The following is a 57,671-nucleotide window of genomic DNA, read 5'->3' as shown; positions in this document are numbered from 1 at the left end:
AGGCGGCCATTTCGGCGATTTTTTGGTGATCCATCGCCTCGTAGCCGAGGTAGCCGTAAACCTCCTTCGGATCCACTTTCCGCAGCCGTTTGCCGTCCTTGACATGAGTGTGGACGATGTAATCGCGCAGCGTTTTGACGCCTTGGACCGGATCGTCGCCGGTGACCATCACCATGTTGGCCGGGTCGAAATTCACGGAGACGCCGTTTGTGCTGAGCGTGTCCAGGAAGCTTTTTAAATGAGCGGCCGGCTCCGGTCCGGTCTCGATCGCGAAGTAAGCGTTCATGCTTTTGGCGTACACGCCGAGTTCCTCGCAAGCGCGCTGCAGCGCCTCGTAAATACGGCTGTTTGGATCTTCCGGAACGATGCCGATATGCGTGGTGACGATGTTGGTGCCGAGCTCGACCGCCAGGTCGAGAATCCGCTTGGATTTTTCCACCTTGGCCGGATTGGCCTCCGCGTCCTGAAAACCGTGGCCGGCCAGATCGCCGCACAGCGCGGAAATTTCCAGGCCCAAGCCCGCGATGTAATCGCGCAGTTCCTTACGCTTGGCGGCGGTCAGAGCTGCGGGGTCCATCTCGCCGGAGACGGCGTAAATTTGCACCCCTTCCGCACCTACCGCTTTAGCCTGCTTCAATCCTTCCTTAACGCCAACGCCGAAGCTGTCCACAATTACGCCGATTTTATTTGGCAATTTCATATTCGTATCGCCTCCTCACCCGTCTCTAAAATTGAATTTCTCGGCCCGTTGCCGCGGACTCGTAAATGGCGTTCAAAATTTTGATCATTTCCACGCCGTCCTCCACCGGGCAGTTCGTCTCGTGCAGGCCGAGGCAGCTGTCGACAAAATGGTTGATCTCCCTGTCGAAACTCCCCTGAAACTCGAAGCCCGGACTGCTGATCTGCGGATCGATATTGATGATCGTGTTGTGCCGCTCGGTCACGATCGCCAACACCGGCTCGATTTCGGCGCCCCCCTTGTCGCCGTAGATGTTGATCTGCGCCGAGTTCTCCCGGGCATGGAGGGAGAAGCTGACGTCGACCAGCAGCGAAGCGCCGTTGTCGAAGCGGATCAGCGCGTTGGCCATATCCTCCACGGTATTGAAGGAAGCGTCGTAATCAGCCGCTTTGTAAAAATCGTAGTTTTCGATATGAGAGCGGTTGCCGAGCTTGTTGTACGTATTGCCGCTCACGGACTTCACTTTTGGTTTCCCCATCAGATACCAGCACAGGTCGATCACATGCACCCCGATATCGATCAGCGGGCCGCCGCCCGACCGTTCCTTATCCGCAAACCAGCCGCCGGGATTGCCCAAGCGCCGGACGAGGCTCGCCTTGGCAAAATAAATCTCCCCGAGATCCCCGGCATCGATAAACTTCTTCAACACGGCGATGTTGGAGGCGTGGCGGCGCACATAGCCGATCTGAAGCAGTTTCCCTGTTTCGCGGACGGCCCGCTCGATCCGGAGGGCTTCCTCCACCGTCTTGCACAACGGCTTTTCGCACAACACGTCCTTGCCCGCCTGCAGCGCCGCAATGCTGATTTCGGCGTGCGAATTGTTCCAGGTGCAAATGCTTACGGCCTGGACCTCCGGGTTGGCGAGCAGTTCCCGGTAATCGGTGTACACATGCGGGATATTGTATTTGGCCGCGGTGTCCCGCGCCCGGTCCTCCTTCAGGTCGCAGACGGCGACCAGCTCCGCTTTGGGGTTGGACAAATAAGCTTGCAGATGGGATTCCGAAATTGATCCATTGCCGATCAGGCCTACTTTCAGTGCGCTCATTGCGATCGCTTACATCCTTTCCTTACTTATGCAAGTCTGCTACAATGATACCGGCTGGATTGCATAAATTTGTTTTATTTGTTCAATTAACCATAATCTATCACAGTCGTAGTAAAGGGAGAATGTGCAGGATGACAAAGTATATGGATTATATGATCAGTCCTCATCCGATACGCGTCTTCGATCCGGCCGTCGATCCCAAGCGCTTGAAGCTCCAATCGCTGTCGATCGTCTCCGCCGGGCATTTGCCCGGAAGAACGTCGCAGCGCAGCGATTCCGAGTTCCGGGACTGGGCGTTCGTCGTCATTACCGCGGGAAGCGGGTATTACCAGGTGGGCGGCGGTGAAGTGAGACGGGTGGAGGCCGGTTCCTGGTTCTGTCTTTACCCCGGAGTGGAGTTCAATTACGGACCGGATACCGGAGGTTTTTGGGATGAGTACTATTTCACGGTAAAAGGGGAGAGGGTGGAGGAGTGGCTCCGGGATTGGCTGTTTGAGGTCGATGCGGTCAAAATTGTCTCTGTCGACGAAACGCTGCTGAACAAAATGGAGATGATGTTTATGCTGATCGACAGCGGCATACCGAGCAACCTGGACCGGGCGGCCCTGCTTCTGGAATCGCTGCTGTATGAACTTGTCTCCCAGGGAGACCGGGCGGAGGCGGGGAATCGGGGCAGGTTCGCCTTGAAAATCATCGAGGACCTGGGCCGCTCCCTATATGAGACCCCGAGCGCTTCCGAGCTTGCCGCCAGGCATCATATTTCCGTGTCCACGCTCCGCCGGGTCGTCCACGAATACACCGGCTACCCTTTGAATGAGTTTATCCACCGGCTGAAAACCGCCGAAGCGAGGAATATTTTGCTCAACACGGACATGAGCGTGAAGGAAATCGGCGAGGCGCTGGGGTACAAGGATATGTTTTATTTTTCCCGGGTTTTCAAACGAATTACCGGGGTATCGCCCCGCAGCTACCGCAGCCGAGTCGGAACGTGATACCCGGGCTATCGGTATTTGGCCGTCAATTCGGCCAGCTTCCGCTTGATTTCCTCGATCAGCTCAGGCGGTTCAAGGACGGTGGCTTCACTGCCCAATCCGATAAAAAAACTCGCCAAAAAAGGCACCTCCCCGAGCGGTATCGTGCCTTGCAGGTAGCCGGAACCGTCTTCCCGGAGATGAAGCGGGATGTGACGGCTCAGCTCGGCCTCGCACAGCTCCGCTCCCGTAGGGCTTAGTTCCACACGGATGTTGGTATCGTGGACTTTGGAGCGGATGCCGGCTTCCCAATTGTCCAGGTGAACTTCGCTTAAATCCAGGGGCGGGATTTCCGATGAAGGGGCGGCGGACAGAATCCTGTCGCAGCGGAACAACCGGAAATCCGCCCGTTGAAAGCAGTAAGCGGGGCAGTACCACAGACCGTTTTTGGCGTAGATGCCGACGGGTTGAATATCCCGGCAGTCTGGTTGGCCGTCGCCCGCCGGGGCGTACTCCACCCGGGTCACTTGCCGACGCACGGCGCTATCCAGCAGCAGCGGGAGGTAAGGGAAGCGGGAATTTCTCTCCGGCGTGACGAAATCGACGCGGTTTTTCATTTCGTCGATCCGGTCGCGGACATCGCCCGGCATGAAATGATAAAATTTCCCGAGCGCGGAGGCCGCCTCCGTCTCAAAGGGAAGATAAGCATAGTGGCGCAGCGCGTGACTGGCGAAAAAAATCGCGACGGCCTCTCCCTCGGTAAAGGCGATCGGCGGCAGCACACGCTCGTTTAACACTTGGTAGCCGCCGTGCGGACCGACCTCGGAGTATAGAGGGACGCCAAGCTCGCTCAGCTCCTGCAGATCCCGCAAAATGGTGCGGGAAGAGACGCCGAATTCCTCGGCCAGTTCACGGACCGTAAATTTGCGCTTCCGGTTGACGGTCATCATCAGCTCCATCAATCGTTTCGATTTGGGCAAGTCGGATCTCCTCCGCTATAGTTGGATTATTGATACGCATTGCAGATATGCAGGAATTCTATGATATCAAGGTTGTCTGAAGGGGCACTGGCTACTTCTTTAATCCAACCTAATAGCGATATTGGTTTTGCTATACGGTGACAATCTTTGTCACTATTATGGCGGTACTTAGACGGATTTGTAAAGAGAGGAGGAATGTGCGTGAACATTCCGGAAAGGTCGGAAAAAGAACTGCTGGCTCATCTCCAACAGGAGGCGGGAAACGATCCGGAAGCGGTATATTTTCATACGCCCCTGTGCGGAACGTGCGCCTTGGCGGAGCGGATGCTCGGAATCGTTCTGGAGACCGGGGCGGCGATGCCGGTCTCCAAAATCAACATCAACTTTGCGCCCGTACTGCGGGAGACATGGCGGATTTCCAGCGTGCCCTGCCTGGTGATCCTCGAAAACGGCCGTCCGGTCCGCATCGAGTACGCGCTTCATTCCGTGGTCGATCTGCACCGTTGGCTCAAGCGCTAAACCGCCTAACAAACGCCGGGTTTCCTTCGCGATAGACTTCTTCCGTGAAATCGGTGCGAGCTGGGCAAACACACAGGGCCGCTATCTCGCATAAGGTGTAAGGTATGAAACACCAGGTTAGGAGAGGAGTTGGATTCCGCATGACAAAGCGGGAGCTTCACTATTTTGCGCGGGGGAATACGGCGGCCGGCCTGTACAGTCTGGTCGATTCGGCGTTTCAGGGACTTTCGGCGATTTACGTATTAAAAGGTGTTCCGGGAGCGGCGGCCGGTTTGCTGAAGCATTTGGCTTCAACCATCGAAGGGAGCGGATGGAGCCTGCAATTGATTCATCAGCCGCTTGATGGCGATCTGCTTGAAGGCCTTACCATCGAGGAGTTGTCGGCGGGTTTTGTGGACGGCGAAGCTTGGCCCGAAGGTTTTGAGCCGGAAGGAGCGAAGCTGTCCTTTATCGATCTTCGAACGGCGTTCCGGGAGGAGATGCTCGCATCCGCCCGCGAAGAACTGCAAAGTCTGGAAGAAGAAATCGCAGGCCTGTACGAGGAGGCGTATGCGACATTTTTGCGGACACTGCGCATTCATGATGAATGGGAGAATTACTATATCGACCAATTGGATCGGGAAAAGATGAACCAATTGGCCGCCGAGTTTGCCGATACGCATTTGCCCGTCTTCGAAAACGCAGGCCCGGCCCGAATGACGCATCGGTTCCTCGGTGCGGCTACCTGGCGGGGAGCGGTCGATTTCGTCCTGAATTTGACGGATCGGCTGCGCACGCGGATTTATGTCAAGGGCCGGCCGGGCTCCGGAAAATCGACGCTGTTCCGGAAGCTCGCCGCGCTGGCCGAGGAGCGGGGGATCGGCACGGAGGTGTACCATTGCGGCTTCGACCCGAACAGCCTGGATATGCTCATCTTTCCGGAGCTGAGCCTGGCGATCTTTGACAGCACCGCGCCGCACGAGCATTTCCCTTCCCGCGAAGGCGACAGTATTCTCGATGTATATGAACTGGCGATTACGCCGGGAACGGACGAGAAATTCGAAGCCCCCCTGCGTGCGATCAAGGAACGCTATTCCGCGTCCATGAAGCAATCGATCTCCTTGCTGGCCGAAGTCAAAACCCGCCGGGAACGGCTTGAGCAAATTTACCGGGATGCTGCGGACGATAAGCTTGTCGCCGGCTTGCGGGATGAACTGAAGCGCGAATTGGACGCACTTGCCGAAGATGCTCCCAGTCTGGCGAAAAAGTGACTATATAGGTTGAACTATTGATTTGCCTATTAGACAAGTGTAAAGGGTTCTTTTCACACTCTTGGCCTACAGCTCATGGTTGGTTCAAATTAAAGGGAATTCTTCCCGTTAATTTGGTGCGTATGCGGCTGCAGAGGGGAATTAGCTGGAAAACCTCCCGGTAATTCGCCTGAAAATGTGTCTATCGGAAATTAGGCCGCGAAATAGATGGAGAATTTCCAGCTAAATCCGATTCAAGAACCAAGAGCGGTAGATTAACGGGAGGTTTTCCCGTTAGTGTGTAGACTCCGACGATGCGAGGGCGCTTTATATCTACAATTGTGGATGTTGGCAACGTATCTCCGAAACCATTTCATATCCTTGCCCAACGCCAATTCTTTAGTTCAACCTAGATAGCCGAAAATCCGCTCCCGCCAGCATGGTCGCTCTCGCGCATGAAGAGCCCGCTATAAACAAGGCGGGCTTTTTGCTATATTTAGGGATATACGGCTATTATCGATAGGTACATAAGGAGGGGTAAACATGGAAGAGCTTCGATATTATCGAGGTACGGAGTGCGAATGGCCGCTTCTGTTTGCCGCGTTTCAAGCGGGATTCTCCGATTATCTCATCCGGTTTCAATTGACGATGGAGCAGTTTGCCGACCGTTTTTTCGGCCCGGAAGGCAATGCGAGAGAGCACTCCTTCGTAGCGCTTAGAGGCGGCAAGCCTGTCGGCCTGGTCCTCGGAGGGATTCGGGAATACGAGGGAGTTCTCACGATGCGATGCGGGGCGTTGGCCGTCATTCCGGACGAACGCGGCCGGGGTGTCAGCCGCCGTTTGATGGAACTGCATCGTGAGGAAGCGGTGCTTCAGGGATGCCGTCAGCTGTATCTGGAAGTGATCGCGGGGAATGATCGGGCGATTGCTTTTTACGACAAACTCGGATACCGGAAAGTGTACGAACTGTCCTACTTTAGTTTGAACGATCCGGGCACTCTGGGACCGGTTGCCGATAAGGAGATGTCGGTCGGGAGAGCGGAGTGGGATACCTTTGAAGCGTGGGTAACGGAGCGGCGGTATTTTCACCTTAATTGGCAGAATGACCTGGACTATATCCGGAAAAGCAACACATTCTCATTTTTTAGCGCTTCCGTAAACGATGAGCCTGCGGGAATGCTGGCGATAAGTGGGGAGGGCCGGGTCTCGGTACTGCTGGTGGACCCTTCCTTCCGGTGCCGCGGGGCGGCAACATTGCTGCTGCGGACGGCCGCTCGCGAGCTGGATCTGTCCAGGCTCAGTGTTTCTATGGCTAATAACGCTTGGATGGAGGGCTTTTTGCAAGGGCAGGGATTTCAGCGAGAATCCCTTTTTCAGTATGAGATGTATTTGACCCTGCCGCCGGCGAGCCGAGTGGAATAATTTAAATTTGAGGTATATGCCCATTGCCCCTTGGTTCTCCCCGTTATTAAATAAGGATAGAGGATGTACAAAAAAATCGTTCTCAAGGGGGCCGGTAAGCCACATCCATGATGTTGGGGGGAAGGGCCATGATTGATGTAACGATGTTGGGAGCCCGGGGCAATGGCCGTACCGACGATTCGGCCGCCATTCAGAAGGCGCTGGATCAGGCGATGCGAAGCGGGGATACCGTTTATTTTCCCGGCGGCGTCTATATGATCCGTCCGGGCAAGGCGCTTCGGGTCTGCGGGAGGACCACGATTCAGGGAGACGGAAACACTTCTATTCTAAGGGCTTCCGCCGGGGGATTCGGTTGGGAACTGATGCGGGCGGCGGGCGATCAAATCGGGATTCGCGATCTCGTCCTCGACGGGAATAACCGGGTTAACCGGGTGCTGGTGATCGGCGGGGGCAGCCGCGAGGTGACGGTGGAGAATGTTGAGGTTACCCGTGCTACGCACAGTACAGATCCCGAAAGTGAGTATTACACCGGGATTGTAGCCGGCATCGTGATTTATGGAAACTCGGAGGCCATTTCCATTTCCGGCTGCAAGGTATCCCATGTCCAAGCGGTGAATCTTACGAGCGGCAGCCTGATCGCCAGAGGCATTTACGTAACGACCGCTTGGGGCAGCGCGGAGCGGGTTGCAAGGAATGTGACGATCAGCGCCAGCCACATTCATCATATCGGACCGGCGGACGACGGCGACGGCATCTATTATGAGGACCCCGCGTTGGACGGCGGACAGGGGAGCGAAGTGGGCAGCGCGATTTCCGGCAACCGGTTCGATCACTGCGCCAAACGGGCGATAAAAATCTATGCCGAAGGAATTACGACCCGCGACAACTTGATTACCAACTCTTATTTGAACAATAATTACTACATGGGCAGCAACAAGGGCAAGCTTGCGCCCGATATGTATTCGGCCATCAGCCTGTACGGCAACCACCAGCTTGTCGAAAGAAATTCGATCAACGGCAGCGGCAGCTTTTACGCGGCGATTGAGGTCGCCTCGGGCCAGGAGGTCCACGACATTAGAATTCAGAACAATCAAATCACTATGGGAGATCGCAGCGCCATAGCCGGAACGACAGGCATTCGCCTCGGAAATATCCGGGATTTTAAAATTCTCAACAACACGGTCAACAACGGGGAACGGGGAATCTGGACCTGGCAGAACGCGACCGGAGGGGAGATCCGGGGCAATATTCTCGTCCATAAAAGAGGCGGAGGCATTGACCTGAGCACCTATCTGCGGGGCTACGTTCAGAGAAACATCACCTGCTCGAACAACCGGATCCGGGCCTCCAAGTTCACCGTACAGACCTCTCCCACGAACCAGAACGTGGTTGTCAAACAATAGAAAATCATGCCTAATCCTTTTGGGAGCGACCCGGGGATTAGGCTTTTTTGCGTCTGGTGTTCCCGTTGTAAATTTCCAGTTTATGTCCATCTGCCGCGTCCGTTGTTGAAGCGAAGTTTTCCCGTTCTTGATTTTCATACCGTGCCGTATAGATAGAGAGAAAGCACCGATCGGATAAATGGAGGGGAAAAAGTTTGATCAAGTCATTGCGCACCAAAGGGCCGCGGGCGGGCCTTATTTTTCTGGACGGCCTATGGATTTACGCAAGCTGGACGGCGGTACTTCGGCTGACACCCGGGGGGGCGGCACCTCCCAGGGAGGAAGTTTTGCTGCTGATATCATGGACAGGGCTGGTTACGCTGCTGACCTTCTACCTGTTCAACTTGTATGACGCAACGGGTCGGCAGAAACCCGCGCATTTGGTGTGGAATCTGTTTCTGTCCCATGCCGCAGCGGCCGCAGGAGTTGTTGTGTTGCAAGAACTGCTGCAGACGGAGGAAGGCTTATACCCGCTGATCCTGGTTGCTTCGAGCCTTCAGCTCCTTCTTTCGTCCGGGTTTCGGGCACTATGGTTCTTTATCGGGTGGAGAAGATCGCGTCATAAAAAGACCGTCCTCCTCACGGGAATCCGCGAGGAGGATCTGGAATGCGCCCGGAAACTTGTACAGGGAGGGCGGCCTTGGCTGGAGATTCACAGCGTATTGCGGACGGGCGGGGAGGGGGACACCGGACGGCCGGGAATACTGCGCCGCCTGGAAGTCCTGCTGCTCGACGGCACCCGGGTGCTCCTGGTAGGTCCGGGCGTTCCGCCGGCCTTGCGCCAAGAAGCGGTGAGGCTGGCCGGCGCCCGGAACGTGGAGGTGCTGATGGTGCCGGAGCTTCTGGAGCTGTCCGTCCGGGGGGCGGAGCTGCAGCAGTTGGATGACCAACTGCTGTATTCGCTGCGGCCGCCCGGGTTGACCCGGACGGAGCGTTTCATCAAGCGCGGCGCGGATCTGGGACTTGCCGCGCTGCTCCTCATCGCGGCTTCCCCTCTGATGCTGCTGCTGCTCGTTGCTGTGCCGCTGACCTCCAAAGGGGGAGCGCTGTATGTGCAGGAACGGCTCGGCCTCCGGGGCAGGCCGTTTCCGCTGTTGAAGTTCCGCAGCATGGTGGACCGTGCGGAGGCGGGCACCGGGCCGGTTCTCGCCGGGGACGGCGACGAGCGCATTACCCGGCTCGGCCGATGGATGCGGGCGACCCGGCTGGACGAACTGCCGCAGCTGGTCAATGTACTGCTTGGCCATATGAGCCTCGTCGGGCCGAGGCCGGAGCGGGAGCATTTCGTCTCCCGATTCAGCGCCGAGCTGCCGCATTATGATGGCCGTATGGCCGTGAAGCCCGGGTTGACGGGATACGCTCAGGTGATGGCTTGTTACGCGACAACGGCGGCCGATAAACTGCGGTACGACCTGGCATATATCCATAATTACTCACTGCTGCTGGACCTGAAAATCCTCGTCCAGACGATCCGCGTCGTCTTGCAGCGGGAGCAGGCCAAGGGAGTGAGCGGGGCCGGGGCATCCCCTGCATCCTCCGCTTCCCCGGCATACGCCCCAACAGGGGCTTCCGCTGGTCTTTCCGCCGAAGTTCCCGGCGCTTCGGCCTTTATGGATTCCCGCGGGACTGTGCGGCTTCCGCCGGATAACGTATATCCGTTTCCGCATCGATAATGTCGTTGCCGCGGAATTGTTCGGCGCGGTCGATGGCGCCGCTTGGGAGAAAGAAGCCCGTATGCATGCCGCGAATCCGGTTTCCCGTCACGCGTGCGCCGCTGATTCGCCCGAGGCGGATGCCGGTGCCGTTGGCAGGAGGCTCGGAGGGGGCGCCGGGGGAGCTCGCGCCAATGTCATTATTTTCGATAATGATCCGGCTGAGGCTTCTTGTCCCGGCGTCCGCTTCGATGGCCGCGTAGAAGGTTCCGGCCCCGTCGATGATATTATTCGAGACGGTCACATCGCTGGCGTACACGGAGATGGCCGCATACATATCCTGGGGGATCCGGTCGGATTCCGGGAAGCGGTAGCGATTATTTCCGCGATAAGGATTCGTGATCACGTTATTTCGGACCAGGACGCCTGGGGCGGCGATTTTGATGCCCCGTTTGGCGCTGTAGGCAATCCGGTTGTTCTCGACAACGGAATCCGACAGCGGGGCACCGGGAGCGGCTTGGTCAAAGTGGATGGCATCCGCATCTTCGCGGGGGGTAATGTGGGAAATGCGATTTCCCGCAATCCGCACCTGGTTCGCCGGCGGGACTCCCGGATTGTTCCACACCATGATGCCGCGTGCCACAGGTGACGGATGGATTGCGGAAATATAGGAGATGGTGGAATTCTCCACCGTAACCTCTCGCGTCCCCCCATAGATCATGATCCCGCTGACTACGGCGGAATACAGAGGGCTGTGGGGATTGTCGGGCTGGCTCATTTGCCGGATGACGATGTCCCGAATCCGCACCCGCTCCGAGCCGGTATGGACGCCGATGCCGCGGATCAAACGGTAAGCGCCGTCAATGGTAATACCCTCGATGCTTATTCGCCGGCCCGTTACCGAGAGGGCTTCGTAGCCGGTTTGATCGGTACCCGGCAAGCCGAAACGAAGCACCGGTCTTCCCTGACCGATCAGCCGGATATGACTGCGCAGGGGCAGGGGGTGTTCGGGGTCGAGCAGGTAAGTCCCGGCCGGGATCAAGATGTCCGCCCCATGTTTGTGATTGGCGGCTTTTTGCAGAATGAGGCGGAAGGCGGCGGTATCGTCTGTGACTCCATCCCCCCGGGCTCCCGCCTCTTTCACATTCAGCACCAGCGGGGCATGAAGGTACCTGAGGACCGCCGGAACCGTTAAGGCCAACGCCGCCAAAAACGACAAGGCTATCAGAGCGGGCAGCCTCTTTGAAATCGGGCGTCGCTTCATATACTCTACCTCCCTCTTTGTTTTATCCCTATGAACCCAACGCATAAATTAGCCCTTCGGCACATAAAGTAGGAAACGGAAATATCGTGAATGGGCGCTTGGCAGCCGCCTATTTTAGAATGGAGAGTAGAAAATGATGAAGGTGCTTGTTACGGGAGGAGCAGGTTTTATCGGCAGTCATACGGTAAAACTATTACGCGAGCAAGGTTATCAAGTGGTCGTTGTCGACCGGCTGGCGGGGGCCCTGGTACCGGGAAAGGACGAGTCCGTCTCAATCTATCAATTGGACCTTGTATCCGAAAAGCTGGAGAGAGTCTTTGAGACGGAACGGCCGGACTGCGTGATCCATCTGGCTGCCCAGATCAGTGTGCAGCGGTCCTTGAAGGATCCTTGCCAGGATGCCGAAAGCAATATCATGGGGACGATCCATTTGCTGACGCAGTGCGTTCGTTACGGCGTGAAAAAACTGGTGTTCGCTTCCTCGGCGGCCGTATACGGTACGCCGGAATCCATCCCGATTCAAGAGACGGATAAGACGGATCCGCAATCCTTCTACGGCGTGTCGAAGCTGGTGGCCGAAAGGTATATTCACTCGTTCGCAGTCCAATACGGACTGGATTACGTCATTTTAAGGTACGCGAATGTCTATGGATTCAAAACAACCCGCTCCGGGGAAGACGGAGTTATTACGGCGTTCGTGGAGCGGATTTTAAGCGGACAGCCGCTGGAGATATTCGGCAGCGGGGAGCAGACGCGGGACTTCGTTCACGTGCAAGATGTGGCCCACGCCAACGTCCTGGCCATTCGAAACGGGAGCCGGGACATCGTCAATATCAGCGGTGGCGGCGGCATTTCACTGCTGGAAATCGTCGGGCTGCTGCGGGAACTGTCCGGTGTGGAGCCGGCGCTGCATTTTCTTCCGCCGCAGCCGGGGGATATCGGCCACAGTGTGATGTGCAACCGGAAAGCGGCGGAGAAGCTGAACTGGATGCCTTATTATACCCTGCGCGACGGTTTGCATACATTGCTCCGCCATGAGGTCCAATACAGAGAAGGACTGAACCGGAACCTCCCCGTCGTCCATCAACCGAAGCTGTCGGGAATTTCAGCCTTGTAAGCCCTCGGAACCGTCCGGTTTTCCGGACGGTTTCCGCCGTGCTATGATGCGGGACAAGGCGCCAAGGCGGTGATCGTCGCGATGGCCGTCCTGCTGGCCGCCGGAGCGGGGCGTTGGCTCGGGGAGAGCCTGCTGCAACTGCTGCGGGTGGTGATCGGCTCGCTGATCCGGCCTTCCGCGGCGGAAAGGCCGCCGCAAACCGTGCGCTGCAATACCTCTGGCCCTACGGCTGCCCGTCGTATTAGCGGCTGGCTTTTGGGCTATTACGTTCACTGCCTGAATTTGCGGGGGCTTTTCCCGTGATTCGGCGTCCGCTCCAACACCAAAAAAGGTTGCCCCACACCAGCTATACGCTGCTGACAGGGCAACCTTTATTTATCTTAATCCTCAAGATGCGGTGCGAGCTTGATGATTTCCAGCTTCCGGAACCGGTGCGGTTCTTTCTCCAGCAGTTTGAAACGTAGGCTTTGATGCTCCAGCGTTTCCCCGACTTTCATTTCGGGGTGTCTGCCGTACAGCCAACCGCCGATCGTGTCGACATCCTCCGTGTCCAGGTTGGATAACAGCAGGTCATTGATCTGATTGACCGTAACCTTCCCATCGGCAATCAGATGGGTTTCGCTAAGCTGAACCAGCGGCTGTTCCTCTTCCTTGTCGAATTCGTCGCGGATTTCGCCGACGATTTCCTCCAGGATGTCCTCGATGGTGACAAGACCGGCGGTGCCGCCGTACTCATCGATGAGGATGGCGATATGCGTGCCTTCCCGCTGCATCCGCTGCAGCAGTTCATTGACCGGCGTTACTTCCGACACGGCCATGACCGGCTGCAAAATCGAGGCCACTTCCAAGTCGGGATTATCCTCGTAAGCCAGGAAGAACTGTTTGGTGTTGATGGTGCCGATGACATTGTCCTTGCTCTGTTCGACGACGGGGAACCTGGTGTATTGCTGCTCCTTGATAATTTCAAGGTTTTCCTCCCGCGTTTTATCTGTATATAAGCACACCATATCGGTGCGCGGAACCATAATTTCCTTGGCGAGCAGGTTATCAAACGCGAAGATCCGGTTGACGTAACCATATTCGCTTTGATTGATTTTACCGCTCTCGAAACTTTCATTAATAATAATTTGCAGTTCTTCTTCCGAGTGGGCTTCTTCGTGCTCGGAAGCGGGTTTGATGCCGATCATCCTAATGAGTTGATTGGCCGAGCCGTTCAATGTCCAGATGAAGGGACGCATCACTTTAGTAAACAAAATGAGCGGCTTTGCGGTAAACATAGCCACGGCTTCCGCTTTACGGATGGCCACGGTTTTTGGCGCCAACTCACCGACTACAACGTGAAGATAAGTGATTACCACAAATGCGATGATGAAGGAAAGCACACCGCTTAATGCTTCAGGTATATGGAGGCTGTGAAACAGCGGGTGAAGGATTTGCTCCACCGTCGGTTCGCCCAGCCAACCGAGTCCAAGCGCCGTAATCGTAATTCCCAACTGGCAGGCGGATAAATATCCGTCAAGATTGGAGGTGACCTGTTTAACGGCCAACGCCTTCTTGTGCCCTTCGGCAATCAACTGATCCACGCGGCTGCCCCGCACCCGGACGATCGCAAACTCCACCGCAACGAAAAATGCCGTCATGGCTATGAGAATCACGACCAAAACCAAATTAAATACCAAAAGCCTGTCACTGTCCATTCGCTACATCTACTCCTTTTTAATTAAAAATATGAATAAAGACATAAGTATATTATAAAGCATGTGAATTATTAATGCGAATGAGCAATGATAATTTCATAGCGAAAATTATGGATTAATGTTCGTGTTTTGGTCATTTTCTCGGATTTTTATTAATGAAAAATCATATCTTATTTATGATAAACGAATATTGGTCAATTTATCTATTGACTTATTCGGTATTTTAACGCTATTATTACTAGCGTAACAGTGAGAACATAGATTTGCTTTTACGATTCGTATATCCTCAAAAATACGGTTTGAGGGTCTCTACAAGGAACCACAAATTCCTGGCTACGAACGGGTGCTTGCGCATACCTATTCGAAGTCGGGATTTTTTGCGTTTTCTGCAGACCATAACGAATTTCAGGAGGAAATTGAACTGATGAATAAATATGATGTCATCGTAGTCGGGGCCGGACCAGCGGGGATTTTTGCCTGTTATGAACTGACGCGGAAGGCGCCGCACTGGAAAGTGCTGCTGGTGGATAAAGGACATGACATATATCGTCGCCGCTGTCCGATTTTGGAGGAGAAGATTACGCTCTGTCCTCCCGCTGCCGGAAAAAAAGAGTTCGCCGGCTGTCTACCCGCGTGCTCCATTACAGCGGGCTTTGGGGGAGCCGGGGCTTACAGCGACGGCAAATTCAACATCACGACCGAGTTCGGCGGCTGGTTGACCGATTACATCGCTCCGTCCAAAGTGCTGGAGCTGATCCGGTATGTGGACGCGATCAATCTGGAGCATGGCGCCACACCGGTCATTACCGATCCGCTAACGGACGCGGTCAAGGGGATCGAGCAGCGCGGCTATGCCGCGGGCTTGAAGCTGCTCAGGGCTCAGGTCCGCCATCTTGGCACGGAACAGAATCTGGAGATTTTGAAATCGATCTATGAATACTTGAAAACCCGGATCGACATGATTTACAAGGCGGAAGTGGAGGACCTCATTACGGTTAAGGAGGATGGAGGTCATCGGGTTCAGGGCATCCTGCTGAAAAACGGGGATTCGTACGAGGCGAACAAGGTTATGGTGGCTCCGGGGCGGGACGGTTCGGCCTGGCTGACCGAAATTTTGAAGAAGCGCCGCTTGAAAATGTCGAACAATCAAGTCGATGTCGGCGTTCGCGTGGAAACGTCCGATGTGGTGATGCGGGAAATCAACGAGCATCTTTATGAAGGAAAGTTTATTTTCAACACCTCGGTGGGCACCAGAGTCCGGACGTTTTGCAGCAATCCGTCGGGGCACGTCGTCGTGGAGAACCACAGCGGGGTGATGGCCGCCAACGGGCACTCCTATAAAGATCCGGCTCTCGGCTCGCAAAATACGAATTTCGCGCTGCTCGTCTCGCATAAATTCACCGAGCCGTTCGACAAGCCGAACGAATACGCCAGAGAGATTTGCGAGCGGGCGAATGACCTTTCCAATGGCGGCGTGATCATACAGAAGTATGGGGACATTTTGCGGGGCCGGCGCTCGACGGCGGCCCGGATCGCCGAGGGATTTTTGGAGCCGACCTTGAAGGAGGCGGTACCCGGAGACCTCGGACTTGTTCTGCCTTATAATACGATGAAGAGCTTGATCGAAATGGTTGAAGCGCTCGACAAGGTTACCCCCGGAATCGCTTCCGAGCATACGCTGTTCTACGGCGTGGAGGCCAAATTCTATTCGGCCCGTCCGAAGCTGACGGAATCGCTGGAAACGGAAATCGCCGGACTCTATTGCGGCGGGGACGGGGCCGGAATTACGCGCGGGCTGGCCCAAGCGGGAGCGGCCGGAGTCTGGATCGCCCGGGGAATGATGGAGCAGGCGGGAGTATAGCTGACAGCGCGGAGAAATAGAAGATGCGGGATTTAATGTAAGCGGAGGCGAAGGGGCCTCTGCTTTTTTGTTTTATTATCAGGAGTCCCCCGTCCCCGTTGCCCTCCGTGTTGACTCAATGGCTTGATGAATTACTGCAAATCTGCAGGTATATATGCAATCTTGGAGAAACGTTCGCTGATGATATTCGCGAAATTTGAGTTTGCGGCGCTCTTTTAACATGATTTTTACAAGTAGGAAATAGTGGGCAATTGTTAGAATTTTATGATTGTAAGGGAATTCATCCAACAATTGTTAAGGGAGGTATCGATTACGTATGAAGCGTGCAAGGAAAAGAAGGCGGTTAAACTGGTTACTGGTTATCGCCATGCTCGTCACCAGCCTGGCCGGCGCCCTGCCGGCCGCGGCGGAAGAACCTAGCCAGCCTGGCCCGGCCCCGGCAGTAACCGCTCTGGATGCACTGTCCCCGACAGCACCTGCGCCCGAGCAAGGCGGAACGGATTTGGCCGAATCCCCCGCAGGGACGAACGGCGCTTCTATTAGTGTGGAGGCGGCGATTGCCAAAGGAAACAGCGGGGAGCAGACCGTCGTTACCGGATATATCGTGGGGCATGCCACAGGATCGCTGACGGCGAATTTCAACGCGCCGTTCAGCAATGATTATAATTTGTTGCTGGCGGATACGCCGGAAGAACGGGATCTCGGCAAACTTGTTAATGTCCAGGTCCCATCCGGCCTGCGGGGCGATTTCGGACTGCAGGCCCACCCGGAGCTGATCGGCCGCCAAGTGACCGTCTCCGGTTCCTTGAACGCCTATAATAACTTCCCCGGATTGAAATCGGTGACCAAAATTGAGTTTCCCGGAGGGGAGCAGCCTGGAGGGGAGCAGCCGGGCGGAGAACAGCCGGGTGGGGAGCAACCTGGAGGCGAGCAGCCTGAAACGCCGACGCTTCCGGACGGAACGGGCAAAAAGGTGCTGTTCGACCATGCGCATGCTCAAACGGCGGGCGCAGCGGACTGGGTGATCGACGGCGCATTCTCCGATTTCGCCGACGGTCTCCGGGCGGCCGGATTCAAGGTGGATGCTTTGGATCGCCCTGTGCCTTTTACGTTCGGAGAAGCCGCCATCACCTATGATGTGCTGAAAGATTACGATGTCTTTATTTTGCCGGAAGCGAACATTCCTTTCAAAGCCTCCGAGCAGGCGGCGATCGTTCAATATGTGGAAAACGGCGGGGCCGTATTTTTCATTTCGGACCATTACAATGCCGACCGCAACAAAAACCGTTGGGACGCTTCGGAGGTGTTTAACGGCTACCGCCGCGGCGCTTACGAAAATCCGGCCAAAGGGATGAGCGCGGAGGAAGCGGACTCGCCGGCCATGCAGGAAGTAACCAGCTCCGACTGGTTGGCCGATCACTTTGGAGTGCGCTTCCGTTACAACGCCATTGGGGATGTCAACGCCAATGATATCGTGAGTCCGTCCCAATCGTTCGGCATCACGGCAGACGTGGAAGCGGTCGCCGTTCATGCCGGCTCGACGGTGGCGATTCTCGATCCCGAAAAAGCGAAGGGGATCGTCTATGTGCCGACGGGGATTCCGGCCTGGGGCAACGCGGTAGACAGCGGGGTTTACAACGGGGGAGGCCGTCCCGAAGGGCCTTATGCCGCGATCGGCAAGCTTGGCCTCGGTAAAGCCGCGTTCATCGGAGACTCTTCTCCGGTTGAGGACGCCACGCCGAAATATTTAAGGGAAGAGAACGGTCAAAAGAAGAAAACGTACGACGGGTTCAAAGAGGTCGACGACGGGGTTTTCCTGGTGCAGACGGTCAGATGGCTGGCCCATGACGAGAACTACACCTCTTTTGCCGAGATTCCGGGCATTGAACTGGATCAGCCTACTGTGCTCGGGCCGGAAGAAGAGCCGGTGGCATCCGTGGAGCCTAAGCCTGAGCCTTGGTCCGCGCCGGCGGCGGGGTATAAATGGTACGACCCGACCACGTTTAAGCCGGGTTCCTATGGCTCCAGCGAAACTCCGCAACCGCAGCCGGTGTATGGTTTCGTTCATCAATCCCAACTGCCGTCCAACGCAGAGTTTCAAATCCGGGTAACGGTGGACAATCTTTTGCCCGGACAGACCGTAAACGAGCTGAAAGCAGGGATTTATCTGGCCGGTGGCGCGCAAATTGCCCGCTTCAAAAACGCGGACGGCACGTGGTCGGATTATAACTATAGCCCGGCGTTTTCCCTGACGGGCGATGCCTTGGGCCATGCGGCCAAAGAGCTGACCGTGCAGTTCAAGCCCGGCCAGGCTGGTAATGCCAATCTGCGCCTGAAACAAGGAAGCGGCAATCTGCTGACGAAGGCGGTCACGATCGCCGATGTGAGCGCGGAGCCGCTTCCGGACGACAAGCCGCCGGTGCCGGAACTGGCTTCCATTGCGGAGGTTCGCCAGAAATTGGACGGAACGAAGGTTATGGTCGAGGGCGTGATTACTTCAGAACCGGGCGTGTTTGGCGGACAGGGGTTCTACGTTCAGGATGAAACCGCGGGCATTTACGTGTTCCAAACGGCTTCCGGGTACCATGCGGGCGATCTGGTGCGCATCAGTGCCGAAAAAACGGTTTATAACGGTGAGGTGGAACTGGAAAACCCGATTTTGATCGAGAAAAAAGGAACGGCCCCTTTGCCGGAGCCGATCGTTCAAAGCGGTGTGGACGAGACGAACCAGGGCCGCTTGATCACTTTGGAGAACGTCGCTATTCAAAATCTGGCGTCGGCTTCACCGGCGGGATCCTTTGAGTTTGACGCCGTCAAAGCGGATGGTTCGAGCGTCAAGGTGCGGATCGACGGAAGAACGGGGATCAGCCAGTCGGCCTTCAGCGAAGCTTACCCGGCGGGAACCCGCGTCAAGGTCACCGGGATCGCCGCGATTTTTAAAGGGGTTTATCAACTGAAGCCGCTCAGCCTGGATCATGTGGTCCATTTTGACAATGCGGCACCGGTTACCCGTGCGGAGCATAACGGAAAAGCCGGACAAAACGTATACAATAAAACTCAGGTTACCGTAGAGTGGGTGTCGGAGGACGAGGGCGGCAGCGGCCTGGATTATACGGAATACCGGGTGAATGGGGGAGCATGGGAGCGGGCCGCCGCTCCCCTCCTGCTTAACAATGACGGCAAGTATGTTATCGAGTACCGGTCGGTGGACAAGGCCGGAAACTTAGAAGAGAGCAAGACGCTTTATGTCAATGTAGACCGTCTGGGCCCTGAAGTAAGTATGACCGGAGAGAAGGCCGTGCTGCAGACGGAAGACAGCGTTCCTTTTACGGTATCGGTTGAGGATCGCGCGAGCGGTGTCAAGAAGTCCGTTTATTATCTGAACGGTAAAAAGATCGCGGATCCCAATCGGCTGCAGCCGTATTATCTCTCGGCCGGGAAGCATACGCTGAGCGTGACGGCCGCGGATGAACTGGGTCATAAGTCTTTTCAAAATTTCATTTTTGATGTGACGATGGACATCGACCATCTCGATGAGCTGGTTGACCTGGGGTTGGAGCAGAAGCGGATCAAGAAGAAGGATGTGGCCGATCTGCTGCAGGCCAAAGTAGCCGCGCTCCAAAAGGCGAAGACCAAAACGGAACGGCATATCCGCTTAAATGAATTAAAGCTGATCGTTCTTGCTCAATCCGGGAGAGGCATGAAATCCGAATTCTCCCTTCTGGTCTATGAGGATTTGAGATACATCGGCAAACAAGCGGGTTAATATCCGCAGCTTCGAGAAGCAGCTCTTTCAATATCAAAAACCGCAGCCCGGTTCAACACCGTGCTGCGGTTTTTTAGGCTAAACAGCTTTGGCCGCCACGGCGGTCGTTTCCACAGACTCCATCAGACTTGTCCCCTGCTCCATATTCCGGATTTCCTGGTTGATTTCTTTATAAATATGCGCCGAATAAAGCAGGAAGCTGACGATGCCGATCAGTACGGGAAGCACGGCGAGGGCGATGGGGATGTAAAGGCTGGTTTCGCCGGCGCTTTCGATTTTTTCCTTCCGCAGATCCGGGTATCTGTCGAAGCGAACGTTCAGGGAGCGGATTTTTCGCTGGGCGTGATGCAAATAAATCTGATTGGCAAAAGCCGCAAACACAACCTGCAGCACGAAATGGGCCGCGATGACCGTCCAGACCACCCCATTCGACAAATAATAGGCGGGAAAGGTCAGGGAACGGATCACATTTACCAGTAGGGATAAACAGACTAAGTAAAGCAAAAAGTACAAGTACAACCCTCTGTACAAAAGCCAGTATCCCCCGAACAGAAACGCGGGCCAGTTCCAGTGACGGTCCTCTCTCCATAGGAGCAGATAATCCTCGGCTCGTTTTCCGACAAAAAGAGTATAGTCCTCTTCGGAAGGTTCCACCGTATTCCTCGGGGTGGAATCAGCGTGATGGTGTGAGGGGGCCGAATGCTGGACAGGAGACAATCCGCCTTCCTCCTTTTCAAATTCCCGGGGTTTTACCGGAGTCCCGCAACTGACGCAAAATTTGTCGTCTTCGTATAAACCCTTGCCGCAATTCGAACAGTACATGGCATCCTCCGTTTGTCTAGAAGTAAATGATATAGTTCCAAAGTACTATTAATTGATATCGGAGATAGAGAAGAGAAAATGAAGATTTGGGGTAAAAAAACTTGGTGCATAATCATTTATGCAAACGATTGACCTAATTGAGAGGGCAATGGTATAATGCACCACATACCAGTTGGAGTAAACGTTTAAGTTAACCGGAGCATTCCGGCAAAGTGTCCCCTGGGCGGAGGCGGATGCAGGGGAACGCTCGAGGGGCTTGTTGCCATATGATGGGGGTAGGGGAACACGCGATTATTTCGGCATGTCTTAACGCAGTCCCTATTTTAAACAGCAACCGTTTTCATAGCCTGCTATAGTGATATAGCCCTCTTTGAAGGGGAGAAGCTTGTTCAGTAGATGAATAGTTTATCCAATAAGATTCATGGAAATGGACCTCCCTTACATGAAATAAGCCGTTTCGTGCGACAATTTATACGATTGGAGTGAATCCCATTGTCCGTACAGAAGGAAATTGACATTACATTCGATTACGGCGATCCCGAGGTTACCGAAGGCGTTTCCGTATTCGATCCCGAGTTCGATGAGAAATATAATTATAAAGGCGACGATTTGGGGGCTGCGTATACCCGGGAGATGACGGTTTTCCGTCTTTGGGCGCCGACGGCCTCGGAAGCCTGGGTCGTGCTGTACGATTCTTGGAACAGCGAGCCGGATCAAACGATAAAAATGACGCGCGACCGGAAAGGAACCTGGGTTGCCGAGAAAGCCGGCGATCTTCACGGTGTTTACTACAATTACAAGGTGCGGATCGGATCGGATGTGAACGAGGCCGTCGATCCCTATGCTAAAGCTGTCGGCGTTAACGGGGACCGGGGCGTTGTCCTGGACCTCCGCCGGACCGACCCCGAACGCTGGTCCAGGGCGAAGCCGGCGTTTGCCTCTCCGGTGGATGCGGTGATCTATGAACTGCATATCCGGGACCTGTCCATGCACCCGGAGAGCGGGATTCGGCATAAGGGCAAATATTTGGGGCTGGCCGAGGCCGGCACGAAAGGTCCCGGTGGAATTCCCACCGGGCTGGACCACATCGCCGGGCTGGGCGTGACCCATGTGCAGCTTTTGCCGGTGTATGACTACTCCACCGAGAGCGTGGACGAAACCCGGCTGGATGAGCCCCATTACAATTGGGGGTATGATCCGAAGAACTTTAATGCTCCGGAGGGGTCGTACGCCACGGATCCCTACTCGCCGACAGCCCGGATCACGGAGCTGAAGCAGTGCATCCAAGCGCTGCATGACAAGGGGCTGCGGGTGATCATGGACGTCGTATACAACCATGTATACGACGGGTATCTGGTCAACTTCACGAAGCTGGTGCCGGGCTACTATCTTCGCCACAAACCGGACGGCACGTTTTCGAACGGTTCCTTCTGCGGGAATGAATGCGCGAGCGAGCGGCCGATGATGCGTAAATTGATCATTGACTCAATCCTGCACTGGAGACGGGAATACCATATCGACGGTTTCCGCTTCGACCTGATGGGACTCCTCGATGTGGATACGATGAAGGAAATCCGCCGCCGCGTCGATGAGATCGATCCGACGATTCTCTTGATTGGCGAAGGCTGGAACATGGACGGCAGCGTGCTCCCGGACGAACGGCGCGCCCATCAGGGGAACGCCTGGCAGCTTCCGGGAATCGGGCAATTCAACGACGGGATACGCGATGCGATCAAGGGCAGCAACTTTGAGGAGAAGGACAGAGGGTTTGTCAGTCAAGGGAGCGGCCTGGAGGACGGGATCAAGCGCGGGGTGGCTGGAGGCATTCGTTACGGCGAAGGCATCGGGCAATATGCGCGGGAGCCGGTGCAGTGCGTCAACTACGTGGAATGCCATGACAATCACACCCTCTGGGATAAACTGGCGCTTTCGGCCGAAGGGGCTTCCGGGGAGCAGCTCCGGCGGATGCACAGGCTGGCTTCCGCCATTGTGCTAACGAGCCAGGGTATTCCTTTTATACACGCCGGACAGGAATTTATGCGTTCCAAGAACGGGGTGGAGAACAGCTACAAATCGCCGGTGGAAATCAACCGCCTGGATTGGGCGCGCTGTGCGGAGCGGCAGAACGATGTGCTTTATGTGGCCAGCCTGATCAAACTGCGCCAATCCCATCCGGCCTTCCGGCTGCGTACGGCCGAGGAAATCCGGGAGCATCTGCGCTTTGAACCGGCTCCGGTGCAGGCGGTTGCTTACACGCTTCGGGACCATGCCGGCGGTGATCCCGATCGGCACCTGTATGTACTGTATAATGGCAATCCGGAGCCGGTCACCTTGGAGCTGCCGGATCTCGGCGCTTGGCAGGTTCACTATGGCGGCGAGTTTGTTCAAAGTTTGTCGGAGCGTAGTCTGACCGTACACGGCATCGGCATGGTCGTTTTACATGTGACCGACTGAACCGAAAAGGCATCCCCGGAATTCACGGGGGAGCCTTTTCATTACGTTTTTACGTAAACGTTTAAGTCATAAGGAATTGGGAGGAGAAGTTTGTGGGGATGGAAAGGGCTTATGTGTTGGGTAGACATGCCTGGCGTACTATCGAGGAAGGTAATGAACGGGAATGGCTGATCGGTAATGGCATCGGGGGATATGCGAGCCACTCCGTTCCCGGCGGCGGTTTCCGGATGTCCCATGGATATCTGGTGGCATCGCCCAAAGCACCCGTTAACCGGGTGCTCGTATTTACGAGAACCCAGGAACAGGTGACGATCGGCAGCAAAACCTATGATTTGACCTCGCAGCAGTATGTGAATTGGCAAAAAGATGGACAGCGTCATTTAAGACGCTTCGTCCTGAACACCGTTCCCGAATACGATTATCAGGTGGAAGACATCTCGATCCGAAAAACGATTGCTTTGGAATACGGACGCAATACGGCGGTTGTTTGCTATGAAGTTACCGGTGGCCGGGAGTCCGCGCTGCTAAACATCGTTCCGTTGTTCAATTTCCGTTCTCCCGGAGAGATTTCGGAGAAAGGGAGCCTCTCGTTCGAGACGGAGCTGACGGGGAACACATTGAAGCTTGTTCCCTCCAGCCAGCGGGAAACGACGATCTCTTTTATGGTATCCGAAGGAGACTATGTGGACAGATCCACATTCCCGGTGACGATGGCGACACCACCCTATTTATATGAAGAGGCCCACTATTACAAGTTCGAGAACCGGAATGGATTCATGGGGGTGGACAATCATTATACTCCTTATGAAATTCATGTTTCGCTGAAACCGTATGAACGAAAGACGTTTTACATAAAGTGTTCCATCGATTCGCTAGATAACAGAGACGGATTCGCGATCGTCCGCGAATACAGGAAGAGAATGGAAGGGTTGGTGGAACGGGCCGGTTACGGCAACCGGTTTGCCGATCGTTTGGTGGAGGCTGCGGATCACTTTATAGTGCAGCGGGAATCGACGGGCCTCAAAACCGTGCTTGCAGGCTACCCTTGGTTTACGGACTGGGGACGGGACACGATGATCGCATTGCAGGGGGTGACGCTGTCCACCAAGCGGTTCGAAGACGCCAGAGAAATTCTGGAATCCTTCTCGCGGTACCTGCGGAACGGATTAATTCCCAACATGTTTCCCGATGATGGCCAGGAACCGCTTTATAATACAGCCGATGCTTCGCTCTGGTATTTCCATGCCGTTCACGAGTATTTGCGATATACCGGAGGACCTGGGGATTACGACTTTATCGAGCAGAAGATTTACCCGACACTTAAGGAAATCCTCGCTGCCTATAAGACGGGAACCGACTTTTCGATCGGAATGGATGACGATGGCCTGATCCATGCGGGCAGTGGTTTGGATCAGGTGACCTGGATGGATGTGAGGGTCGGCGAATGGGTAGTCACGCCGCGCCACGGCAAACCGGTGGAAATCAACGCCCTATGGTACAACGCTCTCCGTGTCATGGCGGGATTGGCGAAGCGTTTTGGCGACATGGAGCCCTATGACGCCCTGGCGCACCGAGTGCAAGAATCCTTCAACCGCCGATTCTGGAATGAACAGGCGGGGTGTTTGTATGATGTGATCGATGTGAACGGGGACGAGAATGACGGCAAAATCCGGCCGAATCAAATCTGGGCGGTCTCGCTCCCGTATACGGCGCTGCCTCCCGAAAAGCAAAAGGCGGTCGTGGACACCGTTTATAAACATTTGTACACGCCTTACGGCTTGCGGTCGCTCTCTTTTGAAGACAAGGAATACAAGCCCCGATATATCGGCAAGCTTATCGATCGGGATGGGGCGTATCATATGGGAACCGTATGGGCTTTCCCGCTTGGCGCATTTATTACCGCCTACTGCAAGGTGAACGGCCACAGCCGGGAAGCTGTGCTTACAGCCAAAGCGATGTGCGAGGTGTTTGAGGATCATCTGCAGGACGGAGCCATCGGGGGGCTTGCGGAAATCTTTGACGGAGAGTTTGCCTGCACGGGCCGGGGATGCTGCACTCAGGCCTGGAGCGTAGGCGAGATTTTGCGGGCGTACACCGAAGATATTCTGCCCTATTTATCCGAAAAAGACAGCAACTGATTCCGATACAGGATCAATGCCGCAAAATAAACTCTTAGTGAGGAGTGGAATTTTGCGGCTTTTTCAATTGGAGAGAAGGACAACATGGGCCACATCCACAATCCGCATTTTTATTTTTCTGATATTTTCTGAAAAAAACGAAATTCGACAATTTTCACCTTACTTTTACAGATATTAGTGATAATATGTGGTCGTAACGATTTGCGCAAACGTTTGAACTAATATGAAGTTACAGGGTGGAGGGGATTTCGATGCAGACGTTGATATGGACAGAACGCGAGCGATTGGAACTTATCGAGCAGGAGGACCCGTCGTGCCGCACTTCCGGGGAGGTAAAAGTAAAAATCGAACTGACGGGAATCTGCGGGACGGATCTCGCCGTAATCGCCGGGAAGGAGCGGGGGATGCCCGGTGTTATACGCGGCCATGAAGCCGTGGGGACCGTCGTGGAAACCGGTGCGGACGTAAAGAGGGTTCGGGTGGGAGACCGCATCGTTATCGACCCGAACCAGAGCTGCGGGGAATGCCGCTTTTGCCGGAAAGGGCAGTTGCATCTTTGCATAGGTCGTTCCGGACAAGGGATGCCAATTGCCGGGTTGAACCTTGCGGGCACGTTCGCCCCCTATTTCGTGACTCATGAGAACTTTGTGCACAGGCTGCCCGAAGGAATGAGCTGGGAAGCGGCCGTTTTGGTGGAGCCGCTCGCCTGTGTCCTGCACAATTTCAGGGCGGCGGGCGTTACCCGGGAAGATCGCGTGCTGGTTCTGGGCTCGGGTCCGATGGGTTTGCTGTGCCAAATCGTAGGTGGAGCGCTCGGCTGCTTCACGGTCGGGACGGAGGTTAACCCGTATCGCCTGTCTTTTGCGCGCCGGTTCTCGGAGCGGGTTGTCTCGCCGGAGGAACTGGGCGGCGCAGAGAACCCACGTTTTCCGCAATCCGGAAAGTTCGATGTGGTTATCGATACGGTCGGGACGCAAATGGACTTGGCCGAGCAATGGGTGGAGCGGGGCGGAAGAATCGTTCCCTTCGGGATTAACGGGAGTTATCAATATGTGCTGACTCCTACCCATTATGTGCAAAATGCCGTGAAAATCATCGGGGCCGGCGAATACCTGCATACTTTTGAGTCGGCGCTGCAGTTTGCGGCAAATCATCGCGAGCTCGCGTCTCTGGTCACCAAGCGCTATCCGCTAACTGAATACGAGTCGGCGATTCAGGAACTTTTGGGATATGAACTCTCCACCGGTGCGCGTCTGCCGGCCGAGACGATGAAAACGGTATTTGTGTTCTAGTCGCCAATATGAAGAATGCTGAAAGGGGATGGGGGGTTATGGCCCGCCAAGAACGCGTGAAATATCTTTACCGGTTTCTGGCTTCACACCGACCTAAGGAAATTCGGCCGATCTGGATACCTGAGATATGGAACGAATGCGGATATGCCAGTATCCTCGACACGAAGCGCGGGGAAATAGAAATAGATCCGGTGCCGTTTCTGTTGCATCATCTTAACTATTTGTTTCAACTGTCCGAATCGTACCCTTTTGAAGAGCAAAGTCTCGACCGCAGTGTCATCTACTCGTCCCTGGTCCGTTATTCCGCCGCATGGGACTACAACCATGACGGCCGCATTCAATCCGGCACTTTTCTTAGATTGATGATCCTGCTTCCGCTGTTGAAGAAGATGGGCGTCAATATATTGTATTTGCTGCCGGTTACAAGATACAGCCAAATGCATTGGAAGGGTGACATCGGCTCGCCCTACGCGATCCATAGTTTGTTCGAGCTTGATCCCGAACTGCACGATTCCTTGTTGGACGGTATCCCCGAATTTACGCTCCACGATGAAATGGCCGCACTCGTTGAAGCCAGTCATCTGCTGGGCATAAAAGTCGTGGTGGATTTTATCCCCAGGGTGACGGCGAGAGACAGCGAGGTTATCGAAGAGCATCCTGATTGGGTGTACTGGATCGGCAAGGAACATTTGGAAGGCTTTCGTCCTCCTCATATTTCCGAACTTGGTTTTTTCGAAGAATGCAGCCCGGACAAGCTCGAAACCATCTATCGCAGCAAGGAAACCGCGGCTTTTTTGTCCAAATTTTCGCCGCCGCCGAACGAATTGAATCCTCTGCTGTGGCAGTGTCTGAAACAACGTGCCCGGCAATCCGGAGAGCCGCTGTTGTCCCTGGTGGAGGAACATATGGGGATTACGACGGCGCCGGCTCATTCCGACTGGGTCAACGATGTTCAACCGATCTGGACGGATATTACGTTTTACAGGCTGTTCAAGGATATTGCGCCGCAAGTCCGGAACCTTGTGCCGCCGAATCAACCGCCGTATGTGTTGTTTGACACGATCAAATGCAATATGTATCCCGGAACGGAACCGAACCGGGACTTGTGGGACATGCTGGTGCAGGCCATTAAATTTAACCTACATGCATACGGTGTCGACGGGTTTCGAATCGATATCGGTCATGTCCTGCCTGTGCCTTTGCTGGAGGAGATGTTCCGGACGATTAAGGAGATCAGACCCAACGCCATCCTCATCAGTGAGGATTTGTTCAACCGCAACCACCGCAAAGCCGCGGGCACCGGCTATAATGTCATGCTCGGGAGCGGCTGGAAGATCATGACGGATATTTCGGTGGAAACGCTGCAGGCTTATCTTCAGGAGCTCCCCGAGCTGGCCATTCATGTATTCGCTTGTTCCGAAACGGCGGATACCCCGCGAATTACCAGTCGTGGAGGGATTCGGCTGGCACGGATGATGAGCGTCTTCAACAGTTTTTTGCCGAATGCCATCCCTTTTCTGACTACGGGAATCGAGATGAACGAAGAGCAGCCTCTGAACTGCGGTCTTGCCGATAATACGGGCGGTGCGGATATCCCGCGGGCTTTTTTCAACCGTCTGGCCATTAACTGGACACACCCGCAGCCCATGATTCCTTTGCTGAGCCGCTTGCATGCCGGCAAGAAGCAATTGGAGCATCTGATCCGTCCCCAAAACTTTTTTCTACCTGATGCCCAGGGAGAAGTATTGATGTACGCCTATCTGAAGGGGAGAGAATTGCTGGTGTGTTGCTTCAATCTAAGTGTCGAGGCTCCGCAGGAAATTCGTCTGAACGCGATCTATCCCGTATCGGACGGCTGGACAGTATGGAGCGATAGTCTGGCCGACCCGGAATTCGCCCTAGTGTCTACTGCCCAAGGCGGACGGGACTGGAGGATGCTGCAGCCCCACCAGGGCATCGTCTTTTACCATCCCCGAATCAAACCGTAAAGACAAAGGAGGTATCGTAAAAATGAGCTCGTACCTGAAAGAATTGGTCATTTGGCATGAATTTGACGGTCCGGGAGACACCTCCATTGAACTGTTGGAGCGCCTATGTCATGAATATTCCCGACAAACCGGTGTTCGGGTCATCCCCGAAGTGATGAATATTGTGGAACTGTCGGCACGGTTGAACCGCATCGGCGAAGGGGGAGCAGCGCCGCAGATGGCCCTGGTTCCGGCGGATATGGCCGGATTCGGGGGGAAAGCGAACTATTCCCGAGTGCCGGAGGAGTTGCTGTCGCTGGCAGCCTCTGACGGTTCGGACCTCTCGGGTTCCATGCGGTCCGAAGGAATCGCCTACGGCCTGCCGGTGCTGACGGGGAATCATCTGGTGTTGTATTGCAACCGGGAGATCTATCCCACCCCTCCGGCCTCGTGGGAAGAGATCGAAGCCGGGGGAAGCAGCTTGATCGATAAAGGACTGATCCCCATTGCCGCCGATCTCCTGGAGCCCTATTCGTTTATCCCGTTTTTGACGGCATTTGGAGGTTGGCCGATGCGGGGAGAAACTCCCTGTCTCGCCAAGAATGAGATGAAACGGGCGCTGCATTTTGTCCGCACACAGTCGGAGCGGGGACTTCTGGCCAGCATGAACGGTTCGACGGAACTGTTGGACAGGTTCATTGCCGGCGAAATCGGCGCGATCATTTGCGGAGAGTGGATCTATAACTATTTGGACCGGCAAATGAAACACAAGCTGGGCGTTGCTCCGCTCCCTTCCGTCCTGGGAAGGCCTTCGCTCTCCATGTCTTCGTCGATTGGGCTCGTTTTTCCCGGCCATTCGCTGGAGTCGGAACTCCGGGAGGAAATCTCCTCGTTTGCCGCCTTCATGCTCGGTGAAGAGAGCCAGACGAGATGGGGCACCGAGGTGCAGCGAATTCCCGTTCACAAGGGGGCGCGGGAGAAGGTGATACGCCAAGCCGGCGCCGATCGGGCGGCCCTGATCCAATTGTTGGAGAACAGCCGTCCCATGCCGATCGAGCCGGCCATGGCTTCCGTTTGGGAAGCGATCCGCGTCGGCCTGTGGTGCTTGATGAATGAAGGAGCTGACTCCGCCTATACTGTGATCGATCGTTATTTTCGGCAAATGGCCGATGTCGTTCAGGCCTAAAAACCAACTAAACGGAAATGAGGGAAAATCCATGAAGACGAGTGTATTTAGCCAAGTTTCAATCGACGGCAAACTGACGTTGGGGCCGGGTCAGTCCAGTAAGCCCTTGTTCAGCCTTTTTGACGGCCGGGATATGGAGTACATTCATAAATTTCGCGGAACCGTAGACGGGATTATGGTCGGAAAGAACACGATTGCTACGGATGACCCTTTTTTGACGAACCGGTATGAAGAGAATAAAAACCCGGTGCGTATCGTACCTACAAGAACGATGGACATCCCGCTGGACAGCCACGTGCTGGCGGATGGGGGACAAACCATACTCGTGACGACAGAACTGGGGAAGGATGAACGCAAGATCGAGCTGCTGCGGGAGCGGGGGAAAGAATGCCTGATTTGCGGTGAAGACAAGGTCGATTTCGTACAGTTGTTTTCCCTGCTGGAACAAAACTACGGGATTCACAGCCTGATGGTGGAGGGCGGCGGATTTCTGAATTGGCACGTGTTCAACGAGGACCTTGTCGACGAGATCATACTGATGCAGCTTCCGATCATTATCGGCGGGGCATCCAATATCACGCTGGTGGATGGTGAGGGCTATTCGCGACTGGATTTTACCAAAAAGTTCAAGGTTGTCGAAGTGCAGCCGAAGGATCATTACACCTTGCTGCGCTATTTGAAGGCGGTATGAATACGGGAGGACAGGTTGGATGAGCGATGAGTTGAGAAAGGATTTTTATAAAAATGTATATAAAATCGCCCTGCCAGTAACTTTACAAAGCCTGATTATGTCTTTGCTCACGCTCACGGACCAGTTGATGGTGGGACAGTTGGGCGATGTGGCCATCGCCTCCGTCGGGATGGCCACGAAAATATACGGAGTGATCTCCGTCGTGCTGGCCGGCCTTGCGGCGGGCGTTTCGATCTACGCGGCCCAGTTTTGGGGCAAACAGGACCGCAAGAGCATCTCCCAATTACTCGGGATCGGATTGGTAGCCGGGTTTGCACTGTCGTTCCTGTTTACGCTGCTTGTGCTTTTTGAGCCCCAGCTTTGTCTGAAATTGTTTACGACGGACGAGCGGATTCTGGGAGAAGGCTATATCTTTCTGCAGATCATCTCGCTAAGTTATGTACCGACATTGTTTACGATGATGTATTCCGCGATTCTCCGAAGCACGACGCACGTTAAATTGCCGATGTTCGTCAGTTTGTTTACAGTAGGGCTTAACATTGTGCTGAATTACATGCTGATCTTCGGTAATTGGGGATTTCCGGAACTGGGATTGAAGGGATCGGCCATCGCCACGTTAACCTCCAGAATCGTGGAGTGTTTGTTGATCATTGGAGCCGTCTACAAGTTCAAGCTTCCGGGTTCGGTCGATTTCGGCAGCCTGTTCGGGATTCCCAAGCCGCTCCTGAAGAAGTTCATTCAAACGACCTATCCCATCATCCTGACCGAATTTATCTGGGTGATGGGCGAGACGGCCTACGCTATGATCTATAGTCGGATGGGAACAACGGAAATGACGGCCATGACGATCACCTTCCCGCTGCAAGGCATCTGTATCGGCTTGCTGTCGGGCCTGGCCAGCGCTGGCGCGGTAATGGTCGGCAACAAGCTTGGGGCCGGGGAGGAAGAAACCGCCATGGAGTACGCCAAGCGTTTCATCGCTTTGGGGATTTCGGTTTCCCTTGCCGTCGGTCTGGTGATCGCCGCAGCTTCCCCTTGGTATGTTTCCTTCTTTAACATTTCAGGGGAGGCCCATCGCTTGGGGATTTACCTGGTTTGGGTATTTGCCGCTTTCTTGTGGGTCAAGGTCGGAAACATGATCATGGCCGGGGGGATTCTGAACAGCGGCGGAGACAGCAAGTTCGTATTCGCCATGGAATCGACGGCGACATGGCTGATCGGAGTTCCGTCAGGACTGCTGCTATCGTTTGTCTTCAAACAACCGGTCTATCTGGTGTATCTTGTGCTATCCCTGGAGGAGGTTGTACGCTTCGGGATCGGCATGTGGCGTATCCACTCCCGCAAATGGATCAAAAATTTGGTGAGCGATATTGCCGCGTAAGTAGCCGTTAGATTGCTTTCCCGAATGGGCGATATGGAACAGCCGCAGGATGAACGTGGGCAAGGCCTACATCCTGCGGCTTTTTTTCGTTTCTATATAGGTTGAACTAAAGAATTGGCGTTGGGGAAGGATATGAAATAGTTTCGGAGATACGTTGCCGACATCCATAATTGTAGATATTAAGCCCTACCGTCGGAGTTTACATCATTAACGGGAAAATCTCCCGTTAATGTACCGCTCTTGGCTCTTCGATCGGATTTAGCTGGAAAAACTCCATCTATTTCGCGGCCCTATTGCCGATATACACAATTTCAGGCGAATTAGCGGGAGGTTCTCCAGCTAATTCGCCTCTGCAGCCGCATACGCACCAAATAAACGGGAAGAATTCCCTTTAATTCAAATGAGTTGCAGGTGAAGAGTGTGAAAAGAACCCTCTATATCGCTACCCATTGCCCCATTAGACATCGTAGTAGGAGAAAATGAAAATCCGCTGCGTCAATTATAATTTGGAGTGAGTGAGATACTCGAAAAGTACGCAGTCTCAAGCCCACAGACATCCAAACCCGTATTAAGCCCACGGCTATCAAGGTGCCTAGTGCACTACCAACTCCAAAAGATGCAAAATCTGCAGGAATTTCTAGCGATTTGGGAGAAACGAGCCTATGTCGTCGAAAATTCCTGCAGAGGATTTGCAGGAATTTTCAATTTTTTGTTCCGAATAGGAAAAAAACCTGCAGATTTGCAGGAATTCTTGCTAGTCAAGGTTGTCTGACGGGGCACTAGTATGCAAATCATTAGTTCAAAGTATATATATAACTCATTTTAGAGCGGAATGAACCTTTTTTATTGTTTGATTGTTATAAAAGTAACGTAACCGAGAGAGGGACGATGCTGAATATCCCGTCGGAAGCCGGAGCGCAGACAACATTGTAGAGGAGGTGGTCATTACCCCTACTCAAATCAGGCTGAACATACGGAATAAAGGACGAAAGGCACAGTTGCCGTATCAAAATTATCAGTTGGAAGTGGGCGGAAAAGTCCTCGAGGGTGGAATTTGGCTATCACCCGAGTCGGATTTGCCCATACTTCGCTTTGAACGAAATGCGGAACTGGTGATCATTCCGACGACCCCGATCGCCTTAATTGGCAAATACAAAGTGTACAGACACGAAGGAAATAAAACGCCGTTTCTTTTGAGCAATGTATCGACGAAACATCAGAATTTGACCACGCAAATCGGTGTATATCCGGTAAAATGGACCGTTTACTTGTTCTATTACACGACTGAAGATCCGGAAAAGGAAACGAGGGTAGAATTGCAGCCCTAGGTCTTGCTGAACCGCCCGGATGTTTATAACTGCGTCATTATTGTAAAAAAAGGACAGATCCCAAATTCAACGGGAATCTGTCCTTTTTGCTTATACCGTAACCGACGCTCTTTGCGCCCGGATTTCGCCATGGGCGCCGACGGTGTAGCTGTTGTCGTAAATCCGGATCGCGGCCGGCACATCGGTCTCGTTCGTCACGATGATGCTCTCTTCAGTGACGTTGACATTCAGCGTCGCGCCGCGGAACATAACGTTGAAAGAGAACGACTTCCAGTGCGACGGAATGAACGGCTTGAGCACCAGTTCGTCGTTTCGGACGCGCAGACCCGCAAAGCCCTGAATAACGGACATCCAGGTCCCGGCCATGCTTGTCGTATGGCAGCCGTCCTCGGTGTCGTTGTTGTAGTTGTCCAGATCCAGCCGGGCGGTGCGCAGGTACATCTCGTATGCCTTCTCCTGGTAGCCGAGCTCGCAGGCGATTATCGTATGCAGGCAAGGGGAGAGGGAGGACTCGTGAACGGTGATCGGTTCGTAGAAATCGAAATTGCGTTTTTTCGTTTCCATATCGTATCGGTCGCCCAGGAAATACAGGCCCTGCAGCACGTCGGCCTGCTTGATGTAACAGGAGCGCAGGATCCGGTCCCACGACCAGTTCTGGTTCAGCGGTAGGTTCTCCGGCGGCAGTTCCTTGACCGGTACGATGTCCTTGTCGAGAAAGCCATCCTGCTGAAGGAAGACGCCCCGTTCCTCATCCACCGGGTAGTACATATTATCGATAATATGGCGCCATTTTGCGGTTTCTTCTTCCGTCAGCTTGAGCTTGTCGACCAGCTCCAGGTAGCGGGCGTTTTCGTTGGCCTTGAGGTAATCCAGCACCTCCAGCGTATACTCCAGCGTCCAGACCGCAATCCGGTTCGTGTACCAGTTGTTGTTGACGTTGTTTTCGTACTCGTTCGGCCCGGTAACCCCAAGGATGACGTACTTGCCTTTTGCGTTGGAGAAGTTCACGCGCTCTTCCCAGAAACGGGAGATTTCCGCGAGCACCTCCAGGCCGTACTGGCTCAGGTATGATTTATCCCCTGTATAATTCACATAGTTATAAATAGCGTAAGCGATCGCCCCGTTGCGGTGGATTTCCTCGAAAGTAATCTCCCATTCGTTGTGGCATTCTTCCCCGTTCATGGTTACCATCGGGTACAGCGCGCCTTTAGTAAAGCCGAGCTTGCGGGCGTTCTCCTTGGCTTTTTCGAGATGCTTGTAGCGGTAGATCAACAGATTGCGGGCGATGCCGGAATCCGCGGTGCTGAGATAGAACGGCACGCAATACGCCTCGGTATCCCAATAGGTGCTGCCGCCGTATTTTTCGCCGGTAAAGCCCTTCGGCCCGATGTTTAAGCGGTCGTCTTCCCCGGTATAAGTTTGGTTCAATTGGAAAATATTAAAACGGATGGCCTGCTGCGCCGATACATCGCCTTCGATAATGATGTCGCTGCCTTTCCATTTCTCGGTCCACGCCTCCGCCTGTTCGCGAAGGAGGGTATCGAAGCCGGCGGCGTACGCTTCAAGGAGCGCTTGTTTGCCGGCGTCGACGAGTTGTCCCAGCCCGTGGTTGCGGGAGGTAACGTTCGCGACGTATTTGTATAGCGTAAGGGTTTCGCCCTGTGCAATGTCAAAAGCGGCTTCCGCGGAAACGAATTTCTCGCGTTCGGACAAATACGGTTCAAACTCGAGCTTCTGCCCGTTCTTGAACACATCGAAAGTCATGATGGACGTAACGTGAAAATCCAGCTTCTTCGTCTTCAAGGTCAGATAGGACAGATCGGGTGCGGCCTGCTTCTCCACCTCAAGCCAGAACTTCTCGTCATAGTTGGAATCCTTGTTCTGCACATCCCCATCCAGGTAAGGCATGAAGCGGATACTGCCGGAGAAGTTCAGCGGCGTCACCGCATAGCGGATCGCCCCGATTTCCTGACGCTTCATACTGACGAAGCGGACGGCTTCGACCTGAACTTCTTTGCCGTCTTTCAGAACGGCCACAAAGCGGCGGGAGAGGTAGCCCTCCTTCATATTCAACTGGCGAACGAAGTCCTTTACCTCGCATTGGGCGAGATCAAGCGGGGTGCCGTTGATCAGAACGTGAATACCGATCCAGTTCGTGCTGTTGAGCACTTTGGCAAAATACTCCGGATATCCGTTCTTCCACCAGCCGACCCGGGTTTTGTCGGGATAGTAGACTCCGGCCATATAGCTTCCCTGGAGGGACGGGCCGCTGTACTGCTCCTCAAAATTGGCGCGCTGGCCCATATAACCGTTGCCGATGCTGAAAATGCTCTCGGAAATTTCATGCAGGGCGGGATCAAACGACTCCTCAATAATCGACCATTCGTCCATTTTAAGATATTGTCTCATGTGTACCGGCTCCTTTTAAGTCATCTAATGAATTAAGATATGAAAAAAGCGGACATTTCTTGCTGCAGACGGGCAACCGTCATATTCTCCAGTGAAGGGATCACGAGATTGGCCCTGCCCAGCGTGGCCGGCGAACCGATACCGACACTGCGCATACCGGCCCTTTGAGCCGCTTCAATTCCCGCCTCGGCATCCTCAAAGACGACGCATTGTTCAGGCGGTATTCCCAGTCCGGCGGCGCCAAGCACAAACACTTCGGGATCCGGCTTGGCGCTGGACGTCTTGGTTCCGTCGATGATAATGTCGAAGTATGGGGTGAGCCCCGTGTTGTCGAGAATGGTCATGGCGTTTTTGCTGGCGGAGCCGAGGGCCACTTTTAAACCGCTTTCTCGGCAATCTTTAAGAAAATGAAGAGCTCCCGGCAAGATTTCCTCCGGGCCCATCTTCGAGATGGCCTCAACATACCAACTGTTTTTGCGCGCCGCCAGTTCCTGCTTCTCCGAATCGCTTCTTTGCAATTGGCCTATCGAAAGCAAAATATCGAGTGAGGCCATCCGGCTGACACCTTTTAGTCTCTCATTATCGGCTTGCGTAAATGCAAAGCCTAACTCGGCCGCCAGGCGTTTCCACGCTTCGTAATGGTACTTGGCGGTATCGACAAGTACACCGTCCAGATCAAAAAGACAAGCCTTAAGGGTACTCATGTAGTTTGTCTCCTTTCGTTGTGTTTAGCGCAAACGTTTGAACAAGCTGCAAAAAATAAAAGAAGCAAGCAATCTGCTTCAATTATTTTTTCAAGTGATGGTGCCCTATCATTTCTGCTTCGGCATATTGTACATGGACGATTCCCTGATCATTAAGCGATGGGGAATAATATGCCGCTTCCGGTAGCTGTTATCGTTGCTGTTCTTGATCGCTTGAATCAGAACTTGCGAGGCCGTATATCCCAAGTTGTAGATACCGATGTCTATACTGCTGAGCGGTGGCGTGGACAGCTCCGATAACGGAATATTGTTAAAGCTGACCAGACACAGATCTTTCGGTACACTGTAACCCAATTCATGGAGACCGCGCAGAACCCCAAACGAAACCACGTCGTCGATCAGAACGATCGCTGTCGGACGGTCCGGCAGATTCATGAAGAAAGACATGGCCCGGTAACCGCTGTCCTGCAAAAAATCCCCCTCAACAATCCACTCCGCTCGAGATTCCAAACCGGAATCGCGGAGGGCGTCCAGATAACCCGTCAGCCGATCTTGGGATACGATAAGCTCAGGAGGGCCGCTGACGAATCCGATTCGCTCATGTCCTAAGGAAATCAAGTGTTTGGTGGCATCGTAAGAAGCCTGTACGTTATCGTTATCGACCGATAAAATATCGGGATACTGTTCGCTGCGACCGATCAATACAAAGGGATGGCCGCCTTCATGCAGGAAATCGATAACAGGGTCATCTTTTCTCGAATAGAGAAGAATCACTCCGTCTACGCGGCGTCCATTCAGCAGTCTGGATGCACCCTCAACCTCTTCCTTTTCGTTCGCTCCGGAGCTGATCAGGACATCATAGCCGAGACGGCTCGCCTGGGTCACTATTCCGCGGATCAACTCCATGAAGAAAAAGTTGGAGAACAATTCTTCAGCCGACTTCGGAAGCATGATGCATATGCTGTTTGTCGTTTTGGATACGAGGCTTTTCGCCATGATGTTCGGATGGTATCCAAGCTGATCCATGATGTACTTTACTTTTCGCGAAGTTTCAGCACTGATTCTGGGATGATTGGACAGCACTCGGGACACTGTGGAGGGCGATACTCCGGCCTTTTTGGCGACGTCTTTTATAGTTACAGCCATAAAGAACCTCCTTGTGGAACCGTTTGCCTTACATTGTAATATTAATCGATACCTTGCGGAAAGTAAATAGACCCACGGTGGCATGGCCGATAGAAAGAAGGCCTGACCCCACTCGGACAGGAAGGGACAGGCCGTGTTCATTATGGTGCGTTATTTCGCTTCCGTTAATACAGCATACCCGTAAGCCGGAAGCCGGACGCTTAGTTTGCCGTTAAGCGCTTCCCAGGTTTCGCCGCTCAGCGTATCCCGCCATATTTTTGTGTCTGTGGTCAGTTCCAGGGTCTGGCCGGCATCGTAATTGTTCAGCAGCACAAGAACGCGCTCATCGTCGATTCTGCGCTCATAGGCCAGTCTGGACCCGTTTTTCTCCGCGAGAAGGAAACGGATGGAGCCGGTGCGCAGAGGAGTGAGTTGCTTTCGCAGGTCAATCAGGTTCCGGTAAAATGCAAACAAGTCATGGTCCTGCCGCTGCGGATCCCATTCCATGCACTTACGGCAATCGGGATCGGCTCCGCCGTCCAGGCCCACTTCGTCGCCGTAGTAAATGCAAGGCGTACCGTTGTAGGTGAACAGGAACATGGCGGCCAGTTTCATTTTGTTTTTGTTGCCTTCGCAAAGGGTCAGCAGGCGCGGAGTATCGTGGCTGTCCAGCAGGTTGAACGTCACTTCGCTCGCCTGAAGCGGATAGCGGGAGATCTGCTGGCCGATGGCATTGGCGAATCCCAGTGCATCCAGTTTGCCGCGTACCACAAAATCGAGTACCGCTTCCGTGAACGGATAGTTCATGACGGCATCGAACTTGTCGCCTTGCAGCCAAGGGGAGGATTCATGCCAGATTTCGCCCAGAATGTAGGCTTCCGGGTTGGCATTTTTGACGACCTTGCGGAAATCCCGCCAGAATTCATGATCCACCTCGTTAGCGACATCAAGTCTCCAGCCGTCAATGCCCACCTCTTTGATCCAGAATTCCGCTACTTTAAGCAAATAAGCCTTAACTTCGGAATTTTTCGTATTCAGCTTCGGCATAAGCGGCTCAAAACCAAAGGTATCGTAGCTAGGAATACGGTCCTTCACCTCGAGCGGATACTGACGGATGTGGAACCAATCCTTATAGCGCGACTGCTCCCCTTTTTCCATGACATCCACAAAAGGGGCGAAGGTTTTGCCGGAATGATTGAACACGGCATCGAACAGAACGCGAATGCCTCGTTTGTGGCAGGCGGCAACCAATTTTTTGACCGTTTCGATATCGCCGAAATGCGGGTCGATGCGCATATAGTCGGCCGTATCGTATTTGTGGTTCGTCGTGGCTTCGAATAGCGGCGTGAAGTAAATCGCCGTAATTCCAAGCTCGCTCAAATGGTCGAGGTGATCGATTACTCCTTGCAGGTCGCCCCCAAAGAAGTTATCGCGCTCCGGTTTGCCGCCCCAGGGCAGCGCGCCTTCGGGGTCATTGCTCGGGTCGCCGTTGGCGAAGCGTTCGGGGAAGATCTGATAGAAGACCGCATCTTTTACCCAATCCGGCACGGTAAATACATCTCCCGGATTAATATACGGAAATTCAAACAACCGGTCCGGAATGACGGGGCGCTCGGGCGTGAATTCGCTTTCAGTCATCCATACCCGATCTTCCCCGGATTTCAGCAAAAAGCCGTACTTCAAACGGCGAAACGGCGGTTTGATCTCACAGGTCCAGTAGTCGAACAGCCCGTCGGAGATAAATTTCGTCATCGGGACCAGTTCTTTTGTCTCATCCCAGGCATATTTATCCCCGGCAAATGCATATACCTCGCTGAGATCGTTCTTTTTGGCCCGCAGGCGGAGATGAATCGTTTCCTGGTCGTAAGCGTAGCACCAGTTCAGTTGGGGACGATGGTAAACCGCTTCAAGAAGCATGAAATAATTCCTCCTTCACTAAGAGAATTTTTTAGCAACCAGAAAACACTGTTACGCAGCCAGGCTTATATCCCGTTATTTGCCGTTAGGATGTGCGAACTTGATTATAATATAAGGGACTAAACTAAACCGGGCACCGCGGAACAAGAAAAGGCACACCCGGGCTATTAAGCGAAGCCGAGGATGTACCTTGTGGATAACAGTGCCTTCAAGTTAGGATCGGTCAAGATTATAGCATTGTTCAAACAATTGCACAAGGCTCAAAACGAATCTTCAATTCGAGTTAAATTGCGATATAGGGAGCAAACAGGAGCATTTTCAAGCTATGCGGATAAAAGATCACAAAAACGATCTGTGCAAACGTTTTTACAAACTTCGCGGTGTGTTGTATGATAGTTTTAGATGTAAAGCGCTTTCCAGTCGAGGGAATCGATAAATCCCGCGAGATTACGACAAAAACTACATTTTTTCTCGACATTATGCGAAAACGTTTGCGCTTTTTCTTGGAAGTGAAAAGTTTCTATACAAAATCAGGAAGGGGTTCGCTTTATGAAAATGAAGAAAATGTTAGCGCTCATCGCATCTTTGTCCATGGTCGTATCCTTTACGGCTTGCAGCTCGGGCAGCAAAGGCGGCAATAGTGAGAGTGCGCCAGCTCCCGCAAATCAGACGACGGAGAATACGGGAGACGGCACAAAAACCGCCGAAGGTGAAATCGCTCCCGAAGAAGGGGCGGAACTGCTCATCTGGGAGAGCCGGGAGGAAAGAGTCTTCGCCGACGAACTGATCAAGCAATTTGAAGCCAAGTATGGCGTCAAGGTGAAGATCGAAGAAGTGGCGCCGACCGACCAGATCGGCCGACTGACGCAGGACGGCTCGGCAGGTCTTGCCGCCGATGTGTTGATCGTACCGCATGATCATATCGGGAATGCCGCGACTTCCGGGCTATTGCTGGCCAATGACGTTTTTGAAGAAGAAACCAAGAAGAATAATACGGAGCTCTCCATCCTGGGCGCGACTTTTGACGGTGTGCTGTACGGATACCCCAGAGCAGCCGAAACGCCAGCGTTGTATTATAATAAATCGCTTGTGAAGGAAGCGCCCAAGTCCTTTGAAGATGTAATCGCCTTCAGTAAAACATTTAACGATGTTAAAAAGAAAAAGTACGGGATTATGTGGGAAACCGGCAATATGTACTTTAACTATCCGTTTATTGCTTCCGGCGGAGGCTACCTGTTCGGGGACAACGGAACCAATAAGGATGATATTGGGGTGAATAATGCCGGAGCCCTGGAAAGTTTGAAAGTATACCAAAGCTTGAAGGAAATTCTCCCCATCAACAGCGGCGACATTAACCCGGACGTGAAGCGCGGTTTGTTTACCGCAGGGGATATCGCCATGGACATCAATGGCCCGTGGGAACTCGCCGGGTATAAAGCGGCTCTTGGAGATAAATTGGGGGTAGCTCCAGTTCCGACGATAGCTGGCAAAAAGGCCGTGACGTTCTCGGGAATCAAAATTTACGTGGTCAACTCGTTTACGAAGTATCCGAACGCGGCCAAACTTTTCGCCCATTTCGCCTCATCGAAGGAAGCACAGCTCTTGTTGAACGAGAAAGTCGGCTCCGTGCCGACGAATCTCGAAGCGCTTGAAACGGAGCAAGTCAAAAATGACGAATTCGTCTCCGCTTTTGCGGCCCAGATCGCATCTTCCCAGCCGATGCCGAGCATTCCGGAAATGTCCAATGCATGGGCACCGTTAAACGCCGCATTTCCAGAAATTTGGGACAGTGGAAAAGATCCTAAAGAAGCGATGGATAAAGCCGCTACGCAAATCAAGGACCTGAATAACGGGGTTTCCGCAGAATAACAGCAGATGCTGCTCCGCGAGAACTGGAAATTACCCGCCGCTGCCAGCGGCGGGTAATTTCCTCGGTTTCCCAAGGAGAGGAGAAGGTGAGGGCTATGAACAAACATCGTAATAACGCTACTATTCTATCGATATTGGGTATGGGATTGGGGCAGATTTATAACCGGCAGTTTATTAAAGGTATCATTTTTTTACTATTTGAAGTTGTCAGCGGATACTATTTCATCAATAACCTGGGCAGAACGTTCTGGGGAATCTTCACATTAGGCGAAGTCCCCAGACGATTGATTAAAGGGAAATGGGTCGACGGGGACGACTCTATCGTTATTTTGGTGACCAGTTTGATCACCCTGATTTTTTTGGCTATTTTTATAATCGTTTATGTGATGAACGTGAAGGATGCCAGAAATGTGGGAGGGGCTAGAGATCGGGGCAAAACGCCGAATAACTTCAAGGAGTCGGTACAATACGTTCTCGATTACAAGTTTGCCCAAGCGTTTTTGACAATTCCGGGCATCGGGATTTTGTTCTTTACCGTTATGCCGATCATTTTCATGGTGATGCTGGCGTTCACGAACTATTCCGCGCCCAAGCACATTCCGCCGGCCATGCTGGTTGACTGGGTAGGATTCGATACGTTCAAAAATCTGGTCGCCCTCAAAACCTGGAGCCATACGTTCTATGGCGTGCTGACCTGGACGATTATCTGGGCGATTTTATCTACCATCACCACCTATTTCGGCGGCATGCTTGTCGCCTTGCTGATCAATCAAAAAGGAATCAAGTTCAAGGGGCTATGGAGAACGATTTTGATTCTGCCGTATGCCATCCCGCAAATGATCTCGCTGCTTGTCATGAGAAATATGTTTAACGGCCAATTCGGGCCGATCAACCAATATCTCCAGTACTTCGGACTGGACGGATTGCCGTGGTTAACAGACCCGTTCTGGGCAAAAGTGACGGTTATCGTCGTGAATATGTGGGTGGGGATACCGGTCTCCATGCTGCTTATCATGGGGGTATTGACCACGATTCCAAAAGATTTGTACGAGGCGGCCGAGGTGGACGGGGCCACCGGATTCCAGAAATTCAGGATCATCACCCTGCCGATGATCCTGTTTACCACCGCACCGATTTTGATTACGCAGTTTGCCGGCAACATCAACAACTTTAATGCGATTTTCCTGTTGACCAACGGGAACCCGGTTAACGGGGACTATCAATATGCCGGCTCGACCGACCTGCTGGTTACGTGGCTCTATAAGCTGACGCTGGATCAAAGAAAATATAATATGGCCTCTGCCGTAGGCATTATTATCTTCCTGATCATCGCCTCACTCTCGATCTACAGCTATCGTCGGACCAAATCATTCAAAGAGGAGGACATGATCCAATGAGTGCGCGGAAAATAGGAAATGCCGTACGGCTAACTTCGAGTTACATTGTTCTGGTTGTTTTAGCGATATGCGCACTATATCCGGCCCTTTGGGTCATCCTAGGCTCGCTGCGGCCCGGAAGGGCGCTGTACAGTAAATCGCTGTTCCCGGAATCTCTTACCTTTGAGCATTACAGGGAATTGTTCACATCGCATACGATTTTGTTCGGGCAATGGTATATGAATACGCTAAAAGTGTCCATCTTCTCCACCATACTTGGCGTATTTCTTACGCTGCTCACAAGTTACGCCTTCTCGCGCTTCCGGTTTCGCGGCCGGAAAAACGGGTTGTCGGTTTTGCTGGTGTTAGGCATGTTTCCGGGTTTTATGAGCATGGTTGCCATCTTCCTGTTATTGCTTTCGATGAACATGCTCGATTCTCATTGGGCTCTCGTTATCGTTTATGCCGCCGGAGCGCCGATTGGAGGCACCTTCATCGCCAAGGGGTTTCTGGATACTATTCCAAGATCGCTTGATGAAGCGGCCAGAATCGACGGTGCCAGCAATTTCATGATATTCTGGAGAATTATTCTGCCGCTGTCCAAACCGATGTTAACCTACGTCGGATTAACTCAATTCGTCGGTCCGTGGGTTGACTTTATCTTTGCGCGTCTGGTGCTGCGTACCAAGGAAAACTGGACGGTCGCCGTCGGTATGTGGGACTTGGTCAATACGAATACAAATTCGAACTTTACGCTGTTTGCCGCCGGAGCGGTGCTGATCGCCGTACCGATTACCATCCTGTTTATGTTCCTGCAGCGGCTGCTTGTGGATGGCTTAACTTCCGGGGCAAGTAAAGGATAATCCAAAAATTTATATCTCCGTACAAATCAGTCATGAGGATATAGCTTCAGCCAAGCTGAGCAGCTATATCCTTTCTTTACATAGTTAAAATTAAATCGGTTCCAGTAACCAGTTCTATTCACTAGGGGGCAGAGACATATGAAGTTTGGCCGATTCCTTCAATTTAAGTCCGTTGGCATGAAGCTGTTTGTTATGGTATTTGGAGTCATTATGATTTTATCGGCAATCCTCGGATTAAGCTCGTACGTTATGTCGAAGGAGATTATCCGGGGCCAGGTCGGATCGGCGGCTTCCCAGGCCATCGAACAGGCTGCGGACAAGTTGGACTTCCTGTTTTCGGGCTATGAATCGATATCAAGGCAGATGGCGGTAGATCAAATCCTGAAGGAGGATTTGGAGACGGTCACGCGGCAAGATGTCGATATTATCCGAAAAACGGAGGCGGAAACGAGAATAAAAAACAAGCTCAACGCCATGAAAGGTTCGGACGAGCGCTTGATTGGCATTCGGCTGGTCAACAAGGATTTTTCCAACAATTACGCGACATCCGGGGCCAGCGGTACGCAGAGAAACGACGGGGTGGAAAGCCGGATCGCTGCGATTGCTCAAGCCGCCGGCAAGCCAGTCTGGATTCCTGGGCTAAAGAAAGGTTTTTTTGATACTTCGAATGAACCGACCATTACGATGGGAAGGGTTCTAAAGAATCTGAATCATCCGGAAGCGGAATTTGTCCTGCTGATTGAGATCAAGAGTGCGGCTTTGACCGAGACGCTGGCCAATTTGAAGCTCGGGGATTCCGGCCAGACCAACGTCCTTACGCCCGATAATACGATTGTACATGCGTCCCGTCCGGAATTGATCGAGACAAAGTCCGCCCTCGATTTGGCGGAAGCGCAGTTTTCCGGCAGTTCGGCCTCGTTCGCCGCGTCAGACGAACACGGGATTCGCCAACTGGTGGTTTACAAGCAGTTGGAGACCGCTCCCTGGCGGCTTATCGGATACGCTCCGGAAAGCGATTTTCTGAGTGCGGCGGACAAGCTGTTGTACGTTTCCTTGTTTGTGATGGGGTTGGCCATCGTGGTCGCTTTGGGCATCGGGTATTATTTGTTCCGCAACGTCGGGAAGCCTTTGCAGAAGCTATCCCGGTTGATGGAGGAAGGAGAGCGGGGCAACCTGAAAGTCCGGGCGAATTTTAAAGGCCGGGACGAAATCGGCCGGCTCGGGCAAAGCTTCAATAAAATGTTGGAGCAAATCTCGTGGTTGGTGGAGCGGATTCAGCGGTCGACGCAGGAGCTGTGGCTGACCGCCGATACATTGGCCCAGGCCTCCCGGAATACGGCGACAACGGCAGGAGAGATTGCGGCCGCCACCGAAGAGATCGCCCAAGGATCCTCCAGCTTGGCGGAGGAGGCGGAGAAGGGAAACAGTTTGACGGACGAGATCGGCATGAAGATGGCCCAAGTCATCCATTTAACCGAACTGATGGATACTTCCGCCGGAAGGATCGTCCAGGTGAGTGAACAAGGGCAGGAGAATATGGGACGGCTGGTGGAGAAGACGGAAGACGTATCCCGGATGACCGCAAGGGTAGAGGAGAACTCCGGAAAATTAAGCCAAATCACCCTTTCAATCCGCGGCATTTTACAACCGATGATTGAAATGACCCGTCAAACTCAAATTTTGTCACTTAACGCCACCATAGAAGCTTCACGCGCCGGGGCTGCGGGAAAAGGCTTTTCGGTGATCGCGGAACAAATCCGCAAACTGTCGGTGCAATCCAACGATTCGATCCGGAACGTCTCCGCGATGACTGAAGAAATCCAGTCAGCCATTGAGAATACGGTAAACGTTCTTCAGGAAATAACACCGAAGTTTCGGGAACAACTCGAATCCGTAACATCCGCTTCCTCCATCTTTCGGGGCGTAGGCCGCGAAATGGATGGTTTTGCCCGAGAGCTGCAAAGCGCTTCCGCTTCCGTCGGCGAGTTAATGGGCGCTCAATTGGCTTTGCGGGATTTCGTCGCGAACGTAAGCTCCGTCGTACAGCAGAGCGGGGCTTCTACCGAGGAGGTGGCCTCCATGGCCTCGGGGCAATACCGTGTCAGTGAGGAGCTGGTCGGCCTGTCCCGCCGTTTGAAGGAACTGTCGGAATCGCTTAAGCAATCCTTGAATGTGTTTGAACTGAACTCAGGCGAGCAAGCGGACTCAAAAGATGAAGCCGAATGAGAAATAATGATTTTGTGCAAACGTTTTAACAAAACCGCCTCAATCATAGAATGGATTTAGATTGCATTTTGGGGGAAAGCCGCGGGTGAAGATAATTTGGAGAAAGAACAGGGAAACAAGAAGCTTTCGTTATTTGCTTTGACCTGGCCCATTTTTGTTGAAATGTTGCTCGGCATGCTGATGGGAAATATCGATACTTTAATGCTCAGCCGCTTTTCGGAAGAAGCGGTGGCCGCCGTCGGCGTAGCGAATCAAATTTTGTTCTTTGTGAACTTGATGTTCAACGTGGTGTCCGCGGGTACGAGCGTGCTCATTTCCCAAAATCTAGGGGCTGGGCGGGACAAGTCGGCATTGGAAGTCGCTTCGGTGGCCATCGTGCTCAATTTACTGTTCGGGATGTTGACCAGTTTGCTTCTGCTGGGAGCGGGACGTGCGATCTTTGGGTGGATGAATCTTCCCCAGGAGCTGGCTCCCTCCGCCTGGACCTACTTAATGATCACGGGCGGATTTGTGTTTGTTGAAGCGGTCAGGCTTACTTTAGCCACCATTATGCGAAGCTACGGACTGACGCGAGTTACCATGTATGTCGCTTTTGGAATAAACGCCGTACACCTGGCCGGGAATTATATCGCCCTGTATGGCTCCTTGGGTGCGCCTTTTTCGGGGGTATCGGGGGTTGCCATCTCCACCGTGCTGTCGCGGTTGGTCGGCTTGGCGTTTTTGTTCGTCGTGATCAAACTCAAGACGGACTTCAAGTGGCGGATGCGGGGGATCCATGCGAAAGACCTGCGGGAACATGCCGGAGGATTGTTCAAAATCGGCATCCCGACGGCGGGGGAAAGCTTTTTTTCCACCATGGCGCAAATTTGCATTACCTCTTTTATCGCGCTTTTGGGAACCCAGGCGCTCTCAGCCAAAATATACGCCCAAAATCTCGGAATGTTCAACAACCTGTTTACCTTGTCTTTGGCTTTGGCCACGGAGATCATGATCGGCAGGTACATTGGAGCCAAGCTATTTGACGAGACCTATAAGCGGGGAAAAAATTACGCCTGGTTCGCATCGTTGATCTCCGCGGGCTCCGCTTTGTTGATCGCTTCGTGTTCGGGTTTTCTGGTCGGGTTGTTCACCAACGATACGGACACGATCCGGCAAACGGTTCATTTATTGTGGCTTGCCGTTCTGCTGGAGGCCGGGCGCGCGGGGAACCTCATCCTTATCAACGCGCTGCGTGCGGCGGGCGACGTCAAAGTTCCGGTATATATCAGCGTCTCATCGGTTTGGATCATTAGCGTCTCCCTTTCCTACGTTCTAGGGGTGTATTTAGGCTGGGGCATGATTGGCGTGTATATCGCGTTTATCGCGGATGAGTGGGTGAAGACATGTTTGCTCCGGATCAGATGGAAATCGCGCCGCTGGGAGAGCATGAGCCTCATTGAGCGGGAGAAGGCCGCGGGTTACTCGCATTTTTAGAAGCTCCGTGGGCCAATTCAAGCTAGTAAGGCTCCGCTTCGCGACCCACCCCCCGCTAGAGCCCGCACACTTAGTCGCTTATTGACGGCTATTAACGGGAAAACCTCCCGTTAATTTTCCGCGCCTGGCCCTTGGCTCCGAAATAGCTGGAAAAAATCCAGCTATTTCGCGGTCCAACCGCCGATACACGATATTCCAGCCGAATTAGCGGGAGGTTTTCCCGCTAATTCACCTCTGCAGCCGTATAGAATCCTAATTAACGGGAGGAATTCCCGGTAATTGACTATCCCGCACCCTCCAGCACTTGAGATGTCCATTTTCTGCAACCCAATTATCCAATTCTTTTATATTCGTTGGGCGTCAGTCCGACCTCCTGCTTGAACAGCTTGGAGAAATACGAGTCATTGGCATAGTACGCTCGGTTGGCAATAGTGTATACCGACAAGTCGGTTGTCTCCAGCAGCCGCATGAAAGCCGGGTTTACCGTTTAAAAGGATAAACATAGTCCGAGGCTGACGGGACGCTTCTTGTAGAAGAGGTCCGCCAGCCTCGTTTTTTTGTTCGCGTATCCCACTGTTTTTCTTTGGTTCTTTGGGTAATAATAGTTAAAGTAACGATGTCCAAAAGAGTGGAAAAATGGCGTCCCATCAACGGGTTAGCAGTATACTAAAATTAATCCTATAAATTTACTTGCTTATGTGTTATGATACGTTCTGTAATCCGGGCGAACGCCCGGGAAACCCTTTTATAGACTTATGGGAGGAATCGAACGATGGAAACTTTGCAGATTATTATCAACGTCGCAGTCATGCTCGTATTGCTCGGCGTTCTCATTTGGATGCAGAAGAAGCATATCTCTTTTACGAAACGGGTATTTACCGGCCTCGGCCTGGGGCTCGTATTCGGCGTCATCCTTCAATTGCTTTACCCGGCCGACTCCGAAGTGCTGGCCAAATCGACGGACTGGTTCAACCTGGTCGGACGCGGGTATGTCGGTTTGCTGCAAATGGTGGTCGTTCCGCTGATCATGGTCTCGATCATTTCGGCGATTACCAAGCTGAAAGGCAAGCAGAATCTTGGTAAGATGAGCGCGCTGATCATCGCAGTCCTGCTGATTACGACCGCGATTGCGGCGACGGTCAGCATTGTCACCAGCCTTAGCTTCGACCTGAAGGCGATCGAAATTGAAGCGGGCGAAGCGGAACAAGCGCGGGGGGCGAAACTGGAGGAGCGCGTTGGCGAGGTGGCCGACAAGACGATTCCTCAACAGGTGCTCGATTTCATTCCTACGAATCCGTTTGCCGATATGACGGGCGCGCGCAGCACGTCTACGCTGGCCGTCGTTATTTTCTCCGCTTTCATCGGGGTAGCCGTTCTTGGTCTGGATAAAAAGAAACCGGAACAAGCGGATATGTTCCGCAAAATCGTCGAGGCCGTCTATGCGGTCGTCATGCGCATCGTTACGCTGGTCTTGCGCCTAACCCCGTACGGTATCCTGGCGCTGATTACGAATACGGTCGCGACGACGAATCCGGAGGAAATCCTCAAACTGATCAAATTCGTAGGGGCTTCCTACGTGGCTTTGATCGTCATGTTCATCATTCACCTGATTTTGCTGGCCCTGTTCGGCTACAATCCGGTGCAATATGTTAGAAAAGTGCTGCCTACGCTCGTATTTGCGTTTACTTCCCGTTCCAGTGCGGCTACGATTCCGCTGAACGTGGAGACGCAAACCAAACGCTTGGGCGTACCTGAGGGCATCGCCAACCTGTCGGCCTCGTTCGGGGCGACGATCGGCCAGAACGGCTGCGCCGGCATTTATCCGGCCATGCTGGCCGTGATGATCGCGCCGACGGTCGGGATCAACCCGCTCAGCTGGGATTTCATCCTCACGCTGATCCTGGTTGTCACGGTCAGCTCCTTCGGCGTAGCCGGGGTAGGCGGCGGCGCGACTTTCGCCTCGCTGATCGTCCTGTCCACGATGAACCTGCCGGTAGCTCTCGCCGGCCTGCTGATTTCCGTGGAGCCGTTGATCGACATGGGCCGTACCGCCCTGAACGTCAACGACTCGATCACGGCCGGCGTCATCACCGGCAAGGTGCTGGGCGAGAACGACACCGAAGTGTTCAAGCGCGATGTCGATCTGGACGTGGTTCAAGCGTAAGTTTAAACATAAGCTTGGGCTTAGGATGAGGAGATAGCATAATACAAAACCCCCGGGATAACCGGGGGTTTTGCGCTGTACGCGCATAGGCCAGCGGGAATTTCTGGGCAAGCCGTGCGGGTGAATAAGGACCTGATGCGGCGCTATTTTGGCGAATTCGGCTGGTCGGGGGGGATAGCCGACTTTTAGGCAATGACGTTGCATCGAACTTCCTTGATGCTGCCCATTTGGGGCCATTCCGCCGCTTCGGCAAGCAACATGTCGAGCTTAGATCGTCGTCTCCGCCTCTAAACCATGCTAACGGTCGCCACAGCCGTTATTTGCCCTGTTTGCGCTGAATCCAAATTCTAACGGCCGCCACGGCCCCTATTTCATATAAGTATGGCTGTTTTGGTCGAAATGAAGGTAAATAACGGTCCACACGACCGTTAAAATCCCAATACGTGATTCAATCGCAACATAACGGCTCTCACGGCCGTTAGACTTCCTAACTGCAGAACCTTGTTTAGAGGCCTGTACTTTTTTGCGAAGTTCTTTAAAAGCGATTAAGGCATCAAGCTCCGTTGTAATCATATGTCAGGATTAATGCAATGCTAGTGCCCAAAAGGCTCTTATTCATCTCCCTGGCTTTAAAAGACATCCCATTTACTTTTTTAACGGCTATTTGTCTAAAATAGGTTATAATTGAATTCAGTACATGAATTAAGTTGGGATGAAAGTGATAAATCGCCATGACGCTACTGACATCTATTATCATAATGTTCGCCGGGTATGCGCTAGGCGCATGCTGGAAAGCGGTCGGCCTTCGTCCGCCGCAGGCCAAGGAACCGCCTGGCCGTCCGTCGGTAGCGTCGCCCCCTTCGGCCTCGCCTCACGGCGGGCCGCCGGACCGCAAGCGCCGGCAGGAGGGGACGCGAATTCGGATTTTCCGCGGCTTCCCCGCGGCAGAGCTCGCCACAGCGCTGCTGTTCCTGTGGATGTATGCCCGGTTCGGGCTGACGGGCGAAGCGCTGGTTGGAGCGGCGCTGGTTAGCCTAGCCGTCATCGTGACCGTGACGGATCTGCGGTTCAGACGGATACCGAACAAGGTGCTGCTTGCTTTTCTACCAATACTGTTGATGCTGAGGCTAATCTTTCCGCTGGGTTCGGTTTGGACTCATTTGCTTGGCGCCTTCCTCGGCTTTGGGACGCTGATGATGATTGCCTGGCTGACGCGGGGCATCGGCATGGGGGATGTCAAGCTGTTCACGCTACTTGGCTGGGTGGTCGGCTTTCCTTATGTCATCGTCGCCTTTGTTCTGGCCTTTGTACTGGGAAGCCTGACGGGTGGCATACTGTGGGCGGCGGGTTTGCTGTCCGGCCCCAAATCGATCGCTTTTGCGCCATGGCTGGCGGCCGGAACGCTTGCGGCATTCGGATACGGAGCACAGATGGTGCAGGGTTACGTGACGTATTCCCACTAAATGGGCTCCATCTTCAGGGACGGTGTTGATACCTTTTCCGACCCGTCCCGTATATATAAACTATAATGCGGAAAGGTGGTGCATTTGACGGCATGGATGCATGGGGGCTTTGGTTGATAGCCGCAGGCGTTTTATTGGTTCTGGAAATGGTGACGCTAACATTTTATCTGCTTTGGCTTTGCGTTGGGGCGGTCGTTGCCGCGGGGGTCGCCTGGGTGGCTCCGGAAGCGTTTCTGGCGCAAGTGATCGCGGGGTGTCTGGTGGCCTTGGTGCTTACGATTTTCACTAAACCGCTCTCACGGAAGTTTCGGGCCGCCAAAGGATATGAGGATTCCGGCATCGAACTGATAGGAAGAGAGGGGATTGTGGTCGAACCGATCGAACAAGGCCAGTATGGAATCGTCAAAGTGGGAGGAGACACCTGGAGCGCCACCTCGACCCAAAATCTGGGGAGAGACGAGCGGGTCCGGGTGCTCAGACGAAGCAGTACAATCATCGAAGTCGAACGTTGGGAGGAATTTATTTAATGCAATTAGCGATTATTGCTGTTATCGTCGTCGTCGTTGTCGTATTTATTTCATTGACCGTCAAAATCGTGCCGCAGCAGCGGGTAGGGGTCGTTGAGCGGCTCGGGAAGTTCAACCGGCTGTTGACGCCGGGGCTTAACATTTTGATCCCGGTCATCGACCATGTCCGCTTGTATCATGACTTACGGATCCAGCAAGCGAACGTTCCGCCGCAGACCGTAATCACCAAGGATAATGTTCAGGTTCAGATTGATACGATTATCTTCTATCAGGTGGTTGGACCGGAGCAAGCCACTTACGGCATTTCCGATTACGTTTACGGGGTCCGCAATATCACGACGGCAACCCTGCGGCAAATTATCGGTAGGATGGAGCTGGACGAAACCTTGTCCGGTCGGGAAAAAATCTCGACGGATATCCGGATTGCCCTGGACGAGGCGACCGAAAAATGGGGCGTGCGGATCGAACGTGTTGAAGTTATCGACATCAAGCCGCCGCTGGATATCCAGGAAGCGATGGATAAACAAATGAAGGCCGAGCGGAGCAAGCGGGCTATGATTCTGGAGGCCGAGGCGGCCAAGCAGGATATGATTCTGCGCGCCGAAGGGGATAAGCAAAGTAAAATCCTGAAGGCCGAAGGGGACAAGGAAGCGCGCATCCGCGAGGCGGAAGGTTTGCGTCAGGCCCAAGAGCTGGAAGCGCTCGGTCAGGCCAAAGCGATTCAGGCCGTGGCCGAAGCCGAGCAGGCGCGGATCGAAATGCTGCGCAACGCGGCGCTCAATGAGCAGGTCCTGGCTTACCAATCCTTCGAAGCGTTGAAGGAAGTGGCGAAAGGTCCGGCGAACAAAGTGTTTCTTCCTTCCAGTGCCGTCGACACGCTGGGCAGCATCGGGGCGATCGGCGAACTTTTCAAAAGCAAGGACGGAAAATAAGTTTCTTGAACAAAAACCCCAACCACATCGCTGTGGTTGGGGTTTTCTTTATTTATTGCGGGACTCCAGCTGTTCTTTCATCCGCCGCAGTTCTTCGTTCACGGCCGCGTCGGCCGGCTCCGCCGCTTGCGGGGATTTTCCGGCAGGGTAGGCGCGGCCGGAAAGCTGTGCGCCGGCTTCCCATTCGAGGATCTTCTCTTCCATCCGGTCGAAGCCCCGGGCCGCCGCGCCGTAGTCCAGGCCGTGGCTGAAGTTCGGCCGGTCCATTTGCTCGCGTTCCTCGACTTTGCGGGCCCGTGCGGCCAACTCGTTGCGTTTCTCTTTGAGCCGGGCATACTCCTCTTTGCCTTCTTGCAGACGGAGCTCCAATTCTGTCACCCGTTCTCTGGCATCCGCGGCTTCGGCGGCGTATTGCTGCGCCTGCTCTTCATAGCGGATTTTAGCCGCCGTCGCCGCTCTTGCCGCAGCTTCGTCGCCGGCTTCCAACGCGGCCAGCGCCCGCAGCTCGCTTTGCTTCGCGTTCTCGGCGGCATCCTCGCTCTGACGCTGGCGGACGCTAGCGTTCATCCGCTGCTCTCGCAGCATATTTTCCGCGATATGGAGATCTTCCTCCAGGTTCCGCAAATACTGTCCGGTCATTAACACCGGATCCTCGAGTTTATTTAATACTTCATGCAGGGAGGCTTTTGTAATATTGGCGATACGGTTGAACAGACTCATAATGAATTCTCTCCTTTGATTTTTGAATGAGTAATTTAGGTTTTAGGATTAATAGTGGGTAAAAGGTTCGTCGAAACCGAATTCGCCGATCGGCTCTTTCGGCACGATCAGGCTGGCGATTAGATACAGGGCTACGGCGCTTCCTACGCTGCACAAGGCCACTACTACCGCAATCAGCCGGACGATGGTCGGATCCATGCCTAAGAACCGCGCTAGCCCGCCACACAGGCCGCTGATCTGCTTATCGGTGACCGAACGATACAATTTTCTCATGATTATAAAACTCCCTTTCTTTTTATGTGATGGTGAATTTGTTTTTCATATCCGTCGTTGATGTCTTTATTGTAGCTGGATTCCGGATGCGGGATAACGGGCCTGAGGCGGTTTGTGAACTGGACCTTGGTCGGGTCCCCCTCTCGGTCAGGGGACTGGGGGGTTATATTTCAGGCGTGGCGCGGCGTAGTATAACAATAAGTTAGAACACTTTGTTGCTGTGGGATATTAACGAAAGGAAGTGCGCGAATGAGTATTTTGCTGCTGCAAGGAAGCACACGGGAAAATGGGAACACGGAGCAATTGGTGCGCCTGGTGCTGGAGGGGATTCCTTACCGGGAAATTGCGCTTCGGGAGAAGCGGATTATGCCCATCCGGGATCAAAGACATGAGGAGGGCGGATTTGACGCTGTGGATGACGATTACGACGAGGTGATTTTGGAAGTGCTTCAGCATGAAACGCTCGTTTTTGCCACTCCGGTCTATTGGTACGGTGTCTCGGGCGTGATGAAAAATTTCATCGACCGGTGGTCGCAAAGCTTGCGGGACCCCCGGTTTGACTTTAAACAGGCGATGTCGCAGAAGAAGGCATATGTCATCGTCACCGGCGGCGATAATCCTCGGATCAAGGCCATGCCGCTCATTCAGCAGTTGAAATATACGTTTGACTTTATGGGCATGCCGCTCGAGGGGTATTTAATCGGCAAAGCGAGCAAGCCGGGAGAAATTCTGCAGGATACCCGGGCGGTATGCGAGGCCGGATGGCTGAACGCCAGTTTGCAATCCTTGGTCATTCCGAGTTGAGGGTGGGAGCGGCGTGACCTGATATTAGAAATTACCGACTTATTGGGGGACTTTCCGCGCAGGTTGGCGGAGGTCTCCCGTTTTGGAATTAAAGTGTAAATTTTCAGCGGAAATGTATACGATAAGCGTTTTTCTTATATTGCTTTTACATAGCAGGATTATAGTTAGGAGATGGATAATATCTAGTTTGAGCAAAAAATAACGCACCTGAGGAGGACAATCCATTGCCTAATCCCATTAATTTTGCGCACCGCGGAGCCGCGGGGCATCGGCCGGAAAATACGATGGCATCCTTTACTTACGCCCTGGAGCTTGGAGCTACCGGGATCGAGACGGATGTACAGATGACGAAGGACGGACATTTGGTTCTGATTCACGATGAAACCTTGAAACGGACGGCGGGTACGCCGGAGTGGGTCAAGGACTTGACGCTGGAGGAAATTCGCACCCGCGATGCGGGATCTTGGTATCACGAAGATTTCAAGGGCGAGAAGATCCCTACGCTCGAAGAGCTTCTGGAGCTGACCCAAGGCACCGATACAGTGGTCAATCTGGAATTGAAGAACGGAGCGGTGCTCTACCCCGAAATCGAGCGGAAACTCATTGAGACCGTAAGAAAATATAAAATGTCGGAACAAGTCATCATTTCGAGCTTCAATCACTATTCCCTGTTCGAGTGCAAACAAATCGCTCCGGAAATCCGCACGGGGATTTTGTACGGGGAAGGCTTGTACGAGCCTTGGGCTTACGCCAAGACCGTAAAGGCCGACGCGCTTCATGCTTTCCATATGGCCGTCCGCCCGGAATTCGTGTCCGCGGCCGCCGCGGCGGGAATCGTCTACCATCCGTTCACGGTAAACGACAAACCGCTGATGTCCCGGATGATCGAGGCCGGCGTAGCCGGAATCATTACGGACTATCCGGACCGGTTGAATGAACTGTTGAACGCCGAAAGGAAGTGAATGGATGAGGAAAACATGGCTGCTGGGACTTGGCTTTTTCAGCATCAGCCTGACCTGGGCGCTTTATAATGCCTTCGTGCCGCTCTTTTTGGACGATTATTTGACCAGCGCGGCCCTGATCGGGTTTATGATGACGATCGACAATTACTTTGCGATGTTTCTGCAGCCATGGATCGGCCACCGGAGCGACAAAACCCATACCCGGTTCGGCCGCCGAATGCCGTACTTGCTGATCGGGATGCCGCTCGGCGCCGTCTTTGCAGTGTTGATTCCTTTTCATACCGGATTCGTTACCCTGGTGTTGTTCATGATGTTAATGAATCTGTCGATGAGCCTGTTTCGGGCTCCGACGGTGGCGCTTATGCCGGACATTACCCCGGAAAAACAACGCACGCGGGCGAACGGCATCATTAACTTTATGGGCGGCATCGGTTCGGTTCTGGCCTTCGGGGTGGGCTCGAAACTGTACGGGATCGGCTCGTACGTGCCGTTTCTGTTTGCGGGTATCACTATGCTAGTCTGCATGCTCGTCCTGAAAGCCGTGATCAAGGAGCCTGTACTGCTGGAAGCGGACGCGGCATCGGCCAATCCGGCTTCACCGGTGCGGATCAAGGATCAGTTGGATAAGACGACACTGTTTATCCTGGGGGCGATATTTTTCTGGTTTGTGGCGTACCAGGGCGTTGAGGCGCTGTTTACGTTATACGGAACCAAGCATGCGGGGATGAGCGACAGCGAGGCATCCTTTTCACTGACCTTTTTCTCCCTGGCCTTCCTGGTGTTCGCGCTGCCCAGCGGTTGGCTCGGGGCCAAATTCGGCAAGAAAAAGATCATTATGATCGGCGTGGGCGGACTGTTTCTTGTCTTCGGCTCGGTCGTCTTCGTGGAATCGGTGCTGCTGCTCCGAGTACTGCTGATCGTAGGCGGGATATTCTGGGCATGCATCAACATTAACTCGTACCCGTGGGTCATCTCGGCCGGGAAAGAGGAAAGCATCGGAACGCGAACGGGGATCTATTATTTTGTCTCTTCCCTGGCGGCCATTGTATCGCCGCCGCTGCTCGGCTGGGTCATCGATACGTTCGGCTACCCCGCGCTGTTCATCAGTGCTTCAACCGGGCTGCTGCTGGCGTTTCTCTGCCTGCTCGGGGCGGGCGCCGGCGAGAGAGTTAACGGTCATGATCCGGTAGACCAAACACCTATAACAGCGGGAAAATAAAAAATAGCTGGAAATGCTCCAGCTATTTTTTATTTTGTGTGAGCTTTTTGTCAGGACGTTCTCTTGCGCGAGCGAAGCGCCGCAAACAAGGCGGCCAGGGAAACGAGCAGCGCTGCCAACGAGAGGATCAGTGTGCCGATTTCGACGGCGGAAGTACCGCCATCTTGAGCCTCGTCCGGCGCGGCGGCCTTTGTCCCGGCATTTGCACCGGTACCTGCGCCTGTATCGGTATTTCCGCCCGCCGCGCCGGTTGCCCTCGCATCGCTGTCATGCCCATGAACGGCATGATCTTCTTCCGCGGCTCCGGCCGCGTCCGCCGTCACCTTAGTGATCGAGTGGGGGTTATCGGAGTCTTTCTCTCCGATCCATTCCACGATGCTGCCGTCGCTGTAGTATTGAAAAGCGTCCCAGGCGAGTGCGGAATCGCTGTCCGGGTTTTTGCCGACGAATTCAAATTGCTGAAATTCCCCCGGACCAATCCCTTTTCCTTCCGCCACCCAAGCAACTGCGGTGACCTGGCCGTCATCGTTTTTCGTCAGCTCCACCTTCCAATCGGGGACGGGCCGGTACTGCTTGAAATCCAGGCCTTCGGGAATTTTCAGGGAGACTTTGACGGTGGGAATGTCTTTTTCCACCGGCACTTTGATGCTGTACGTTTCCCAGGCGCCCGGCGCAGAGGTTCCGGGTTTAACGGTGACATGCGCGCTGGCCCATCCGGCAAACAGCGTAAAACCGAGCAGGACGGTTGCGCAACTTAACGAGAAACGGGAGAAGAATTTTTTCATGGAATTGAACTCCTTCTGCTCTATATTGAAAAGCTAAATGTATCCAAATTTATATAGGATCGACTTTTAGTGTAAAATCGTGGTCCATCGTGTCCAGGCTTTTAAGCAGAATATGAACGCGAACGTTCCAATTTCCCTCCATCGTGATCAATCCCCGGCCTTCCGGGTGTGCTCCGGGGAGGACAACTTCAATGGTTCCCATGTCCATCTCTTGGGAGGTGAGCTGTAAGGTGATCTGCTCGATATCTTCGATGGGCTGCCCTTGAAGGTCCGTCAGGCTCACTTTAAATTGATTTTGCCCTACGGTGGCAGGAGTGACATCCAGGGTCATCCGGTAGCCGGACACGGCTGCCTCCAGATGCCCCGGCTGCTGAAGCGTGGCCGAGGAGGCGGGCGGCTGGCCGTTCAGCAGGGCGGCAAGCAGCAGAACGGCCGCCCCCAAGCCCAACTCGGCCCATAAGGTCGCCTTCGGCCGGCGGGCACGCCGGCGGCCCCGGATGAACCCGGAAAGGGCGAGAAGGAGCATTGGCAGAAGCAGGACGATTTTGGCCAGCAGGGTTCGGCCATAGCTTGTACTCCATAGCGAATTCAAATCCGGAATATGGAGGAAAGCACCGTAGATGCCGGAGGCGAGCAGTACCGTGACGCAGACTGCGGCCGCGGTGGAGAAGCGCTGAAGCGTCTCCCAGTAAAGCCCGGACGGCTGGCCCATACCCGGAGCAGGCGAATTTTCTCTTGCCGCGAGCGGCAGCAAACAGGCGACGGAGAGAAGCCCTCCGAGCCAGAGGGAGGAAGCGGACAAGTGCAGGTAATCCGCCAGAATCGCCAAGCCTTTGGGGCCGGCCCCCGCCGCGTGCCCGAGAAACGCTTTGGATAGAAGCAGCGCTTGACTGCAGA

At 53.7% G+C, this 57,671-nt stretch carries 46 protein-coding genes, 1 pseudogene and 1 riboswitch (2 of these 48 running past the window's edge); of the genes and pseudogenes, 29 read left to right on the top strand and 18 right to left on the bottom strand.

All coding sequences use genetic code 11. From position 1 onward, the window contains the following. On the bottom strand, positions 1-700 hold the 5' portion of the coding sequence (locus V4U88_RS19495; protein ID WP_334074917.1) for a sugar phosphate isomerase/epimerase family protein. Its footprint begins 176 nt before the window's first position; the window shows 700 of its 876 coding nt (coding positions 1-700); its start codon is at positions 698-700; its stop codon lies off the left edge, out of view. Positions 701-725: 25 nt separating this feature from the next. Next, positions 726-1,784 carry a Gfo/Idh/MocA family protein gene (locus V4U88_RS19490; protein WP_334074916.1) on the bottom strand — a complete coding sequence of 353 codons (1,059 nt, stop codon included), beginning with the start codon at positions 1,782-1,784 and terminating at the stop codon, positions 726-728. Between the two features lie 131 nt (positions 1,785-1,915). Here V4U88_RS19490 and V4U88_RS19485 point away from each other — a divergent pair, with 131 nt between their 5' ends. Next, positions 1,916-2,776 carry a helix-turn-helix domain-containing protein gene (locus tag V4U88_RS19485; protein ID WP_334074915.1) on the top strand — a complete coding sequence of 287 codons (861 nt, stop codon included), beginning with the start codon at positions 1,916-1,918 and terminating at the stop codon, positions 2,774-2,776. A gap of 8 nt (positions 2,777-2,784) precedes the next feature. Here the strand turns inward: V4U88_RS19485 and V4U88_RS19480 are convergent, their stop codons facing one another. Next, positions 2,785-3,735 carry a helix-turn-helix transcriptional regulator gene (locus V4U88_RS19480; RefSeq protein WP_334074914.1) on the bottom strand — a complete coding sequence of 317 codons (951 nt, stop codon included), beginning with the start codon at positions 3,733-3,735 and terminating at the stop codon, positions 2,785-2,787. A 201-nt stretch (positions 3,736-3,936) separates the two neighbouring features. On the opposite strand from V4U88_RS19480, the gene V4U88_RS19475 reads away from it, so the two are divergent. The 5 genes from V4U88_RS19475 to V4U88_RS19455 all read left to right on the top strand — a co-directional run bounded on the left by V4U88_RS19475 (position 3,937) and on the right by V4U88_RS19455 (position 10,020). After that, complete coding sequence (locus V4U88_RS19475) at positions 3,937-4,254, top strand: thioredoxin family protein (RefSeq protein ID WP_334074913.1); 318 nt, start codon at positions 3,937-3,939, stop codon at positions 4,252-4,254. A gap of 140 nt (positions 4,255-4,394) precedes the next feature. Further along, complete coding sequence (locus V4U88_RS19470) at positions 4,395-5,504, top strand: hypothetical protein (protein ID WP_334074912.1); 1,110 nt, start codon at positions 4,395-4,397, stop codon at positions 5,502-5,504. Positions 5,505-6,026: 522 nt separating this feature from the next. Then, positions 6,027-6,905, top strand: a complete 879-nt coding sequence (locus tag V4U88_RS19465) for a GNAT family N-acetyltransferase (RefSeq protein ID WP_334074911.1) — start codon at positions 6,027-6,029, stop codon at positions 6,903-6,905. A 128-nt stretch (positions 6,906-7,033) separates the two neighbouring features. Beyond that, on the top strand, positions 7,034-8,308 hold the full coding sequence (locus V4U88_RS19460) for a glycosyl hydrolase family 28-related protein (protein WP_334074910.1): 1,275 nt from the start codon (positions 7,034-7,036) through the stop codon (positions 8,306-8,308). 194 nt (positions 8,309-8,502) lie between these two features. Beyond that, positions 8,503-10,020, top strand: a complete 1,518-nt coding sequence (locus V4U88_RS19455) for a sugar transferase (RefSeq protein WP_334074909.1) — start codon at positions 8,503-8,505, stop codon at positions 10,018-10,020. Here V4U88_RS19455 and V4U88_RS19450 read toward each other — a convergent pair. Then, a complete protein-coding gene (locus V4U88_RS19450; protein ID WP_334074908.1) occupies positions 9,956-11,263 on the bottom strand; it encodes a right-handed parallel beta-helix repeat-containing protein in 1,308 nt (435 codons plus the stop codon). The genes V4U88_RS19455 and V4U88_RS19450 overlap by 65 nt on opposite strands. Positions 11,264-11,396: 133 nt before the next feature. Here V4U88_RS19450 and V4U88_RS19445 point away from each other — a divergent pair, with 133 nt between their 5' ends. Further along, complete coding sequence (locus V4U88_RS19445; protein WP_334074907.1) at positions 11,397-12,380, top strand: NAD-dependent epimerase/dehydratase family protein; 984 nt, start codon at positions 11,397-11,399, stop codon at positions 12,378-12,380. Here V4U88_RS19445 and V4U88_RS19440 read toward each other — a convergent pair. Both V4U88_RS19440 and V4U88_RS19435 read right to left on the bottom strand, forming a co-directional pair. Further along, positions 12,369-12,653 carry a hypothetical protein gene (locus V4U88_RS19440; RefSeq protein ID WP_334074906.1) on the bottom strand — a complete coding sequence of 95 codons (285 nt, stop codon included), beginning with the start codon at positions 12,651-12,653 and terminating at the stop codon, positions 12,369-12,371. The genes V4U88_RS19445 and V4U88_RS19440 overlap by 12 nt on opposite strands. 107 nt (positions 12,654-12,760) lie before the next feature. Next, complete coding sequence (locus tag V4U88_RS19435) at positions 12,761-14,077, bottom strand: hemolysin family protein (RefSeq protein WP_334074905.1); 1,317 nt, start codon at positions 14,075-14,077, stop codon at positions 12,761-12,763. A 256-nt stretch (positions 14,078-14,333) separates the two neighbouring features. Next, a riboswitch (purine riboswitch) is annotated at positions 14,334-14,433 on the top strand. 68 nt (positions 14,434-14,501) lie between these two features. Here V4U88_RS19435 and V4U88_RS19430 point away from each other — a divergent pair. Further along, positions 14,502-15,938, top strand: a complete 1,437-nt coding sequence (locus V4U88_RS19430; RefSeq protein ID WP_334074904.1) for an NAD(P)/FAD-dependent oxidoreductase — start codon at positions 14,502-14,504, stop codon at positions 15,936-15,938. A gap of 316 nt (positions 15,939-16,254) precedes the next feature. Then, positions 16,255-19,704: a DUF6359 domain-containing protein gene (locus tag V4U88_RS19425; protein WP_334074903.1), complete on the top strand. Its 3,450-nt coding sequence runs from the start codon at positions 16,255-16,257 to the stop codon at positions 19,702-19,704. Positions 19,705-19,782: 78 nt separating this feature from the next. On the opposite strand, the gene V4U88_RS19420 is transcribed toward V4U88_RS19425, so the two are convergent. Together V4U88_RS19420 and V4U88_RS27055 are read right to left on the bottom strand one after the other, a co-directional pair. Beyond that, the gene (locus tag V4U88_RS19420; protein WP_334074902.1) at positions 19,783-20,358 is read right to left on the bottom strand and encodes a DUF2628 domain-containing protein; all 576 of its coding nucleotides are present in this window, start codon (positions 20,356-20,358) and stop codon (positions 19,783-19,785) included. Positions 20,359-20,460: 102 nt separating this feature from the next. Next, positions 20,461-20,526: pseudogene (locus tag V4U88_RS27055) on the bottom strand (zinc-ribbon domain-containing protein); the annotation flags it as partial. 492 nt (positions 20,527-21,018) lie between these two features. Between V4U88_RS27055 and pulA the strand changes: the two are divergent. The 8 genes from pulA to V4U88_RS19380 all read left to right on the top strand — a co-directional run bounded on the left by pulA (position 21,019) and on the right by V4U88_RS19380 (position 32,963). Beyond that, a complete protein-coding gene (gene pulA, locus V4U88_RS19415) occupies positions 21,019-22,980 on the top strand; it encodes a type I pullulanase (protein WP_334074901.1) in 1,962 nt (653 codons plus the stop codon). Positions 22,981-23,078: 98 nt separating this feature from the next. After that, positions 23,079-25,118: an amylo-alpha-1,6-glucosidase gene (locus V4U88_RS19410; RefSeq protein ID WP_334074928.1), complete on the top strand. Its 2,040-nt coding sequence runs from the start codon at positions 23,079-23,081 to the stop codon at positions 25,116-25,118. A 251-nt stretch (positions 25,119-25,369) separates the two neighbouring features. After that, complete coding sequence (locus V4U88_RS19405; RefSeq protein ID WP_334074900.1) at positions 25,370-26,410, top strand: zinc-dependent alcohol dehydrogenase; 1,041 nt, start codon at positions 25,370-25,372, stop codon at positions 26,408-26,410. Between the two features lie 38 nt (positions 26,411-26,448). Beyond that, positions 26,449-28,398, top strand: coding sequence for an alpha-amylase (locus tag V4U88_RS19400; RefSeq protein ID WP_334074899.1), 1,950 nt, complete (start codon positions 26,449-26,451; stop codon positions 28,396-28,398). 22 nt (positions 28,399-28,420) lie between these two features. Next, a complete protein-coding gene (locus V4U88_RS19395; protein WP_334074898.1) occupies positions 28,421-29,563 on the top strand; it encodes a sugar ABC transporter substrate-binding protein in 1,143 nt (380 codons plus the stop codon). Positions 29,564-29,594: 31 nt separating this feature from the next. Continuing rightward, on the top strand, positions 29,595-30,254 hold the full coding sequence (locus V4U88_RS19390) for a RibD family protein (protein ID WP_334074897.1): 660 nt from the start codon (positions 29,595-29,597) through the stop codon (positions 30,252-30,254). Positions 30,255-30,273: 19 nt separating this feature from the next. Next, on the top strand, positions 30,274-31,635 hold the full coding sequence (locus V4U88_RS19385) for an MATE family efflux transporter (protein ID WP_334074896.1): 1,362 nt from the start codon (positions 30,274-30,276) through the stop codon (positions 31,633-31,635). 998 nt (positions 31,636-32,633) lie between these two features. Further along, the gene (locus V4U88_RS19380; RefSeq protein WP_334074895.1) at positions 32,634-32,963 is read left to right on the top strand and encodes a hypothetical protein; all 330 of its coding nucleotides are present in this window, start codon (positions 32,634-32,636) and stop codon (positions 32,961-32,963) included. Between the two features lie 90 nt (positions 32,964-33,053). Here the strand turns inward: V4U88_RS19380 and V4U88_RS19375 are convergent, their stop codons facing one another. The 4 genes from V4U88_RS19375 to V4U88_RS19360 all read right to left on the bottom strand — a co-directional run bounded on the left by V4U88_RS19375 (position 33,054) and on the right by V4U88_RS19360 (position 39,118). Then, positions 33,054-35,372 (bottom strand): glycoside hydrolase family 65 protein, encoded by a 2,319-nt coding sequence (locus V4U88_RS19375; RefSeq protein ID WP_334074894.1) that lies wholly within the window; start codon positions 35,370-35,372, stop codon positions 33,054-33,056. A 32-nt stretch (positions 35,373-35,404) separates the two neighbouring features. Further along, entirely contained in the window at positions 35,405-36,076 is a 672-nt protein-coding gene (gene pgmB, locus V4U88_RS19370) for a beta-phosphoglucomutase (RefSeq protein WP_334074893.1), read from the bottom strand. Between the two features lie 108 nt (positions 36,077-36,184). Beyond that, complete coding sequence (locus V4U88_RS19365; protein ID WP_334074892.1) at positions 36,185-37,222, bottom strand: LacI family DNA-binding transcriptional regulator; 1,038 nt, start codon at positions 37,220-37,222, stop codon at positions 36,185-36,187. Positions 37,223-37,372: 150 nt separating this feature from the next. Then, a complete protein-coding gene (locus tag V4U88_RS19360) occupies positions 37,373-39,118 on the bottom strand; it encodes an alpha-glycosidase (RefSeq protein WP_334074891.1) in 1,746 nt (581 codons plus the stop codon). A 549-nt stretch (positions 39,119-39,667) separates the two neighbouring features. Here V4U88_RS19360 and V4U88_RS19355 point away from each other — a divergent pair. From V4U88_RS19355 to V4U88_RS19335, 5 genes are all read left to right on the top strand, one after another. Continuing rightward, a complete protein-coding gene (locus tag V4U88_RS19355) occupies positions 39,668-40,987 on the top strand; it encodes a sugar ABC transporter substrate-binding protein (RefSeq protein ID WP_334074890.1) in 1,320 nt (439 codons plus the stop codon). A gap of 95 nt (positions 40,988-41,082) precedes the next feature. Then, on the top strand, positions 41,083-42,384 hold the full coding sequence (locus V4U88_RS19350; RefSeq protein WP_334074889.1) for a carbohydrate ABC transporter permease: 1,302 nt from the start codon (positions 41,083-41,085) through the stop codon (positions 42,382-42,384). Next, positions 42,381-43,226 (top strand): sugar ABC transporter permease, encoded by an 846-nt coding sequence (locus V4U88_RS19345; protein WP_334074888.1) that lies wholly within the window; start codon positions 42,381-42,383, stop codon positions 43,224-43,226. The genes V4U88_RS19350 and V4U88_RS19345 overlap by 4 nt, the downstream gene beginning before the upstream one ends. Before the next feature lie 138 nt (positions 43,227-43,364). Next, complete coding sequence (locus V4U88_RS19340) at positions 43,365-45,452, top strand: methyl-accepting chemotaxis protein (RefSeq protein ID WP_334074887.1); 2,088 nt, start codon at positions 43,365-43,367, stop codon at positions 45,450-45,452. A gap of 96 nt (positions 45,453-45,548) precedes the next feature. Next, complete coding sequence (locus V4U88_RS19335; protein ID WP_334074886.1) at positions 45,549-46,925, top strand: MATE family efflux transporter; 1,377 nt, start codon at positions 45,549-45,551, stop codon at positions 46,923-46,925. A gap of 331 nt (positions 46,926-47,256) precedes the next feature. Here the strand turns inward: V4U88_RS19335 and V4U88_RS19330 are convergent, their stop codons facing one another. Further along, entirely contained in the window at positions 47,257-47,394 is a 138-nt protein-coding gene (locus V4U88_RS19330) for a helix-turn-helix domain-containing protein (protein ID WP_334074885.1), read from the bottom strand. Between the two features lie 303 nt (positions 47,395-47,697). Between V4U88_RS19330 and V4U88_RS19325 the strand changes: the two genes are divergently transcribed. Next, positions 47,698-49,089, top strand: coding sequence for an L-cystine transporter (locus tag V4U88_RS19325; RefSeq protein WP_334074884.1), 1,392 nt, complete (start codon positions 47,698-47,700; stop codon positions 49,087-49,089). A 366-nt stretch (positions 49,090-49,455) separates the two neighbouring features. On the opposite strand, the gene V4U88_RS19320 is transcribed toward V4U88_RS19325, so the two are convergent. Further along, positions 49,456-49,662 (bottom strand): hypothetical protein, encoded by a 207-nt coding sequence (locus V4U88_RS19320; protein WP_334072257.1) that lies wholly within the window; start codon positions 49,660-49,662, stop codon positions 49,456-49,458. Between the two features lie 158 nt (positions 49,663-49,820). Here V4U88_RS19320 and V4U88_RS19315 point away from each other — a divergent pair, with 158 nt between their 5' ends. The 3 genes from V4U88_RS19315 (at position 49,821) to V4U88_RS19305 (ending at position 52,011) form a co-directional block, all read left to right on the top strand. Next, entirely contained in the window at positions 49,821-50,552 is a 732-nt protein-coding gene (locus V4U88_RS19315) for a prepilin peptidase (protein ID WP_334074883.1), read from the top strand. A gap of 92 nt (positions 50,553-50,644) precedes the next feature. Further along, positions 50,645-51,079, top strand: a complete 435-nt coding sequence (locus V4U88_RS19310; protein WP_334074882.1) for an NfeD family protein — start codon at positions 50,645-50,647, stop codon at positions 51,077-51,079. Further along, positions 51,079-52,011 carry an SPFH domain-containing protein gene (locus V4U88_RS19305; protein ID WP_334074881.1) on the top strand — a complete coding sequence of 311 codons (933 nt, stop codon included), beginning with the start codon at positions 51,079-51,081 and terminating at the stop codon, positions 52,009-52,011. The genes V4U88_RS19310 and V4U88_RS19305 overlap by 1 nt, the downstream gene beginning before the upstream one ends. A 48-nt stretch (positions 52,012-52,059) precedes the next feature. On the opposite strand, the gene V4U88_RS19300 is transcribed toward V4U88_RS19305, so the two are convergent. Then, positions 52,060-52,731: a PspA/IM30 family protein gene (locus V4U88_RS19300; RefSeq protein WP_334074880.1), complete on the bottom strand. Its 672-nt coding sequence runs from the start codon at positions 52,729-52,731 to the stop codon at positions 52,060-52,062. A 48-nt stretch (positions 52,732-52,779) separates the two neighbouring features. After that, complete coding sequence (locus tag V4U88_RS19295; RefSeq protein ID WP_334074879.1) at positions 52,780-53,004, bottom strand: PspC domain-containing protein; 225 nt, start codon at positions 53,002-53,004, stop codon at positions 52,780-52,782. 249 nt (positions 53,005-53,253) lie between these two features. Between V4U88_RS19295 and V4U88_RS19290 the strand changes: the two genes are divergently transcribed. The 3 genes from V4U88_RS19290 (at position 53,254) to V4U88_RS19280 (ending at position 55,989) form a co-directional block, all read left to right on the top strand. Continuing rightward, positions 53,254-53,808, top strand: a complete 555-nt coding sequence (locus V4U88_RS19290; RefSeq protein ID WP_334074878.1) for a flavodoxin family protein — start codon at positions 53,254-53,256, stop codon at positions 53,806-53,808. Positions 53,809-54,032: 224 nt separating this feature from the next. Beyond that, positions 54,033-54,770, top strand: a complete 738-nt coding sequence (locus V4U88_RS19285) for a glycerophosphodiester phosphodiesterase (protein WP_334074877.1) — start codon at positions 54,033-54,035, stop codon at positions 54,768-54,770. Positions 54,771-54,774: 4 nt separating this feature from the next. Beyond that, positions 54,775-55,989 (top strand): SLC45 family MFS transporter, encoded by a 1,215-nt coding sequence (locus V4U88_RS19280; protein ID WP_334074876.1) that lies wholly within the window; start codon positions 54,775-54,777, stop codon positions 55,987-55,989. A gap of 50 nt (positions 55,990-56,039) precedes the next feature. Here the strand turns inward: V4U88_RS19280 and V4U88_RS19275 are convergent, their stop codons facing one another. Continuing rightward, a complete protein-coding gene (locus V4U88_RS19275) occupies positions 56,040-56,774 on the bottom strand; it encodes a YcnI family copper-binding membrane protein (protein ID WP_334074875.1) in 735 nt (244 codons plus the stop codon). A gap of 49 nt (positions 56,775-56,823) precedes the next feature. Next, positions 56,824-57,671 carry the 3' portion of a copper resistance protein CopC gene (locus tag V4U88_RS19270; protein ID WP_334074874.1) on the bottom strand. The gene runs 856 nt beyond the window's last position, so 848 of the gene's 1,704 nt are visible here — the last part of the coding sequence; its start codon lies beyond the right edge, outside the window; it ends in the stop codon at positions 56,824-56,826.

It is taken from the genome of Paenibacillus sp. A14 (assembly GCF_036864815.1).
Lineage (GTDB): Bacteria > Bacillota > Bacilli > Paenibacillales > Paenibacillaceae > Fontibacillus > Fontibacillus sanfengchensis.
Note: the sequence above shows the minus strand (reverse complement) of the source record. Positions and strands in the feature narration are given on the sequence as shown.

Bases quoted from the DNA above. Each gene is read 5' to 3' on its own strand.
- V4U88_RS19490 (WP_334074916.1), bottom strand. From the start codon at position 1,784: ATGAGCGCACTGAAAGTAGGCCTGATCGGCAATGGATCAATTTCGGAA.
- V4U88_RS19485 (WP_334074915.1), top strand. From the start codon at position 1,916: ATGACAAAGTATATGGATTATATGATCAGTCCTCATCCGATACGCGTC.
- V4U88_RS19470 (WP_334074912.1), top strand. From the start codon at position 4,395: ATGACAAAGCGGGAGCTTCACTATTTTGCGCGGGGGAATACGGCGGCC.
- V4U88_RS19465 (WP_334074911.1), top strand. From the start codon at position 6,027: ATGGAAGAGCTTCGATATTATCGAGGTACGGAGTGCGAATGGCCGCTT.
- V4U88_RS19460 (WP_334074910.1), top strand. From the start codon at position 7,034: ATGATTGATGTAACGATGTTGGGAGCCCGGGGCAATGGCCGTACCGAC.
- V4U88_RS19450 (WP_334074908.1), bottom strand. From the start codon at position 11,263: ATGAAGCGACGCCCGATTTCAAAGAGGCTGCCCGCTCTGATAGCCTTG.
- V4U88_RS19445 (WP_334074907.1), top strand. From the start codon at position 11,397: ATGATGAAGGTGCTTGTTACGGGAGGAGCAGGTTTTATCGGCAGTCAT.
- V4U88_RS19435 (WP_334074905.1), bottom strand. From the start codon at position 14,077: ATGGACAGTGACAGGCTTTTGGTATTTAATTTGGTTTTGGTCGTGATT.
- V4U88_RS19430 (WP_334074904.1), top strand. From the start codon at position 14,502: ATGAATAAATATGATGTCATCGTAGTCGGGGCCGGACCAGCGGGGATT.
- V4U88_RS19425 (WP_334074903.1), top strand. From the start codon at position 16,255: ATGAAGCGTGCAAGGAAAAGAAGGCGGTTAAACTGGTTACTGGTTATC.
- V4U88_RS19410 (WP_334074928.1), top strand. From the start codon at position 23,079: ATGGAAAGGGCTTATGTGTTGGGTAGACATGCCTGGCGTACTATCGAG.
- V4U88_RS19405 (WP_334074900.1), top strand. From the start codon at position 25,370: ATGCAGACGTTGATATGGACAGAACGCGAGCGATTGGAACTTATCGAG.
- V4U88_RS19400 (WP_334074899.1), top strand. From the start codon at position 26,449: ATGGCCCGCCAAGAACGCGTGAAATATCTTTACCGGTTTCTGGCTTCA.
- V4U88_RS19395 (WP_334074898.1), top strand. From the start codon at position 28,421: ATGAGCTCGTACCTGAAAGAATTGGTCATTTGGCATGAATTTGACGGT.
- V4U88_RS19390 (WP_334074897.1), top strand. From the start codon at position 29,595: ATGAAGACGAGTGTATTTAGCCAAGTTTCAATCGACGGCAAACTGACG.
- V4U88_RS19385 (WP_334074896.1), top strand. From the start codon at position 30,274: ATGAGCGATGAGTTGAGAAAGGATTTTTATAAAAATGTATATAAAATC.
- V4U88_RS19375 (WP_334074894.1), bottom strand. From the start codon at position 35,372: ATGAGACAATATCTTAAAATGGACGAATGGTCGATTATTGAGGAGTCG.
- pgmB (WP_334074893.1), bottom strand. From the start codon at position 36,076: ATGAGTACCCTTAAGGCTTGTCTTTTTGATCTGGACGGTGTACTTGTC.
- V4U88_RS19365 (WP_334074892.1), bottom strand. From the start codon at position 37,222: ATGGCTGTAACTATAAAAGACGTCGCCAAAAAGGCCGGAGTATCGCCC.
- V4U88_RS19360 (WP_334074891.1), bottom strand. From the start codon at position 39,118: ATGCTTCTTGAAGCGGTTTACCATCGTCCCCAACTGAACTGGTGCTAC.
- V4U88_RS19355 (WP_334074890.1), top strand. From the start codon at position 39,668: ATGAAAATGAAGAAAATGTTAGCGCTCATCGCATCTTTGTCCATGGTC.
- V4U88_RS19350 (WP_334074889.1), top strand. From the start codon at position 41,083: ATGAACAAACATCGTAATAACGCTACTATTCTATCGATATTGGGTATG.
- V4U88_RS19345 (WP_334074888.1), top strand. From the start codon at position 42,381: ATGAGTGCGCGGAAAATAGGAAATGCCGTACGGCTAACTTCGAGTTAC.
- V4U88_RS19340 (WP_334074887.1), top strand. From the start codon at position 43,365: ATGAAGTTTGGCCGATTCCTTCAATTTAAGTCCGTTGGCATGAAGCTG.
- V4U88_RS19330 (WP_334074885.1), bottom strand. From the start codon at position 47,394: ATGCGGCTGCTGGAGACAACCGACTTGTCGGTATACACTATTGCCAAC.
- V4U88_RS19325 (WP_334074884.1), top strand. From the start codon at position 47,698: ATGGAAACTTTGCAGATTATTATCAACGTCGCAGTCATGCTCGTATTG.
- V4U88_RS19320 (WP_334072257.1), bottom strand. From the start codon at position 49,662: ATGATTACAACGGAGCTTGATGCCTTAATCGCTTTTAAAGAACTTCGC.
- V4U88_RS19315 (WP_334074883.1), top strand. From the start codon at position 49,821: ATGACGCTACTGACATCTATTATCATAATGTTCGCCGGGTATGCGCTA.
- V4U88_RS19310 (WP_334074882.1), top strand. From the start codon at position 50,645: ATGGATGCATGGGGGCTTTGGTTGATAGCCGCAGGCGTTTTATTGGTT.
- V4U88_RS19305 (WP_334074881.1), top strand. From the start codon at position 51,079: ATGCAATTAGCGATTATTGCTGTTATCGTCGTCGTCGTTGTCGTATTT.
- V4U88_RS19300 (WP_334074880.1), bottom strand. From the start codon at position 52,731: ATGAGTCTGTTCAACCGTATCGCCAATATTACAAAAGCCTCCCTGCAT.
- V4U88_RS19295 (WP_334074879.1), bottom strand. From the start codon at position 53,004: ATGAGAAAATTGTATCGTTCGGTCACCGATAAGCAGATCAGCGGCCTG.
- V4U88_RS19290 (WP_334074878.1), top strand. From the start codon at position 53,254: ATGAGTATTTTGCTGCTGCAAGGAAGCACACGGGAAAATGGGAACACG.
- V4U88_RS19280 (WP_334074876.1), top strand. From the start codon at position 54,775: ATGAGGAAAACATGGCTGCTGGGACTTGGCTTTTTCAGCATCAGCCTG.
- V4U88_RS19275 (WP_334074875.1), bottom strand. From the start codon at position 56,774: ATGAAAAAATTCTTCTCCCGTTTCTCGTTAAGTTGCGCAACCGTCCTG.